The organism is Kribbella sp. NPDC050820 (assembly GCF_040653975.1).
Classification (GTDB): Bacteria; Actinomycetota; Actinomycetes; order Propionibacteriales; family Kribbellaceae; genus Kribbella.
The window spans coordinates 1-56167 of record NZ_JBFAHB010000041.1 but is presented as its reverse complement, the minus strand read 5'-3'; the positions used below and the strand labels follow the sequence as shown (position 1 = coordinate 56167).

At 70.0% G+C, this 56167-nt stretch carries 56 protein-coding genes (1 of these 56 cut by a window edge); 8 read left to right on the top strand and 48 right to left on the bottom strand.

What is annotated here, in order from left to right:
• Positions 1–966: the 3' portion of a helix-turn-helix domain-containing protein gene (locus AB0H36_RS29405; RefSeq protein ID WP_360530485.1), read on the top strand. Its footprint begins 24 nt before the window's first position; the window shows 966 of its 990 coding nt (coding positions 25–990); its start codon lies beyond the left edge, outside the window; the stop codon is at positions 964–966.
• Here AB0H36_RS29405 and AB0H36_RS29400 read toward each other — a convergent pair.
• The 10 genes from AB0H36_RS29400 to AB0H36_RS29355 all read right to left on the bottom strand — a co-directional run bounded on the left by AB0H36_RS29400 (position 963) and on the right by AB0H36_RS29355 (position 10466).
• The gene (locus AB0H36_RS29400) at positions 963–2987 is read right to left on the bottom strand and encodes a primosomal protein N' (RefSeq protein ID WP_360530482.1); all 2025 of its coding nucleotides are present in this window, start codon (positions 2985–2987) and stop codon (positions 963–965) included. The genes AB0H36_RS29405 and AB0H36_RS29400 overlap by 4 nt on opposite strands.
• 87 nt (positions 2988–3074) lie before the next feature.
• Positions 3075–4268 (bottom strand): methionine adenosyltransferase, encoded by a 1194-nt coding sequence (gene metK / locus AB0H36_RS29395; RefSeq protein WP_360530479.1) that lies wholly within the window; start codon positions 4266–4268, stop codon positions 3075–3077.
• 197 nt (positions 4269–4465) lie between these two features.
• Entirely contained in the window at positions 4466–5581 is a 1116-nt protein-coding gene (locus AB0H36_RS29390; protein ID WP_360530476.1) for a crosslink repair DNA glycosylase YcaQ family protein, read from the bottom strand.
• A gap of 194 nt (positions 5582–5775) precedes the next feature.
• The gene (gene coaBC / locus AB0H36_RS29385) at positions 5776–7089 is read right to left on the bottom strand and encodes a bifunctional phosphopantothenoylcysteine decarboxylase/phosphopantothenate--cysteine ligase CoaBC (RefSeq protein ID WP_360530473.1); all 1314 of its coding nucleotides are present in this window, start codon (positions 7087–7089) and stop codon (positions 5776–5778) included.
• Between the two features lie 36 nt (positions 7090–7125).
• A complete protein-coding gene (rpoZ, locus tag AB0H36_RS29380) occupies positions 7126–7428 on the bottom strand; it encodes a DNA-directed RNA polymerase subunit omega (RefSeq protein WP_360530471.1) in 303 nt (100 codons plus the stop codon).
• Positions 7429–7456: 28 nt separating this feature from the next.
• The gene (gmk, locus tag AB0H36_RS29375; RefSeq protein ID WP_360530563.1) at positions 7457–8029 is read right to left on the bottom strand and encodes a guanylate kinase; all 573 of its coding nucleotides are present in this window, start codon (positions 8027–8029) and stop codon (positions 7457–7459) included.
• Positions 8030–8121: 92 nt separating this feature from the next.
• Positions 8122–8436 carry an integration host factor, actinobacterial type gene (gene mihF / locus AB0H36_RS29370; protein WP_132320042.1) on the bottom strand — a complete coding sequence of 105 codons (315 nt, stop codon included), beginning with the start codon at positions 8434–8436 and terminating at the stop codon, positions 8122–8124.
• Between the two features lie 127 nt (positions 8437–8563).
• The gene (locus AB0H36_RS29365) at positions 8564–8938 is read right to left on the bottom strand and encodes a hypothetical protein (RefSeq protein ID WP_360530468.1); all 375 of its coding nucleotides are present in this window, start codon (positions 8936–8938) and stop codon (positions 8564–8566) included.
• A gap of 185 nt (positions 8939–9123) precedes the next feature.
• Positions 9124–9495: a hypothetical protein gene (locus tag AB0H36_RS29360; RefSeq protein ID WP_360530465.1), complete on the bottom strand. Its 372-nt coding sequence runs from the start codon at positions 9493–9495 to the stop codon at positions 9124–9126.
• A gap of 8 nt (positions 9496–9503) precedes the next feature.
• Positions 9504–10466, bottom strand: a complete 963-nt coding sequence (locus tag AB0H36_RS29355) for an EamA family transporter (protein WP_360530462.1) — start codon at positions 10464–10466, stop codon at positions 9504–9506.
• Between the two features lie 68 nt (positions 10467–10534).
• On the opposite strand from AB0H36_RS29355, the gene AB0H36_RS29350 reads away from it, so the two are divergent.
• Positions 10535–11389, top strand: a complete 855-nt coding sequence (locus AB0H36_RS29350; RefSeq protein ID WP_360530459.1) for a LysR family transcriptional regulator — start codon at positions 10535–10537, stop codon at positions 11387–11389.
• Here the strand turns inward: AB0H36_RS29350 and AB0H36_RS29345 are convergent.
• The 9 genes from AB0H36_RS29345 to pyrR are packed head-to-tail and all read right to left on the bottom strand — an operon-like array spanning position 11386 to position 22028.
• Positions 11386–12393 (bottom strand): DUF4037 domain-containing protein, encoded by a 1008-nt coding sequence (locus AB0H36_RS29345; protein ID WP_360530456.1) that lies wholly within the window; start codon positions 12391–12393, stop codon positions 11386–11388. The two genes, AB0H36_RS29350 and AB0H36_RS29345, sit on opposite strands and share 4 nt — an antisense overlap.
• A 19-nt stretch (positions 12394–12412) precedes the next feature.
• Positions 12413–13249: an orotidine-5'-phosphate decarboxylase gene (pyrF, locus tag AB0H36_RS29340; protein ID WP_360530453.1), complete on the bottom strand. Its 837-nt coding sequence runs from the start codon at positions 13247–13249 to the stop codon at positions 12413–12415.
• Complete coding sequence (locus AB0H36_RS29335) at positions 13246–14283, bottom strand: quinone-dependent dihydroorotate dehydrogenase (protein WP_360530450.1); 1038 nt, start codon at positions 14281–14283, stop codon at positions 13246–13248. Before AB0H36_RS29335 ends, pyrF begins: the two co-directional genes overlap by 4 nt.
• Positions 14276–17581: a carbamoyl-phosphate synthase large subunit gene (gene carB / locus AB0H36_RS29330; protein ID WP_360530447.1), complete on the bottom strand. Its 3306-nt coding sequence runs from the start codon at positions 17579–17581 to the stop codon at positions 14276–14278. The genes AB0H36_RS29335 and carB overlap by 8 nt, the downstream gene beginning before the upstream one ends.
• Positions 17581–18714: a glutamine-hydrolyzing carbamoyl-phosphate synthase small subunit gene (carA, locus tag AB0H36_RS29325; protein WP_360530444.1), complete on the bottom strand. Its 1134-nt coding sequence runs from the start codon at positions 18712–18714 to the stop codon at positions 17581–17583. Before carA ends, carB begins: the two co-directional genes overlap by 1 nt.
• Positions 18711–19217 carry a hypothetical protein gene (locus tag AB0H36_RS29320; protein WP_360530441.1) on the bottom strand — a complete coding sequence of 169 codons (507 nt, stop codon included), beginning with the start codon at positions 19215–19217 and terminating at the stop codon, positions 18711–18713. The genes carA and AB0H36_RS29320 overlap by 4 nt, the downstream gene beginning before the upstream one ends.
• Complete coding sequence (locus tag AB0H36_RS29315; RefSeq protein ID WP_360530438.1) at positions 19214–20506, bottom strand: dihydroorotase; 1293 nt, start codon at positions 20504–20506, stop codon at positions 19214–19216. Before AB0H36_RS29315 ends, AB0H36_RS29320 begins: the two co-directional genes overlap by 4 nt.
• Positions 20503–21438, bottom strand: a complete 936-nt coding sequence (locus tag AB0H36_RS29310) for an aspartate carbamoyltransferase catalytic subunit (RefSeq protein WP_360530435.1) — start codon at positions 21436–21438, stop codon at positions 20503–20505. Before AB0H36_RS29310 ends, AB0H36_RS29315 begins: the two co-directional genes overlap by 4 nt.
• On the bottom strand, positions 21438–22028 hold the full coding sequence (gene pyrR, locus AB0H36_RS29305) for a bifunctional pyr operon transcriptional regulator/uracil phosphoribosyltransferase PyrR (protein ID WP_360530432.1): 591 nt from the start codon (positions 22026–22028) through the stop codon (positions 21438–21440). The genes AB0H36_RS29310 and pyrR overlap by 1 nt, the downstream gene beginning before the upstream one ends.
• 205 nt (positions 22029–22233) lie before the next feature.
• On the opposite strand from pyrR, the gene AB0H36_RS29300 reads away from it, so the two are divergent.
• Positions 22234–22746, top strand: a complete 513-nt coding sequence (locus AB0H36_RS29300; protein ID WP_360530429.1) for a transcriptional regulator — start codon at positions 22234–22236, stop codon at positions 22744–22746.
• 281 nt (positions 22747–23027) lie between these two features.
• On the opposite strand, the gene nusB is transcribed toward AB0H36_RS29300, so the two are convergent.
• Positions 23028–23438, bottom strand: a complete 411-nt coding sequence (gene nusB / locus AB0H36_RS29295; RefSeq protein ID WP_360530426.1) for a transcription antitermination factor NusB — start codon at positions 23436–23438, stop codon at positions 23028–23030.
• A gap of 26 nt (positions 23439–23464) precedes the next feature.
• On the bottom strand, positions 23465–24028 hold the full coding sequence (gene efp / locus AB0H36_RS29290) for an elongation factor P (RefSeq protein ID WP_360530423.1): 564 nt from the start codon (positions 24026–24028) through the stop codon (positions 23465–23467).
• Between the two features lie 155 nt (positions 24029–24183).
• Between efp and AB0H36_RS29285 the strand changes: the two genes are divergently transcribed.
• Positions 24184–24858, top strand: a complete 675-nt coding sequence (locus AB0H36_RS29285) for a hypothetical protein (RefSeq protein ID WP_360530420.1) — start codon at positions 24184–24186, stop codon at positions 24856–24858.
• Here the strand turns inward: AB0H36_RS29285 and fxlM are convergent.
• Together fxlM and AB0H36_RS29275 are read right to left on the bottom strand one after the other, a co-directional pair.
• Positions 24842–26041, bottom strand: a complete 1200-nt coding sequence (fxlM, locus tag AB0H36_RS29280; protein WP_360530417.1) for a methyltransferase, FxLD system — start codon at positions 26039–26041, stop codon at positions 24842–24844. The two genes, AB0H36_RS29285 and fxlM, sit on opposite strands and share 17 nt — an antisense overlap.
• 3 nt (positions 26042–26044) lie before the next feature.
• Entirely contained in the window at positions 26045–26542 is a 498-nt protein-coding gene (locus AB0H36_RS29275; RefSeq protein WP_360530414.1) for a MarR family transcriptional regulator, read from the bottom strand.
• 73 nt (positions 26543–26615) lie between these two features.
• Between AB0H36_RS29275 and AB0H36_RS29270 the strand changes: the two genes are divergently transcribed.
• Both AB0H36_RS29270 and AB0H36_RS29265 read left to right on the top strand, forming a co-directional pair.
• Positions 26616–27509, top strand: a complete 894-nt coding sequence (locus AB0H36_RS29270) for an EamA family transporter (RefSeq protein WP_360530411.1) — start codon at positions 26616–26618, stop codon at positions 27507–27509.
• 2 nt (positions 27510–27511) lie between these two features.
• Positions 27512–28135 carry an NAD(P)H-binding protein gene (locus AB0H36_RS29265; protein WP_360530408.1) on the top strand — a complete coding sequence of 208 codons (624 nt, stop codon included), beginning with the start codon at positions 27512–27514 and terminating at the stop codon, positions 28133–28135.
• 567 nt (positions 28136–28702) lie between these two features.
• On the opposite strand, the gene AB0H36_RS29260 is transcribed toward AB0H36_RS29265, so the two are convergent.
• From AB0H36_RS29260 to AB0H36_RS29215, 10 genes are all read right to left on the bottom strand, one after another.
• Positions 28703–29371, bottom strand: a complete 669-nt coding sequence (locus AB0H36_RS29260) for a response regulator transcription factor (protein WP_360530405.1) — start codon at positions 29369–29371, stop codon at positions 28703–28705.
• Positions 29372–29622: 251 nt separating this feature from the next.
• A complete protein-coding gene (gene aroQ / locus AB0H36_RS29255; RefSeq protein ID WP_360530402.1) occupies positions 29623–30063 on the bottom strand; it encodes a type II 3-dehydroquinate dehydratase in 441 nt (146 codons plus the stop codon).
• A 54-nt stretch (positions 30064–30117) separates the two neighbouring features.
• Positions 30118–31203 carry a Gfo/Idh/MocA family oxidoreductase gene (locus tag AB0H36_RS29250; RefSeq protein WP_360530399.1) on the bottom strand — a complete coding sequence of 362 codons (1086 nt, stop codon included), beginning with the start codon at positions 31201–31203 and terminating at the stop codon, positions 30118–30120.
• Between the two features lie 10 nt (positions 31204–31213).
• On the bottom strand, positions 31214–33991 hold the full coding sequence (locus AB0H36_RS29245; protein WP_360530396.1) for a carboxypeptidase regulatory-like domain-containing protein: 2778 nt from the start codon (positions 33989–33991) through the stop codon (positions 31214–31216).
• A gap of 110 nt (positions 33992–34101) precedes the next feature.
• Positions 34102–35190, bottom strand: a complete 1089-nt coding sequence (aroB, locus tag AB0H36_RS29240; protein ID WP_360530393.1) for a 3-dehydroquinate synthase — start codon at positions 35188–35190, stop codon at positions 34102–34104.
• The gene (locus AB0H36_RS29235) at positions 35187–35684 is read right to left on the bottom strand and encodes a shikimate kinase (protein ID WP_360530390.1); all 498 of its coding nucleotides are present in this window, start codon (positions 35682–35684) and stop codon (positions 35187–35189) included. The genes aroB and AB0H36_RS29235 overlap by 4 nt, the downstream gene beginning before the upstream one ends.
• Positions 35681–36886 (bottom strand): chorismate synthase, encoded by a 1206-nt coding sequence (gene aroC, locus AB0H36_RS29230; RefSeq protein WP_360530387.1) that lies wholly within the window; start codon positions 36884–36886, stop codon positions 35681–35683. Before aroC ends, AB0H36_RS29235 begins: the two co-directional genes overlap by 4 nt.
• Before the next feature lie 43 nt (positions 36887–36929).
• Positions 36930–37349 (bottom strand): type II toxin-antitoxin system VapC family toxin, encoded by a 420-nt coding sequence (locus AB0H36_RS29225; RefSeq protein ID WP_360530384.1) that lies wholly within the window; start codon positions 37347–37349, stop codon positions 36930–36932.
• The gene (locus tag AB0H36_RS29220; protein WP_360530381.1) at positions 37346–37609 is read right to left on the bottom strand and encodes a type II toxin-antitoxin system Phd/YefM family antitoxin; all 264 of its coding nucleotides are present in this window, start codon (positions 37607–37609) and stop codon (positions 37346–37348) included. Before AB0H36_RS29220 ends, AB0H36_RS29225 begins: the two co-directional genes overlap by 4 nt.
• Positions 37610–37692: 83 nt before the next feature.
• Entirely contained in the window at positions 37693–37905 is a 213-nt protein-coding gene (locus AB0H36_RS29215; protein WP_360530378.1) for a hypothetical protein, read from the bottom strand.
• Positions 37906–38016: 111 nt separating this feature from the next.
• On the opposite strand from AB0H36_RS29215, the gene AB0H36_RS29210 reads away from it, so the two are divergent.
• Positions 38017–39138, top strand: a complete 1122-nt coding sequence (locus AB0H36_RS29210) for an ADP-ribosylglycohydrolase family protein (RefSeq protein ID WP_360530375.1) — start codon at positions 38017–38019, stop codon at positions 39136–39138.
• Positions 39139–39169: 31 nt separating this feature from the next.
• Here the strand turns inward: AB0H36_RS29210 and AB0H36_RS29205 are convergent, their stop codons facing one another.
• The 15 genes from AB0H36_RS29205 to AB0H36_RS29135 form a co-directional block, all read right to left on the bottom strand.
• A complete protein-coding gene (locus tag AB0H36_RS29205) occupies positions 39170–39877 on the bottom strand; it encodes an A24 family peptidase (protein ID WP_360530372.1) in 708 nt (235 codons plus the stop codon).
• 32 nt (positions 39878–39909) lie between these two features.
• On the bottom strand, positions 39910–40959 hold the full coding sequence (locus AB0H36_RS29200) for a DUF2330 domain-containing protein (protein WP_360530369.1): 1050 nt from the start codon (positions 40957–40959) through the stop codon (positions 39910–39912).
• A 13-nt stretch (positions 40960–40972) separates the two neighbouring features.
• The gene (locus AB0H36_RS29195) at positions 40973–41344 is read right to left on the bottom strand and encodes a BBE domain-containing protein (protein ID WP_360530366.1); all 372 of its coding nucleotides are present in this window, start codon (positions 41342–41344) and stop codon (positions 40973–40975) included.
• Between the two features lie 168 nt (positions 41345–41512).
• The gene (locus AB0H36_RS29190; RefSeq protein ID WP_360530363.1) at positions 41513–42337 is read right to left on the bottom strand and encodes a shikimate dehydrogenase; all 825 of its coding nucleotides are present in this window, start codon (positions 42335–42337) and stop codon (positions 41513–41515) included.
• Positions 42337–43533 (bottom strand): endolytic transglycosylase MltG, encoded by a 1197-nt coding sequence (mltG, locus tag AB0H36_RS29185; RefSeq protein ID WP_360530360.1) that lies wholly within the window; start codon positions 43531–43533, stop codon positions 42337–42339. Before mltG ends, AB0H36_RS29190 begins: the two co-directional genes overlap by 1 nt.
• Positions 43530–43988 carry a Holliday junction resolvase RuvX gene (ruvX, locus tag AB0H36_RS29180; RefSeq protein ID WP_360530357.1) on the bottom strand — a complete coding sequence of 153 codons (459 nt, stop codon included), beginning with the start codon at positions 43986–43988 and terminating at the stop codon, positions 43530–43532. Before ruvX ends, mltG begins: the two co-directional genes overlap by 4 nt.
• 10 nt (positions 43989–43998) lie before the next feature.
• Positions 43999–46668, bottom strand: a complete 2670-nt coding sequence (alaS, locus tag AB0H36_RS29175; protein ID WP_360530353.1) for an alanine--tRNA ligase — start codon at positions 46666–46668, stop codon at positions 43999–44001.
• Positions 46669–46673: 5 nt separating this feature from the next.
• Positions 46674–46913, bottom strand: coding sequence for a DUF6167 family protein (locus tag AB0H36_RS29170; RefSeq protein WP_360530350.1), 240 nt, complete (start codon positions 46911–46913; stop codon positions 46674–46676).
• Positions 46910–47332: a DUF948 domain-containing protein gene (locus tag AB0H36_RS29165; RefSeq protein WP_360530347.1), complete on the bottom strand. Its 423-nt coding sequence runs from the start codon at positions 47330–47332 to the stop codon at positions 46910–46912. Before AB0H36_RS29165 ends, AB0H36_RS29170 begins: the two co-directional genes overlap by 4 nt.
• A gap of 186 nt (positions 47333–47518) precedes the next feature.
• Positions 47519–49288, bottom strand: a complete 1770-nt coding sequence (locus AB0H36_RS29160) for a multicopper oxidase (protein WP_360530344.1) — start codon at positions 49286–49288, stop codon at positions 47519–47521.
• A gap of 114 nt (positions 49289–49402) precedes the next feature.
• Positions 49403–50245: an excalibur calcium-binding domain-containing protein gene (locus AB0H36_RS29155; RefSeq protein WP_360530341.1), complete on the bottom strand. Its 843-nt coding sequence runs from the start codon at positions 50243–50245 to the stop codon at positions 49403–49405.
• A 77-nt stretch (positions 50246–50322) separates the two neighbouring features.
• Positions 50323–50631, bottom strand: coding sequence for a nuclear transport factor 2 family protein (locus AB0H36_RS29150; protein WP_360530338.1), 309 nt, complete (start codon positions 50629–50631; stop codon positions 50323–50325).
• The gene (locus tag AB0H36_RS29145) at positions 50628–51995 is read right to left on the bottom strand and encodes a replication-associated recombination protein A (RefSeq protein WP_360530335.1); all 1368 of its coding nucleotides are present in this window, start codon (positions 51993–51995) and stop codon (positions 50628–50630) included. The genes AB0H36_RS29150 and AB0H36_RS29145 overlap by 4 nt, the downstream gene beginning before the upstream one ends.
• A 30-nt stretch (positions 51996–52025) precedes the next feature.
• Positions 52026–54530: an accessory Sec system translocase SecA2 gene (gene secA2 / locus AB0H36_RS29140; protein ID WP_360530332.1), complete on the bottom strand. Its 2505-nt coding sequence runs from the start codon at positions 54528–54530 to the stop codon at positions 52026–52028.
• A gap of 52 nt (positions 54531–54582) precedes the next feature.
• On the bottom strand, positions 54583–55380 hold the full coding sequence (locus AB0H36_RS29135) for a GNAT family N-acetyltransferase (RefSeq protein ID WP_360530329.1): 798 nt from the start codon (positions 55378–55380) through the stop codon (positions 54583–54585).
• A 63-nt stretch (positions 55381–55443) separates the two neighbouring features.
• Here AB0H36_RS29135 and AB0H36_RS29130 point away from each other — a divergent pair, with 63 nt between their 5' ends.
• Positions 55444–56055: a hypothetical protein gene (locus AB0H36_RS29130; RefSeq protein ID WP_360530326.1), complete on the top strand. Its 612-nt coding sequence runs from the start codon at positions 55444–55446 to the stop codon at positions 56053–56055.
• The last annotated feature ends 112 nt before the right edge of the window (positions 56056–56167 follow it).

Sequence of the window (56167 nt, the reverse complement as noted above, 5' to 3'; positions counted from 1 at the left end):
GAGGACGTGGGCCGGATCCGGTTCGCGCTGTCGCCGGTCTGGGAGGCAGTCACCAGCGTGCGGGCGCTGAGCAACAACCCGGCCCGCAGCGTGCACGCGCCGTGGATGCAGAAGGTCTGCCCGATCATCGACGGACCGGACCTGACATTGCTGAAGGCCCTCATTCCGCCGGTCGGCTACATCCCGGACTTCATCACGCCGGCGCCGCCGCGCCGGACCACCAGCCTGGAGTCCGGCCTGGCCGCGATCGCCGCCACGCCGCACCACCTGGTCACCGACGAGCTCGGCAGGCTGCACCACGAGACCCCGCACCCGCTGCTGCCCGACCTGGTCGCGCACCCGGCCAAGGCGCTCGACCTGATCACGTCCGCGCTGGAGAGCTACTGGCGGCGGGCGATCGAGCCGGACTGGCGGCGGATGCGGGCGCTGCTGCAGGAGGACCTGGCGTTCCGGCTGGACGAGCTGGCGGCCGGCGGGATCGAGCGGCTGTTCCGCAACCTGCACCCGTCGATCCGGTTCAGCGTCAGCCGGATCGAGATCGACCGGCCGTTCGTCTGTGACGGCGAGCCGATGGCCGGGCAGGGCGTGCTGCTGGTGCCGAGCGTGTTCAGCTGGCCCGCCGGCCTGTCGGTGACCGCGGCGCCGTACGTGCCGACGATCACCTACCCGCCGCGCGGCCTCGGGCGACTCTGGGAGGACCGGCAGGACACCACCGACTCACCGCTCGCGGACCTGGTCGGCCGGACCCGCGCGGCGATCGTCAGCCACCTCGACCTGCCGATGTCGACCACGCACCTGGCGCACCAGCTCGGGGTCTCGGCGCCCACGCTGAGCGTGCACCTCAGCATCCTGCGCAGTGCCGGCCTGGTCGACTCCCGCCGCGACGGCCGCGCCGTGCTCTATCACCGCACCGCGCTGGGCACTCAGCTGCTCACCGCAGCCACTCCCCTGGCCTCTACCGCTTAGCCAAAGCTCGGCGGGTCAACCTGGACGCGCACTGACCCCGGGTTCTTCTTCGTGGTGCGCGCAGCTTGCGCTTCCTTCAAAGCACGAGCTAGCGCCGACCCGGCTGCTCGCGGCGTTCGCACGACAGCTCGGACCGTCTCGTCGTCGACGTCCACCGGCCCCAGCACCTCGAGCCCAGCGGTTGCCGGAAGCAACTGTCGTAGCCGGCCGATGAGATCGTTCACCGCCTCGGACGGCCCCGTGAGCTCGGCCAACTTCGCCGCCGGCGCCAGCCGGGCCGCCCGGCGCTCCTCCACCTCCCGCGCCGCGAACCCCTCCGGACTCCACCGCACCACCGCCTGCAACGGCAACGCGGACGGCTCACCCACCAAGATGACCGTGCCGGTGTGCCGGACGAGCGCCGCCGCGTTGAACCATCGCCGCACAGCCTCCTCCGGTGCCCGCAGATCCGGCCGAGCCAGCATCAGCCACGTGTCCAGCAGCAATGCGGCGCTGTACCCACCTTCCGCGACCGGCTCGGCTCCCGGTGTGCTCACGATCAGCGCCGGCGTGTCCGACACGACGTCGAGCATGTTGTCGCCACCCGACGTACGCACGACCAATCCGGGGAACGCCCGGCCCAGCTCCTCCGCCGTACGACGGGCGCCGACAACGGCAGCGCGCATCCGGGTGTCACCGCATTCCGGGCACCGGTGGTCGGTCGCCGGCCGGCCGCACACGCTGCAGCTCGCCGGACCGGATCCGCCAGTACGGCGCAAGGTCCCGCCACATGTCGTGCAGCGCGACGGAGCCCGGCAGGTCTGGCACACCAGGCTCGGCAGGTATCCCGCCCGAGGCACCTGCACCAGCACCGGCCCGGACCGCAGGCCCTCTCGCGCGATCTCGAACGCACGGTGCGGCAGCCGCGCCGCGCGCGCCCCCGGATCCCGGGCGAGATCGGTGTCCGACTCCCCCGCGATGTGCACCGCGGGAGCGGCGGCCCGAATCACCTGCCGGTCCGCGATCAACTCCGCCGCGAACCCGGACTCCAGCAACGCCGCCGCCTCGACCGACCGCGCGAACCCACCGAGCAAAGCGGCACACTGCTGCCGGTACGCCCGCAACAACAGAACCTCCCGGGCATGCGGGTACGGCGCGCGCGGCTCGGCGTACGAGTCGTCGCCGTCGTCCCACAACGCGACCAGCCCGAGATTCGCCACCGGCGCGAACGCTGCTGCCCGCGTCCCGATCACCACCCGCGCACACCCTCGGAGCGTCGCGAGAAAGGCTCGGTAGCGAGCGGTCGGCCCGAGATCCGCCGACAACTTGACGAACCCGGTCTCGCCGAGAACCGCCGTACAGGCCGATGCCAACCGCTCGAGATCCCGGGCATCCGGCACGAGCAGCAACGCACCACGCCCCGACGCCGCACACACCGCCGCAGCCTGCGCGAACGCGAGCGCCCAATCAGCCCCAGGTACGGCGGTCCAGATCGCGCGCGGCGCCTCCGACCGAGCCACCGCATCCAGGAAGCCGGCCGGGTACGGCGACCACTCCGAACGCGACGTGGACAGCGGCGGCAGCGCGGGCTGGTTGCAGCGCAGCGGCTCGCCCTCGACCTTCGCATGCCGGGGCGGGACGGCCAGGCGGGTCACATCCGCGAAGACCCCGGCGTACCGATCCGCGACCGCGCGACAGAGGTCGGCGATCTCCGGCGTCAGCACCTGCTCCGGCGAGACCACCTTCCGGATCCGGGCCAGCTTGCCGTCGTGGTCGGAGGACTCGAGCCGCTCCAGGACGAACCCGTCCAGGTCCTTGCCGGCGAAGCGGATCTTCACCCGGGCGCCCGGCTGCGCGGAATCGGCCAGGTCGTCCGGCACGAGGTAGTCGAACGGCCGGTCCAGGTGCGGCAGCGAGACGTCGACCGCGATCCGGGCCACCGGCAACGACGAGGTGATCCCGGCCGGTTCCTTGGTCCGGGACTTGCGAACGGTGTCCCGCAGCAGCGTCAGCTGCTCCGGGGAGTCTCCGTTCGATGTCACCGGAAAACTCTAGACGGCCGGGACGACAGTGCGTGGGAATGCCGCGACCCGGCTGTGGACAACAGCCGGGTCGCAGGCAGAACGGAGTTACTTGTTGATCGCGGCCTTGAGCTCCTCGACCCGGTCGGTGCGCTCCCAGGTGAAGTCCTCGCCGGTGCGGCCGAAGTGGCCGTTGCGCGCGGTCTGGGCGTAGATCGGCCGGAGCAGGTCCAGGTCCCGGATGATCGCGGCCGGCCGCAGGTCGAACACCTCGCGGACCGCGTCGCTGATCTGGGCCACCGGCACCTTCTCGGTGCCGAAGGTGTCGACGTAGAAGCCGACCGGCGCGGCCTTGCCGATCGCGTACGCGACCTGGCACTCGACCCGGTCCGCCAGCCCCGCGGCGACGATGTTCTTGGCCACCCAGCGCATCGCGTACGCCGCCGAGCGGTCCACCTTCGACGGGTCCTTGCCGGAGAACGCGCCGCCGCCGTGCCGGGCCATTCCGCCGTAGGTGTCGATGATGATCTTCCGGCCGGTGAGGCCGGCGTCGCCCATCGGGCCGCCGATCTCGAACCGCCCGGTCGGGTTCACCAGCAGCTTGTAGCCGGTCGAGTCGATGTCGAACTGCTCGAGCACCGGGTCGACGACGTGCTTCTTGATGTCCGGGGTCAGCATCGAGTCCAGGCTGATGTCGGCCGCGTGCTGGCTGGACACCACCACGGTGTCGATCCGGACCGCCTTGTCACCGTCGTACTCGACCGTGACCTGGGTCTTGCCGTCCGGGCGCAGGTAGGCCATCGTGCCGTCCTTGCGGACCTCGGACAGCCGCGCCGACAGCCGGTGCGCGATGGTGATCGGCAGCGGCATCAGCTCCGGCGTCTCGTTCGACGCGTAGCCGAACATCAGGCCCTGGTCCCCCGCCCCCTGCAGGTCCAGAGCGTCCTGGGACGCGTCCGCGCGCGTCTCGTACGCCGTGTCGACGCCCTGCGCGATGTCCGCCGACTGACTGCCGATGGCCACCGTGACACCACAGGACGCGCCGTCGAACCCCTTCAGCGAGGAGTCGTAGCCGATCTCGAGGATGCGCGCCCGCACGATCCCCGGGATGTCGACGTACGCCGACGTGGTGACCTCACCTGCGACCACGACCAGCCCCGTGGTGACCAGGGTCTCGACCGCGACGCGGCTCTTCGGGTCCTCGGCCAGCAACGCGTCGAGGATGGAGTCGCTGATCTGGTCAGCGATCTTGTCCGGGTGACCCTCGGTCACCGACTCGGACGTGAAAAGGCGGCTCGCCACAATTCTCCCTCGGATTCCTCTTGTGCCGCGCGACTGTGACCACGAACCGCAGCTACAACCGCACGATCCCCCCATGCACCGGCGGATGGCGATGCATCTGGGAAGTATGCCAGCAGTTTTCCCCGCAGTCCCGGTGACGCTCCGAATCCGTCCAGGATTCGAGATTGCTGATCATATTTTGGACATGAGGACCGATGTCAGGCGTGCGGGCCGACCGTCACGTCGCCCAGGGTGAGTGATGGTGTGCAGTCCAGCATCGCAGCCAACCGGTCCACCTCGGCGTCGAGCAGCCGGCGCCGGGTGCCGCTCAGCGTGATCAGCGACTCGACGGTGACGTGCACCTTGCGGCCGGACTTCTTGTGGTGCCAGACCCCGGCGACGATGCCGTCGACCAGGAGCAGCGGGTAGTTGCCGGCCTGACCGCGGGCGAGCGCGCGGGTGAACGCCGTACCCGGGAAGAGCAGCTCACGCGGGAAGCTGCCGACGCCGTACGCGTCGAAGTACGGCAGCAGGCGGACCCCGCGGACCGGGTCGTCCGGGAAGTCGCCGTCGCCTGGCGCGTGCCAGGCGGGTTGGCCTGCGAGCTCCACCTGGGGCAGGTCGGCGAAGTACGGCTTCACAAACGCGGGGCTGGTGTTGAGCCAGCGGGCGAACTGCTGCGGCGTCGCGGGACCGTAGGAGTACAGGTATCGGTGCAGGAGCTCGGTGAACGCCTCGTCGCCGGGCAGTGGCTCGAACGGCTTGAAGCGATGCGGGTTCGAGTACGTCGTCAGCCGGCCGCGATTCGGTCCGTAACAGAGGACGCCCGCGTTGGCGGCGTCCGGGATCACCTGCCGCCAGCGCGGCCAGTAGGTCTGGAAGGCGGGCATCACGAGATCACCGGCCCAGTCGCCGGCACGCCGTACGACTTCCACTGTCAGGTCGTCGACAGTCAGGTCGTCGTCAGTCAGCGCGTCACCGATCGCGATGATGATCTCGGCGCGTTGCTCGGGCGTCAGCCGCATGTACTCCGGGACCGGTGTCCCAGGCGGCAGCGCCGAGAGTGCGCCCGTCCACAGCGGCAGATCGTCGAGAGGCAGTAGGTGCACGGTCCCCCGCGGCCCGAACGTCTTCACCAGGCCGTCAGCCTGCTGCACCGTCTCCCGGGTCGCCCCGTCGAGCCGGACCGCTACCGACACCTCCCCCGCCGACAGCACCTGCGCATGCGCCCCACACATAGCCCGTACGGCGTCCGCCGCCGAGCCGGCCGGGTCACCAGCCAGGTGATGCCGCCGCATCCGCCGCCCAACCACCGCCCGCCACGAGATCTCCATACCCCCGACGCTAGCCCCAGAACCGGCCAGAACCTGACCTCTTACTCCCCGCCCACCCGCCCCGGCGCTCGAGGGGATATCCCCCGGCACGCCGGGTTCTCCCCTCGTCTGCGAAGGGAGAACCCCCACCACGAACGGATATCCCCTCGCGGGGGCGGGGGCGGGGCGGGGCGGAGGCGGGGGCGGGGGCGGGGTTAGGGCCAGTGGGTGGCTACTAGGTTCCAGATCACGCCGGCCAGGGCGTCTTTGGAGCCGGAGGGGACGGGGAGGGCGTTGCCGTCGGTGTCGAGGATGACGGCCTCGTTGACGTCGCTGCCGAAGACCTTGCCGCCGGAGACGTCGTTCACCACCAGCAGGTCGCAGCCCTTGCGCTCCAGCTTGGCCCGGCCGAGCTCGAGCACGCTGTGCTCCGCGTCGCCGGTCTCGGCCGCGAACCCGACGATCACCTGGCCGGCGCGGCGGCGGTCGTGCGAGATCGTCTGCAGGATGTCCGGGTTCTGCACCAGGCTGACCGCCGGGACCGCGCCGTCGGCGGTCTTCTTGATCTTGTGCTCGGCGACGTCGGCCGGCCGGAAGTCCGCCGGGGCCGCGGCCATCACGATCGCGTCCGCGTCACCCGCGCGGCCGGTGATCTCGTCGTACAGGTCCCGGGCGCTCGTCACCGGGACGACCTGGACGCCGGCCGGGTCGGGCAGCTCGGAGTTCGCCGCGACCAGGGTCACCTTGGCGCCGCGGGCGGCGGCGATCCGGGCCAGCGCGTAGCCCTGCTTGCCGGACGAGGAGTTGCCGAGGTAGCGGACCGGGTCCAGGTACTCGCGGGTGCCGCCGGCGCTGATCAGGACGTGCTTGCCGGTCAGGTCGGCGACCGCCTGCCCGGCGGCCCGGGCAGCCTCGTCGGCGAGCATCAACTGGCTGATCGCGAAGATCTCGGACGGCTCGGGCAGCCGGCCGCGACCGGTGTCGGCGCCGGTGAGCCGGCCGACCGCGGGCTCGAGCACCGTGATGCCGCGGGACCGGAGGGTGGCGACGTTGGCCTGGGTGGCCGGGTGCTCCCACATCTCGGTGTGCATCGCGGCCGCGAACAGGATCGGGCAGCGAGCCGTCAGCAGCGTGTTCGTGAGCAGGTCGTCGGCCAGGCCGTGCGCGGCCTTGGCGATCAGGTTGGCCGTGGCCGGGGCGACCACGACGAGCTCGGCGGCCTTGCCGATCCGGACGTGCGGAACCTCCTGCACGTCGTCGAACGGGTCCGCGGTCACCGGCTGACCGGACAGCGCAGCCCAGGTCGCCGCCCCCACGAACTCCAGCGCGGCCGCCGTCGGCACCACCCGCACGCTGTGCCCGGACTCGGTCAGCCGCCGGAGCAGGTCACAGACCTTGTACGCCGCGATGCCGCCACCGACTCCGAGCACCACGTTCGGCCGGTGCTTGGCCGGTTCCTGGGCGGGAACGACAGAGTCCCCTGGGGCCTCTGTGGTCCCAGGGGTCTGCTCTGCACCGGTTCCGGACATCAGAGACCCCGTTCCCCGGTCGTCATGGAGGGTCGGTTACGCGGACTTCTCCGCGGCGGCGGCTTCCGCCTCGGCCTCGGGGTCGATGTCGGTGCAGGTCAGCACGCCCTCGTTGATCTCGCGCATCGCGATCGAGAGCGGCTTCTCCTGGACGTGGGTCTCGACCAGCGGACCGACATACTCCAGCAGGCCCTCGCCGAGCTGGGAGTAGTAGGCGTTGATCTGCCGCGCCCGCTTGGCCGAGTAGAGCACCAGCTTGTACTTGGAGTCGGTGCGGGTGAGCAGGTCGTCGATCGGCGGGGAGGTGATGCCGATGGCGACGGGCTGGTTGCCAGACAAGTTCAGCTCTTTCCAGGAATGGAAGGGGTTATCGGATCAACTTTACCAACTGATCGGCAGCCTCCCGAACCGAGGCGTTCACGATCGTCACGTCGAACTCCTTCTCGGCGGCCAGTTCCAGGGTCGCGGTCTCCAGCCGGCGTTCGCGCTCCTCGGCCGTCTCGGTGCCGCGGCCGACCAGCCGGCGGACCAGTTCGTCCCAGCTCGGCGGGGCGAGGAAGACGAACTGCGCGTCCGGCATCGTCTCGCGGACCTGGCGGGCGCCCTGCAGGTCGATCTCCAGCAGCGCCGGGCGGCCCTCGGCGAGCTTGTCCAGCACCGGCCGCTTCGGCGTCCCGTACCGGGCCGCCTTGTGCACCACCGCCCACTCGAGCAGCTCACCGTCGGCGATCATCCGGTCGAACTCCTCGTCCGACACGAACAGGTAGTGCACCCCGTGCACCTCACCCGGCCGCGGCTTGCGGGTCGTCGCCGACACCGAGATCCAGATCTCGGGGAACCGCTCCCGGATCTCCGCCGCCACCGTCCCCTTGCCGACCGCGGTCGGCCCGGCCAGCACGGTCAGCCGGGCCGTGCGGGGCGAGGTCTGCCGCGGAGCCATGGTCGCGTCGTCCGTCCTGTGCGTGGTCACGTTCGCAGTCATGTTCACACCAGTGTCCAACGAGCCGACCGGGGTCTTGGTCTTGGTCTGGCTCACTCGGCGAATTCGCGTTCGAGGGCGGCGATCTGGTTGGAGCCGAGGCCGCGCACCCGCCGCGTCTCCGAGATCCCCGCGCGTTCCATGATCTGCTGGGCGCGGACCTTGCCCACGCCGGGGATGCACTGCAGCAGCGCACTGACCCGCATCTTGCCGATCACGTCGTTGGTCTGTCCCTCGTGGAGCACCTCCGTCGGAGACGCTCCCGAATGCCGGATCCGGTTCTTGATCTCGGCTCGTTCACGCCGCGCCGCCGCGGCCTTGTCCAGAGCCGCCGCTCGCTGCTCCGGGGTCAAAGAAGGAAGTGGCACCGTTTCACCTGTCCCGTTGTGTGGCTTCGCAAGGGAACCTAACACGGGTTCGGGCAGGTCACGGCGCAGGAGCGGCCGTCAGCCGGGCGTCTCGGGCGAATCGATCGTTCCACTCACAGCGGCCGGCTCAGCTCAGCTGCGGCACGTCCACCTTGCAGGAGTCCTTGGCATGCGTGCTGATCGTCTTGTACGCCGTCATCACCGAGCCGGTCTGCTGACTCAGCCGAGCCAGCTCGACACGGTCCGTGCCCGCCGCCTTGGCCTTCTCGGCGAACGCCACCACGACGCCCCAGTCGTCCTTCACGTCGGCGGGCGCGGAAGCCTGCAGCTTCTTCGCGTCCTCGAGGATCTTGGTGTAGTCGGCCGGGTTCTGCGGGTCCACGTTGACCGCGTTCGCGGCGTACCCGGCGAGGTCGACGCAGTAGGCCTGCTCCTCGGTGCACGCGGTCAGGGTGGCGGTGCCGGCGAGCAGCGTCGCGGCGACGGCGAGAGTTCGCTTCACGGATCTCATCATCCTCGGGGGTCGGGAGGTCGGTCCTCGGGGGTGCTGGCCTCGACGTTACAGCTGGTGACCAAACCATCCGAAACGGATACTTTCCGCACCCGTCCGGTGCCTGTCAGCAGTGCCGGACGTACGGCGGGCCGGGTGCCGCTCGCTGCGCACCCGGCCCGTCATGACGCCGTCGGTCAGGAGTCGGTGACGGTGACCTTGCACGTGTCCTTGGCCTGCTTGCTGATCGCGTCGAACGCCGGGGCGATCTTGTCGCCGTCGCTCTTGGCGAGCTCGGTCAGCTTCCCGGTGTCGCCGTTGGCGTCCTTCGCCTTCTCGGCGTAGTCGATGACGATCTTCCAGTCGTCCTTCAGATCGTCCGGCGCCGACTTCGAGACCTTCTTGGCCTCGGACAGCATCTTGTCGACCGCCGCGGAGTCCTTGATGTCGAGGTCCTTGACCGACTCGGCATAGTTCTGCAGCTCGCTGCAGTAGTCGCCGCCCGAGCACGCCGTCAACGTTCCGACGCCCATTGTCACTACCGCCGCGAGGGCCGCAACCTTACGCATTCCGTTCCTTACTGTTCCGCGGGGAGAACCGCTCTCCCTCTCGCTCCGCAACCCTCCCGAACCCCGGGGTCACCAGCACGCAGGGCGCGCCGTGAAGAACGTCGCACCCGCGGACTGGAACCGCGCCGTGATGTGCCGCGTCGCCCGGCCGACAACGCCACCGCGTTGGTGCCCACGATCACCCCGATGGCCAGCCAGTCGAGCGAGCCGAGCCGCTGGCCGAGCACCACCAGTCCGACCAGCGCGGCGAGCACCGGGTTCACGCTCATGAAGACGCCGAAGAACTGCGCCGGCACCCGCCGCAGCGTGAGCAGGTCGACGAGGAACGGTACGGCGGACGACAGCAGACCGGCCGCGACGGCGTACGCGAGGGTCGTGGGCGTCGGCCGGTGGTGCCAGAGGGCCCAGATCCCGATCGGCACGTACCCCAGCCCGGACACCGCAGCCGCGGCGCCAACGCCTTGCACGCCGGTGAACTCTCGCCCCATGCGGCGGTTGAGCAGGATGTACGACGCCCAGCAGGCAGCCGCCAGCAGTCCGAGCCCGATACCCAGGTAGTCCGTGGTCGCCTGCGGCCGGGTCAGCAGTACGACGGCAGGCGCCACGGCCAGCGCGCACACCAGGTCGACCACCCGCCGGGACCCGAGCAGTGCAACGGCCAACGGCCCCAAGAACTCCAGCGTCACCGCCAGGCCGAGCCCGATCCGCTCGATCGCGGTGTACAGCGACAGGTTCATCACCGCGAACACCAACGCCAACCCGATCACCAGCCGCCACTGCCGGGCCGTGATCGCGCGCAGCTGCGGTCGCCCGACCGCCAGCAGCACGGCGCCGGCGATCCACTGCCGAACCGCCACCACCCCGACCGGCCCGATCACCGGGAACGCCAAGGCACCCAGGGACGCGCCTACCTGGGTCGACAGCCCGCTGCCGAGCATCATCACCACACCGCTCATCCGGTCTTTGCGCATGCTTCGAGGGTCGGTCCGGCGGTTGTCGCGGCAAAATGCACCAACCGGCGGATCTATACGCTGGAGTCATGGATGTGGAGCTCCGGCAGTTGCGCTGCCTGGTCGCGATCGTGGACGCGGGGACGTTCACGGATGCGGCGATCGAGTTGAAGGTCTCGCAGGCCGCGGTGTCGCGGAACCTGCTGAGCCTCGAGCAGGCGCTCGGCGTGCGGCTGCTGCATCGGACCAGCCGGACGATCACGCCGACGACGGCCGGCGTCCAGGTGCTGGCACGGGCCCGGCAGGTGCTGGCCGAGGTGGACGAGTTGGTGCGGGAGGCAACGACCGGGCACACCCGGTTGCGGGTCGGTCATGCCTGGTCGGCGGTCGGGCGGCACACGGCCGAGTTCCAGAAGCGCTGGGCCGCCGAGCATCCAGACGTCGAGCTGCAGCTGGTGCGAACCAACACGGCCACCGGCGGACTGGCCGAAGGGCTCTGCGACCTGGCCATCGTGCGGTCGCACGTCGACCTGAAGCGCTTCGCGCACACGACGGTCGCGAGTGAACGCAGGTACTGCGCTCTGGCCGCCGACGACCCGCTGGCGAAGAAGCGCACCCTGACCCTGGATCAGCTCCGGGGCCGCCGGCTTGCGATCGACCGCCGTACCGGAAGCACCACCGCGGACCTCTGGCCGGAAGGGTCCCGGCCGGAGTTCGAGTACACCCACGACGTCGACGACTGGCTCGCGGCGATCGCCGCCGGTCGGTACGTCGGCCTGACACCGCAGGCGACCGTCACGCAGTACCGCCGCGACGGCGTCGTCTACCGCCCGGTCCGCGACGCGCCGCCGGTCGACGTCCACCTCATCTGGCACCGCGAGGACCCACACCCGGCGACCCAGGCCGCGGTCACCCTGATCACCAGCCTGTACCAGGACGCCTAGTCGAACAGCGCCACTACGCGACGGCGATCGCGAGCGGCCCAGAGAACGTTTCGGATCCGGTCGATCCCGCCGACCGGCCAGCGTTCCGCGATCCGCCGTACCTCCGGGTCCTTGATCTCGGCCAGCAGCGCGCCCGGGAAGTCGCCCCAGACCACCTTGAACGGCCGGTCCCACATCTGCTCGATCCCGGTCGTCACGGGTGCGGTGACCCTCCGCCGGTTGTGCAGCTCGGCCACGCCCGAGTACGCCGCCATCAGCGCGTCCTCGCGCTGCTGCCACGACTCGGCCCGCAGCACCTTGCCGAACAGTGGCGCCAGGTCGTCCGCGCAGGGCAGCCGCGAGAACGCCGTACCGAACCACTTCGAGTACGGCGCGTACTGCCGCTCGATCAGGAAGCACAGCCGCATCAGGTCCTCCACGAGCTGCGCCCCGATCAGCGCCGACCCGAGCTCGTCCCCGACGAACCCGGCCCGGCCGGCCAGGTTGGTCTCCGGATGGACCCGCCACCAGGCCGCGACCTGCAGGTAGAGCCACACGTCGCGCGGGTAGTACGCGAACCGGTTCCGGACCGCCTGCAGACCGACCTCGTCGTGGAAGACCGCGCCGGCGGTCAGCATCCGCAGGTGCGGCTCCGGGAACGTGAACCAGTCCCGCGGCGCGATCTCGCTCTCCACGTCGAAGTCGAGCTGCTCCAGGAAGTAGCCCCGGACGGTGTGCACCGCGAACTGCGTCGCCCGGTCCGCGAACTCCGCGGGGACGTCCCGGCGCAGCACCTCGTCGAGCGCGGCGTGCCGGGTCCGGTCCTCCTTGCGCAGGAACAGCTCGACCCGCGGCTCCGAGTTGTGGTCGCCCGACATCTCGTCGTCGAAGCCAAGCACCTCCGACCCCCGGCCGAGCACCGCGGCAGCGTAGGGCAGACCCGGGCACGACGCCGCGATCGCGGGCGCGACCGCCTCGGTGTAGAACCGCCGGCTCAGCTCCAGGCCGGGCACGAAAGCACTCATACCGAGAACGGTACGGCGCTCAGTAGCTGAGGACCGCCCGGTAGGCGTCGACTGCGCGGGCGGCCGCGTCCTGGAGGGCGTCGGCCGACGGGCCGGCGCCGAGGATCTCCCGGGAGCTCGCCGGTACGACGTTGCGCACCGCCGACCCGAAGACCGCGACCAGCCCCTCGGCCGTGCCGCCCTGCGCGCCGAGCCCAGGAGCCAGCAGCGGACCGTTGATGTCGAGGTTCTCGTCGGTCGAAGCGATGGTCGCGCCGACCACGGCCCCGAAGGACCCGAGATCGTCGGCGTCCGCGTTCAGAGCGCGCAGGCCGTCGAGTACGGCGCCCGCCACCGTCGGACCGGCGACGGTGCGCGCGGACTGGAACTGCGGGCCCTCCGGGTTCGACGTCAGCGCGAGCACGAACAGCCCAGCGCCGGCTGCCCGCGCCTCGTCGATGGCCGGCTGCAACGACCCGAACCCGAGGTACGGGCTGACCGTCAGCGCGTCACACGCCAACGGCCCCTTCTCCGCCAGGTACGCCGACGCGTACCCGGCCATCGTCGACCCGATGTCACCGCGCTTCGCGTCGATGATCACCAGCGCGCCCGCGTCCCGCAGCCGGGTCGTCGCCTGCTCGAGGACCGCGATCCCCGCGGACCCGAACCGCTCGAAGAACGCCGACTGCGGCTTGAACACCGCGACCCGGTCGGCCAGCGCGTCGACCACGCCGTATGTGAACGACGCCAGGCCCTCCGGGGTGTCCGGCAGGCCCCAGGCCTCCAGCAGGTGCGCGTGCGGGTCGATCCCGACGCACAACGGCCCGCGCGTGTCCATCGCGGACCGCAGCCGGGCGCCGAAGGGTTCATTGCTCATGGCAAGCTCCTGTTGATGCGGCGGACCAGGCCGGGCCCGCGGTAGATGAGGCCGGTGTAGAGCTGGACCAGGCTGGCGCCGGCGTCGACGAGCCGGACCGCGTCGGTGGGCTCGAGGATGCCGCCGACCCCGATGATCGGCAGCGCTCCCCCGGTCTCGGCGTGGATGTGGGCAACCGTCTTGGCCGCCGTCTCGGTCAGCGGCCGCCCGGACAGCCCGCCGGTCTCGGCGGCCAGCGGGTGCGACTCGACGCCCGGCCGGCCGATGGTCGTGTTGGTGGCGATGATCCCGGCGATCCCGACGTCGGTGCAGACGCCGAGCAGCTCGTCGATCGCCGACGAGGTCAGGTCCGGCGCGATCTTCACCAGGATCGGCTTCCCGGCCAGCCCGCCGGCACTCAGCGCCAAGGCTTCGGCGTGGAGAGCGGTCAGCAACTCGCGTAAGTGCCCGGCGTCCTGCAGCGCCCGCAGCCCCGGCGTGTTCGGCGAGCTCACGTTGACTGCGAAGTAGTCGCCGTACCGGTAGAGCCGGCGCAGCGAGGTCACGTAGTCCTCGACCGCGTCCTCCAGCGGGGTCACCTTCGACTTGCCGATCGAGATCCCGAGCGGGTAGCCGAGGTCGCCGTACGCCGCCAGCCGCGCGGCCAGCGCCTCGCTGCCGAGGTTGTTGAACCCCATCCGGTTGATCACGGCCTCGTGCTCGACCAGCCGGAACAGCCTGGGCTTCTCGTTGCCAGGTTGCGGATGCGCCGTGACGGTGCCGACCTCGACGAAGCCGAAGCCCAGCGCCGGCCAGGCGCGCAGCGCGACGCCGTTCTTGTCCATTCCGGCCGCGAGCCCGACGGGTGACGGGAAGCGAATGCCGAAGACGGTGCGGGATGACGCGGCGGTCGAGCCGGACAGGCGGGCCCCGGCACGCGGCGTGCCGGGGATGCGGCCGAGGAGCCGGAGGCCGGCGAGCGTCTGCTCGTGCGCGACCTCCGCGTCTCCGCGGCCCAGCCGGTACAGGACCGGCCGAACGACCTTCCTATACACCGCGGATCCTCGACACCCAGTCCTGCAGCGACCGGACGCCGATGTCCCCGGCCTGCTGCGCCTCGATCCCCTGTACGGCTGCCGCCAGCCCCTGCACCGTGGTGATGCACGGGATGTTGCGGGCCACCGCCGCGGTGCGGATCTCGTACCCGTCCAGTCGCGGCGAACCGCCCTGGGTGATGCCGATCGGGGTGTTGACGATCAGCTGGAGCTCACCGTCCTGGACCATCTGCACGATCGTCGGCTCGCCGTTCGGACCTGGTCCCTGGCTGCTCTTGCGCACCGTGACCGCCTCGACCCCGTTGCGCCGCAGCACGTCCGCCGTACCTTCGGTCGCGTAGATGTGGAAGCCCAGGTCGGCCAGCCGCTTCACCGGGAAGATCATGTGCCGCTTGTCCCGGTTCGCGACCGACACGAACACCTTGCCGGAGCCGGGCAGCGGCTGCGACGCCGCCGCCTGCGACTTGGCGAACGCCGTGCCGAAGGTGTCGTCGACGCCCATCACCTCACCGGTCGAGCGCATCTCCGGCCCGAGCACGGTGTCCACCGAGCGGCCGTCAACGGTCCGGAACCGGTTGAACGGCATCACGGCTTCCTTGACCGCGATCGGCGTCGAGGTCGGCAGCGTCCCACCGTCGCCTGTGGCCGGCAGCATGCCCTCGGCCCGGAGCTCGGCGATCGTCGAACCGAGCATCACCCGGGCCGCCGCCTTCGCCAGCGGGGTCGCGGTCGCCTTCGACACGAACGGCACGGTCCGGGACGCGCGCGGATTCGCCTCCAGCACGTAGAGCACGTCGCCGGCGAGCGCGTACTGCACGTTCAGCAGGCCGCGGACGCCGACACCGCGAGCGATCGCCTCGGTCGACTGACGGATCTTCTCGATGTCGGCGTTCCCGAGCGTGATCGGCGGCAGCGCGCAGGACGAGTCGCCGGAGTGCACACCCGCTTCCTCGATGTGCTCCATCACGCCGCCGAGGAAGAGCTCGTCGCCGTCGAACAGCCCGTCCACGTCGATCTCGACCGCGTCGTCCAGGAACCGGTCGATCAGCACCGGGTGCTCCCACGACCCGAACCCGCCACTCAGCCGCTCCAGCGCGGCGGTGAGCTCGGCCGAGCTGTAGACGATCTCCATCCCGCGTCCGCCGAGCACGTACGACGGCCGGACCAGCACCGGGAACCCGATCTCCAGGGCCACCCCGTGCGCCTCGTCGGCCGACATCGCCGTACCGTGCTTCGGCGCCGGCAGCTTCGCGTCCGCGAGCACCTTGCCGAACGCGCCCCGCTCCTCGGCCAGGTGGATGGCCTCCGGCGACGTCCCGACGATCGGCACACCGGCGTCGGCGAGCCGCTGCGCCAGACCGAGCGGCGTCTGGCCGCCGAGCTGCACGATGACTCCGGCGACCGGGCCGGCCTGCAGCTCGGCGTACACGATCTCGAGCACGTCCTCACAGGTGAGCGGCTCGAAGTACAGCCGGTCGGAGGTGTCGTAGTCGGTCGAGACCGTCTCCGGGTTGCAGTTCACCATCACCGTGCAATAGCCGGCCTCGCGCAGCGCCATCGACGCGTGCACGCAGGAGTAGTCGAACTCGATCCCCTGCCCGATCCGGTTCGGCCCGGAGCCGAGGATCAGCACGGCCGGAGTGTCCCGCGGTGCGACCTCGGTCTCCTCGTCGTACGACGAGTAGTGGTACGGCGTCTCGGCCTTGAACTCGGCCGCACAGGTGTCGACCGTCTTGTAGACCGGCCGGATCCCGAGCGCCTGCCGGACCCCGCGGACGACGTCCTCGGTCAGCCCGCGGATCTCGGCCAGCTGCAGGTCCGAGAACCCGTGCCGCTTGGCCAGCCGCAGCACCTCCGGGGTGAGCCGCGGCGCGGCCGCGACCTGGAGCGCGGTCTCGTGGATCAGGTAGAGCTGGTCGACGAACCACGGGTCGATCTTGGTGTTGTCGAAGATCTGCTCCGGCGTGGCACCGGCCCGGATCGCGTCCATGATCGTCCGCAGCCGGCCGTCGTGCGGCGTCGTGATCTCCTCGAGCAACGGCTCCAGTTCGGTGGCCGGCGAGCCGGCCCAGGAGAATCGCGCCTCCGGCTTCTCCAGCGAGCGCAGCGCCTTCTGCAGCGCCTCGGTGTAGTTCCGGCCGATCGCCATCGCCTCACCGACGCTCTTCATGTGCGTGGTCAGCGTGGCGTCCGCGGCCGGGAACTTCTCGAACGCGAACCGCGGCACCTTCACCACCACGTAGTCCAGCGTCGGCTCGAAGCTGGCCGGCGTCTGCCGGGTGATGTCGTTCGGGATCTCGTCCAGGGTGTAGCCGATCGCGACCTTGGCGGCGATCTTGGCGATCGGGAAGCCGGTCGCCTTCGACGCCAGCGCGGACGACCGGGACACCCGCGGGTTCATCTCGATCACGATCAGCCGGCCGTCGGCCGGGTTCACCGCGAACTGGATGTTGCAGCCGCCGGTGTCGACGCCGACCTCGCGGATGATGCCGATGGCCAGGTCCCGCATCACCTGGTACTCGCGGTCGGTCAGCGTCATCGCCGGGGCGACCGTGACCGAGTCGCCGGTGTGCACGCCCATCGGGTCGACGTTCTCGATCGAGCAGATGATCACGACGTTGTCGGCCTTGTCGCGCATCACCTCCAGCTCGTACTCCTTCCAGCCGAGGATCGACTCCTCGATCAGCACCTCGGTGGTCGGACTCGCGTGCAGACCGGCGCCGGCGATCCGGCGCAGGTCGGCCTCGTCGTAGGCCATCCCGGAGCCGACGCCGCCCATCGTGAACGACGGCCGCACCACCAGCGGGTAGCCGAGCTCGGCGGCCGCGCCGAGCACGTCGTCGATGGTGTGGCAGATCCGCGACCGGGCCACCTCGGCCCCGAGCCTCTCGACGATCTGCTTGAACGACTCCCGGTTCTCACCGCGCTGGATCGCGTCCACGGACGCGCCGATCAGCTCCACGCCGTACTTCTCCAGTACGCCGTTGTCGTGCAGGGCAATCGCCGCGTTCAGCGCGGTCTGGCCGCCCAGGGTCGCGAGCAGCGCGTTCGGGCGCTCCTTCTCGATCACCTTCTCGACGTACTCCGGGGTGATCGGCTCGACGTAGGTGGCGTCGGCGAACTCCGGGTCGGTCATGATCGTGGCCGGGTTGGAGTTCACCAGGACGACCCGGAAACCCTCCTCCTTGAGCACCCGGCAGGCCTGGGTCCCGGAGTAGTCGAACTCGCAGGCCTGGCCGATCACGATCGGGCCGGAGCCGATCACCAGGACCGAATCGATGTCTGTACGACGTGGCATCAGGCCCGTCCCTCCATCAGCTCGACGAACCGGTCGAACAGGTACGCGGAGTCGTGCGGACCCGCGGCTGCCTCCGGGTGGTACTGGACCGAGAAGGCCAGCACGCGGCCGTCCTTCCCGGTCAGGCGGAGTCCTTCGACCACGTTGTCGTTCAGGGACACATGACTGACCTCGGCGGTGCCGTACGGCGTCTCGACGGTCTCCTCGATCGGCGCGTCGACGGCGAAGCCATGGTTCTGCGCGGTGATCTCGACCTTGCCGGTGGCCCGGTCGAGCACCGGCTGGTTGATGCCGCGGTGCCCGTACTTCAGCTTGAAGGTGCCGAGTCCGAGCGCGCGGCCGAACACCTGGTTGCCGAAGCAGATCCCGAAGTACGGCGTGTTCTGCTCCAGCAGCGCCTTCAGCAGCTCGGTCGGGTGCTCGGTGGTCTCCGGGTCGCCGGGACCGTTGCTCATGAAGACGCCGTCCGGGTTGCGCTCGAGGATCTCCGCCAGCGTCGCGGTGGCCGGCAGCACGTGCACCTCGATACCGCGCTCGGCCATCCGCTTCGGCGTCATCGACTTGATCCCGAGGTCGAGCGCGACGACGGTGAACCGCTTCTCGCCTTCCGCGGGGACGACGTACGGCTCGAACGTGGTCACCTCGGTGGCCAGGTCGGCGCCGACCATCGGCGGCTGCTGCAGCACCTTCTCCAGCAGCGTCTCCGGGTCGAGGACCTCGGTCGAGATCCCGGCCCGCATCGCTCCGCGCTCGCGCAGGTGCCGGGTCAGCGCTCGGGTGTCGATGCCGGAGATCCCGACGATGCCCTGGGATTTCAGCTGGTCGTCCAGCGAGCGGGTGGCGCGCCAGTTCGACGGCACCCGGGCCGGGTCGCGGACGACGTACCCCGCGACCCAGATCTTCTGCGACTCGTCGTCCTCGTCGTTGACTCCGGTGTTGCCGATGTGCGGCGCGGTCTGGGTGACGATCTGCCGGTGGTACGACGGGTCGGTCAGCGTCTCCTGGTAGCCGGTCATCCCGGTGGAGAACACCGCCTCGCCGAAGGTCTCGCCGGTCGCCCCGTACGACGTCCCCGCGAAGCTGCGGCCGTCCTCCAGGACCAGCAGCGCAGGCTGATGGGCAGGCTGGCTCATTTCTGCTCGGCTCCGATCAGGGTCGAGATGGATTCGGTCAGGGCGGCGGTGTCGGCCTTGCGGCGCGGCCGGAACCCGGTGTCGAGCGCGCGGCCGTCGTGGTTCCAGGTGACCACCACCAGGCCGGACTTCTCCGCGGTCACCTTGCCGGCGATCCCGCGGTCGGTCCGGACGCCGGTCAGGTGGTCCACGGGGATGAAGACATCCGCCGCGCCCTGCCGATGGAAGATCAGGCCGGCCTCACTGACGGCCAGGTCCGCGGTGCTGCGGACGCCCAGTTCGTGCACGGCGATCCGGTCCATCCAGTCGCCGGCCGAGGTGGTGGCGACGTAGACGCCCTCCACTCCCCGTTGGGAGAAAACGCCTTTGTCATCGGCCGGCGCCTCGGGCAGCGGCGCCAGGTCGATCTGCCGGGCCTGGCGGTTCCGCCAGCCCCGGTACATGGCCCAGTAGCCGGCCGCGATGACCAGCAACGTGCCGAGAACGCCCAGGAAGGCCTTCACCGGGCGAGCTTCCCGTTCAGCACAGTCGGTGTGCCGCGCAGGAAGGTCGCCACGACCTGGCCCGGCAGCGTCATCCCGTCGAACGGCGTGTTCCGCGACAGCGACGCGGACTCCCCCGGTACGACGGTCCGCTCGGCCGACGGGTCGACCAGGACCAGGTTGGCGGCGGCGCCGGCCTCGAGCGGCCGGCCGTGGTCGGCGACCTGGCCGATCTCCGCCGGCCGGTAGCTCATCCGGTCGGCGACGTCGGCCCAGGTCATCAGCTTGGTGTCGACCATCGCGTGCTGGACCACGCTGAGCGCCGTCTCCAGGCCGAGCATGCCGAACGCGGCCGCGCTCCACTCGCAGTCCTTGTCCTCGACCGGGTGCGGCGCGTGGTCGGTGGCGACGATGTCGATGGTGCCGTCGGCCAGGCCCTCGCGGACCGCCTCGACGTCCTCCTTGGTCCGCAGCGGCGGGTTCACCTTGTAGACCGGGTTGTAGGAGGCGGCCAGGTCCTCGGTCAGCAGCAGGTGGTGCGGGGTGACCTCGGCGGTCACCTCGTACCCGCGCTTCTTCGCGGCCCGGACGATCTCCACCGAGCCCTTGGTGGACAGGTGGCAGATGTGCAGCTTCGAGCCGACGTGCGCGTTCAGCAGGATGTCGCGGGCGATGATCGCCTCCTCGGCGACACTCGGCCAGCCGGTCAGGCCGAGGACGCCGGACAGCGCGCCCTCGTTCATCTGCGCGCCCTGGGTGAGCCGCGGCTCCTGCGCGTGCTGGGCGATCACGCCGCCGAACGCCTTCACGTACTCCAGCGCCCGGCGCATCAGCGCGGCGTCCCAGACGCAGTCGCCGTCGTCGGAGAACACCCGGACCCGGGCCGCCGAGTCCGCCATCGCGCCGAGCTCGGCGAGCTGGGTGCCCTTCCGGCCGACCGTGACCGCGCCGATCGGGAAGACGTCGGCGTACCCGGCGTCGCGACCGAGGCGCCAGACCTGCTCGACCACACCGGCGGTGTCGGCGACCGGATCGGTGTTGGCCATCGCGAAGACGGCGGTGAACCCGCCCATCGCCGCGGCCCGGGTGCCGGTGAGCACGGTCTCGGCGTCCTCACGGCCGGGCTCGCGCAGGTGGGTGTGCAGGTCGACCAGGCCAGGCAGCGCGACCAGTCCCTTGGCGTCGACGGTCTCGGCGTCGGCCGGCGCTTCGAGGTTGGTGCCGACAGCAACGATCTCGCCGTTGTCGACCAGCAGATCCGCCACCTCACCGCCCAGAATCTTGGCTCCGGTGATCAGGTAGGCGCTCACGCGTTCGACTCCTCGTCGTTGGTTCCGGACAGCAAGAGGTAGAGGACCGCCATCCGGATGGCGACCCCGTTGGTCACTTGTTCGACGATGACCGAGCGGGTCGAGTCGGCGACCTCGGCGCTGATCTCCATCCCGCGGTTCATCGGGCCGGGGTGCAGCACGATCGCCTCGTCCGGCAGTTGCGCCATCCGGTGCACGTCCAGGCCGTAGCGGCGGGTGTACTCGCGGGCGCTCGGGAAGAACGCGTCGTTCATCCGCTCCCGCTGGACCCGCAGCATCATCACCGCGTCGCTCTTGGCCAGATTCGCGTCCAGGTCGTACGACGTGACGCACGGCCAGTTGCGCATGTCGACCGGGAGCAGCGTCGGCGGCGCGACCACGGTCACCTCGGCGCCCAGCGTCGAGAGCAGCAGCACGTTCGACCGGGCCACCCGGGAGTGCAGGACGTCGCCGACGATCGTGATCCGGCGGCCGTCCAGCGAGCCGAGGTGGCGGCGCATCGTGAACGCGTCCAGCAGCGCCTGGGTCGGGTGCTCGTGGGTGCCGTCCCCGGCGTTGACCACCGAGCCGGTCATCCAGCCCGACGTGGCCAGCAGGTGCGGCGCGCCGGACGAGCCATGCCGGCAGACGACGCCGTCGGCGCCCATCGCCTGCAGGGTGAGCGCGGTGTCCTTCAGGCTCTCGCCCTTGCTGACACTCGAGCCCTTGGCGGAGAAGTTGATCACGTCGGCCGACAGCCGCTTGGCCGCCGCCTCGAACGAGATCCGGGTCCGGGTGGAGTCCTCGAAGAACAGGTTCACCACGGTCCGGCCGCGCAGCGCCGGCAGCTTCTTGATCGGCCGGTCGGCCAGCGACCGCATCTCCTCGGCCGTGTCCAGGATCAGGTTCGCCTCGTCCCGGCTCAGGTCACCCGCGCTGAGTAGATGCCTCATCACGCCCCCACCTTCGTCTTGTCCGCGGTCTTGTCCGCGATCAGCACCGCGTCCTGGTCGTCGTACTCGGTCAGGTGCACGGTGACCCGCTCGACCAGCGAGGTGGGCAGGTTCTTGCCCACGTAGTCGGCGCGGATCGGCAGCTCCCGGTGGCCGCGGTCGACCAGGACCGCGAGCTGGACCGCGCGCGGCCGGCCGATGTCGCCGATCGCGTCCAGCGCGGCCCGGATGGTGCGGCCGGAGAACAGCACGTCGTCGACCAGGACGACGACCTTGCCGTCGATCCCGTCCGCCGGGATGTCGGTGTGCTCGAGGCCGCGGGGTGGTTTGAGGCCGATGTCGTCGCGGTACATCGTCACATCGAGTGACCCTGTCGGCACGCTCTGCCCCTCGACCGCCGCGATCCGGGCCGAGATCCGGGCGGCCAGCGGAACGCCGCGAGTGGGGATGCCGAGCAGGACGACCGGGTCGGCGCCGCGGTTGCGCTCGAGGATCTCGTGCGCGATCCGGGTCAGTGCCCGGGAAATGTCGGAAGCGTCCAGGACCGTGCGGCTGCCGCGTTTGGGCGCGCCGTCGTGGGCATGGCTCATCGCTACCGTTCCTCCTTTCCCGCCTCTCTGGACGGGTCTTTAAAGGACGTTCGGACCGCTTGACATGGTATCGGAAGTGACACGCCGTCTTGACGCTGGCCTCGCGCCCAGAATATTGTTACTCTGTGTAACCGAGGGGGGTTTCACCTACCGGGCCGTTCCGGCGGACCGGACATGACGAAACTAGTCGGAGGGAAGAACCAGCGTGCCTAGCGAATACGCGAAGACACTGGGTGGCAAGTTGCGCGCCATCCGCCAGCAGCAAGGGCTGTCGCTGCACGGCGTGGAAGAGAAGTCCAAGGGTCGCTGGAAGGCGGTCGTCGTCGGCTCGTACGAGCGTGGCGATCGAGCCGTCACCGTCCAGAAGCTCGCGGAGCTCGCCGATTTCTACGGTGTGCCCATCCGTGAGCTCCTGCCCGGTTCCGCCAGCGCGGCCGCTGCGGCTGCCGCTCCTCCCCGGTTGATCCTCGACCTGGAGGCCCTGCAACACCTCGACGCGAGCGAGGCCGGTCCGCTGACGCGGTACGCGGCCACGATCCAGGCTCAGCGCGGGGACTACAACGGCAAGGTGCTGTCGATCCGTCAGGACGACATGCGCACGCTCGCCGTGATCTACGACGAGTCGCCGACGACTCTGACCGAGCGCTTCATCTCCTGGGGTGTGCTGAACCCAGAGGCGAAGGGTGACGTCGAGGAGACCGAGGCAGCCGGCGCCTGACCGGAGGCAGCAGAGACGGTCGGGGCTCGTAGCAGCTGGCCCACGGCCGCCCGCCTCCTCCTGACAGAACAGAGCAGGACAACAGCAGTACGACGCAGTACCGCGGCGGGAACCACCTCACCCGCTGCACCAGGCCGGGGCCGTTCCCCCACGCCGACCACCACGGGGACGCCGAGTCGGCCCGGACCGTACCGAGACGGTACCGGGCCACGATCACTCGAAGGTCTTCCTGCTGAAACACCCCGAGAGGGCGCCGCCCGCCAGGCGCCGGCTCTACTTCCTCAGACGCCCAGCGTGGGCTTGAGCTGCAGCAGTCTCGCCAGCAGCCCGTTCACGAACGCCGGCGACTCGTCGGTGGACAGGTCCCGCGCCAGCGCGACCGCCTCGCTCACCGCGACCACGTCCGGGACCTGGTCGTCGAACAGCAGCTCGTAGCTTCCGATCCGCAGGATGTTGCGGTCCACGGCCGGCATCCGGTCCAGCGACCAGCCGACCGAGTGGGTCTCCAGCAGATCGTCGATCACGTCGATGTGCTTTGCGACACCCTCGACCAGCGCCACGGTGAACTCGTTCACCGGCGGGTCGTTGTCGGCCACCCGGTCGGCCAGGGTGCCGCCGACCGGCAGGCCCCTGACCTCCGACTCGAACAGCACGTCCAGTGCGCGCTTGCGGGCCTTGCTACGGGCAGACATGTTCTGTTGTCAGCTCTCTCGAGGGCTCAGGAGGTGACGCGGCCGAGGTAGTCCCCGGTGCGGGTGTCGACCTTGACCTTCTCGCCCGTGGTCAGGAACAGCGGGACCTGGATCGTGTAGCCGGTCTCCAGCTTGGCCGGCTTGGTGCCGCCGGTGGACCGGTCGCCCTGCAGGCCCGGCTCGGTGTACTCCACCACGAGCTCGACCGAGGCCGGGAGCTCGACGTACAGCGGCAGGTCGTCGTGCACCGCGACGATGGCGTCCTGGTTCTCCAGCAGGAAGTGCGAGGCGTCGCCGACCACGTCGGGCTGGATCTGGAGCTGGTCGTAGGTGGACTTGTCCATGAACACGTACGCCGAGCCGTCGTTGTACAGGTAGGTCATGTCCCGCTTGTCGACAGTCGCGACGTCGACCTTGACGTCGGCGTTGAAGGTCTTGTCGACCACCTTGCCGGAGAGCACGTTCTTCAGCTTGGTCCGGACGACGGCGCCGCCCTTGCCGGGCTTGTGGTGCTGGAACCAGACGACGGACCACAGCTGCCCGTCCAGGTCGAGCACCATGCCGTTCTTGAGGTCGTTCGTCGTTGCCACGCGGATATGCCCTTCGAATTCGATCAGCGGTAACACCGGATTGTAGCGGTCACCTGCCCTTTCCTCCGATTCCGCGACCGCGGGCGGCAACGGGCGGCCCCCTGCGGGCCTTAGGCTGGCAACCCGAGGGACGGCCGGACCGACGGAGGCAGCCGATGCTGGAGTTCGCGATCTTCGTCATCGTCATGATCGTGGTCAGCGTGGTCGGGAAGGTGCGGAAAGAGGCCTCCGGCGGCAAGAACCCGAACGCCCGGGTGCAGAAGCTGATCGAGCAGGTGCAGAACCAGTACCTCAGCCAGCCGACCCAGCTCCAGGGCCAGTACGGATCCAGCCGGCCCGCGACTCCCCCGCCGTACCAGCCGCAGCATCAGTTGTCGGGGCAGTGGTTGCCGTCGTACGGGCCGCCGCAGGGGCACCGGCCGCCGCAGCACAACCTGCTGGCGCCACGGCAGGACACCGACAACCGGGTGCGGGAGCTGATGAAGGCCGGCAACGAGGTGGCCGCCATCCGGTTGCTGTGCGACGAGCAGGACATGGGCATCCTCGAGGCCCAGAAGCACGCCCGCGCTCTGGTCGCGCCGCCCGGCTCCGCACCCGCGCAGTCGAAGCCGGCCACCGCGCCGGCTCCTGCGCCGGCGCCTGAGGAAGAGGAGACCCGGTACGTCGGCTCCGCCGCGTTCGCCGAATCGATCTTCGACCTGGACCGCGAGGAGGACACCTGGGCCAGCGGCTGGGTCGACGCCCCCGAGCCCGAGGACCGCTCCGACATCGACGAGCTCTGGCAGACGGTCGCCAACCCGCCACGACCGGGAGCTAACCCGGCCAACTGATCCGGAAGCACCCGTGCCGGCGCTCGATCCGGAACCCGTCTGGTACGGCGGCGCCTTTCGAGTAGACCTGGAACGTCGGGCCCGGTCCGTGCCGATGGTGCGCGTCCCAAATTTGCACCTGGTCCACCATCCGACGCATCAGCTCCCGCGCGTCCGGTCCATGGCCGTTGACGCCGAGCTCCACGAATGACGCGGGTCGGCGCCGAGCCGGGCATGACGTCAGGTAGGCCACGCTGTCGCGCGTCGCCATGGCGGCTGCACCCCAGCGCGGCGACGGCGCGACCGTCTGCACGCTCTGGTCGGCGAACAGAACGCAGTACCCGGGCAGGGTCGCCGCGAGCCACAGGTTGAGGTCGAGGAGAGGCTCCTCGCGGTTCATCACGACACCCGACCAGACCTGCCCACGTGGCTCGTCGAGCACGCCGTCGTACGGGTGCGCCTCGCTCTCCTGGTCCTCGTCGAAGCCGACGTACACCTCGTCCTTCGCGATCGGCACGATCCGCTCGTAGTTCGCCCCGGCACCCTGCATGCTGACGAATCCGCACAGCGTCGTCGACCGGCTGTCCAGGTGGTCGGCCACCCGGTCGAACGCAATCGACCGCGTCTGCCCCCGAAGCCGCAGCGGTACGACGATGCGGCCGCCGATCCGGAGCTGGTCCATCCAGGCCGGGGCGATGTCCCACGCCGTCACGGTCACCACGATCAGGTCGTACGGCGCACCCGCCGGCACCCCGAACTCGCCGTCCGCGCGGACCACCCGGACGTCGTCGTACCCGGCGTCCGCCAGCACGGCGCGGGCCCGGTCGGTGACCTCGGGATCGATGTCGACCGTGGTGACCGAGCCGGTGGGCCCGGTCAGCTCGCGCATCAGCGCCGCGTTGTAGCCGCCGGAGCCGATCTCGAGGACACGGTCGCCAGGCTGGATCGCGGCCTGGCCGAGCATCAGCGCGACGATGCTCGGCTGCGACACCGAGCTGATCGCCACGCCGGCGTCGTTCCGCTTCATCAGCACGACGTCGTCGGCGTACGCGCGGTGCAGTGGCGCCTGCGGGACGAACAGGTGCCGTGGCACGGTCCGGAACGCGGCTGCCACCCGCTCGTCCCGGATGGAGCCTTCGGCCACCAGATGCCTGGTGAGGGCCGCACGCAGCTCGTCCGCTTGGAGCGCGTCGCGGGCACTCATCGGTCAGTCCCTCTTGTCCCCGAGGGACTCGAGCAGTGTCCGCAGCAGGTCCGCGAACCGCTCCCGCTCGGCGTCGGACAGCCCCGACAGCAGCTGGTTCTCGGTGTCGATGTGGGCCGGCAGCACACGGTCGATCAGCTGCAGGCCGTCCTCGGTCAGCGTCACCCGGACACCACGGCCGTCGGTCTCACTCGGCTGCCGTGTGACCAGGCCGCGTGCCTCCAGCCGGTCCAGGCGCTGGCTGATCGCGCCCGAGGTCACCATCGACGAGCGCATCAGGCCTGCCGGGGTCAGGCTGTGCTCGGCGTTACTCCGCCGGAGTGTCGCCAGGACGTCGAACGACGCGCGGTCGAGGTCGTACCGCGCGAAGTTGCGCCGCAGCTCGGTGTCGAACAGTTGGCCGAGCCGGCTCACCCGCCCGACGACTCCCATCGGCGAGGCGTCCAGGTCCGGCCGCTGCTCGGCCCATTGCTCGAGCACCAGGTCGACGTGATCAGCCATGGTTCCAGCCTAGTCCCGGATTGCTTAGCGGTGAGGGATTGAAAGTAGCTTAGCGCTGAGATACTTTATCTTAGTGCTAAGTAACCGAGTCTCTCTTCTCCTGGTCACGGCGATCACGCCGCTGCTCTGGGGCACCACCTACCTGGTCACCACCGAGCTGCTGCCGCCGGGCCGTCCACTGCTGGCCGCGCTGCTCCGAACACTGCCCGCCGGACTGCTCCTCGTCCTGATCACCCGCGCCGTCCCCCGTGGCAGTTGGTGGTGGCGGTCGCTGGTCCTCGGCACGCTCAACATCGGTGCGTTCAACGCGCTGCTGTTCATCGGCGCCTACCGGCTGCCGGGCGGTGTGGCCGCGACCGTCGGTGCAATCCAGCCGCTGTTCGTCGCCCTGTTGTCGACCGGTCTGCTTCATCAGCGACTGTCGCTGCGGACCGTGCTGGCAGCGATCGGCGGTGTCGTCGGCGTTGGCCTGCTGGTCCTGCGCGCCGACGCCCGCCTCGACACCTGGGGTGTGATCGCAGCGCTCGGTGGCGCGGTGGTGATGGCCTTCGGCGTCGTCCTGAGCAAGCGCTGGACGTCACCGGCTCCGCTGCTGGCCACGACCGGCTGGCAACTCGCCGCCGGCGGTCTGGTGCTGCTGCCCGTCGTCTACCTGGTCGAGGGAACGCCGCCGGCGATGACTGCCCAGAACATCCTCGGCTACGCCTACCTGGCGCTCATCGGCTCCGCGGTCGCGTACGCCCTGTGGTTCCGTGGGATCCGGCACCTCTCCCCCACCGATGTCACCTTTCTGCTGCTCCTCAGCCCGGTGACCGCGACCGTCATCGGCTGGCTGGCGCTCGACCAGCGCCTCACCACGGCACAGGGCGTCGGCGGCCTCGTCGTCCTGGCGGCGCTGCTCAGCTCGCAACTCGGGCGGAGACCCACCGCGGCACCGGTGCTGATCCCGGCTGCGGAGAGGTGCTGAGCATGCGCATCCTCGTCTTCGGCTCGTCCGGCGCCGTCGGCAGCCGGGTTGTGCAGGAAGCAGTCCGTCGCGGCCACGAGGTGACGACGGTCAGCCGCACCCGGCCACTCCAACCGTCCGCTCACCATCGGCAAGGCGACGCCTCCAACCCGAACGACGTCGCCGCATTGAGCGAAGGCCATGACGTAGTCATCAGCGCGACCCGGCCGCCACCCGGCCAGGAGGGGCAGCTCGTCGAGGCCGCCAAGGGTCTGCTGATCGGTCTGCGAGCCAGCGGCGTACGACTCATCCTGGTCGGCGGCGCGGCGAGTCTGCTCGTGCCGGGCCTGGAGGTGCCGTTGGTCGAGGCACCGGACTTTCCGGAGAGCCTGCTGCCGATCGCGCTCGCGTGCATCGAGCAGTACGAGGTGATCCGGGCGGCCTCGGACGTCGACTGGACCTACGTGACTCCGCCCGCGCTGCTCGAACCGGGCGTCCGCACCGGCGGCTACCGACTGGGCCGGGACCACCTGGTGACCGCTGACGACGGCACGTCGTCCCTCTCGATGGAGGACTTTGCGATCGCCCTGATCGACGAAGCCGAGCGGGCACGCCATCGGCGCACCCGCTTCACTGTCGGCACCTGATATCCGCGTCAAGGGACGTTCGGGTCGTAACCGCTGTTCGGTACCGCTCGACAGGACGTATAGGCCCACTGCCGGCCGATCCTCGCCTGAACCGGCCACCGAGCAGGCTCGAGCACCGGACACCTCCTGTCGAACCGCACCACCCGCCCGCCCTGTCCACCCACCACAGCACCGGCGCCCGCACCCACCATCCACCACCGCCGCCGCCCCCCGGCGCGGGCATTTCAGGGGAGAACCCCTGAAATTGCCCCTTCTCCCGTCCCCTGCGGGGGGAGAAGGGACAACTTGAGGGGATAACCCGTCATGTGACCGCGGGGTGGACGGGGGTCGCGGATGGGTCCCCGAATGCTTCTCGACGAGGCACTAGACGGTATGGAGTGACGCACGACTAATTTGGCGCGGACTGCATTGCCTCGTTTGGTGATGGTGGTCCAGGCGCTGGTCGGCATCAACGTCGTTCATGCTCGCTGCGCTGCGCGTGCTCCACGTTGACACGTCAGGCGCCGCTGGACCAGCCCCTCTCCAGCGGCGCCTGACCCTGCCCTCTTGACACCAGGTCAGTCCATATCAGATCAGGCCCTCGCGGAGGGCGTAGGCGACGGCGTGCGAGCGGTTCTTCAGTTGCAGGCGGCTGGTCACGTCGTGCAGGACGTTCTTGACCGTCCGCTCCGAGTAGGACAGCTCCCGGGCGATCTCCTGCGTGTCTTTGCCGTCGGCCACCAGCCGCAGGACCTGCGTCTCGCGGTCGGACAGCCCGGTGTGGGACAGCCCGCGCGGTGCCAGCACGTGCCGCTGCATCCGCGACACCTGACCGAGCAACCGGCCGAGCAGATCCGGCGGCAGGCTGCCGTCACCCGCGGCGGCGGCCTGCAGGAGGTGCACGATGCGGTCGGCCGTCGCCTCGGTACGCCGAAGCACACCGGACACCCCCAACTCGACCGCGGTCATCAACGCGTCGTCGTCGATCGTGCTGCCGATCAGCACGGTCCGGCGGCATCCCCGCTGAGTTGCCGTCCGGAGCACCTGTACCGCGGCTGCGTCCAGCGAGTCGACGGCGATCAACGCGATCACTGGCGGGGCAGTGCGCTGATCGGTCGGCTTGGCCTGGATCGACGCCAGGTCGGCGTCGGTGAGCAGGGCGATCTCCGGCCGCTGCCGCAGCGCGTGCACCAACCCGAACTGCGACAGCGGGTCGAGGGCTTTCACCCAGACCGGAATACGTTGCTGCATGGACATACTTGTCACTCCCCCAGAGCGTTGATGAACGGAACGGACCGAATCCGTAGGCACACGAACCCCCAAAATCGTCGATTCCGATCGTGCACCCGAACCTTCAGCCAGCCTTAAGACCGGGTCACGACCCACGCCAAGCGTGAAGCACCGGCGTCTCACCTCGATCTCTTGGCCGCGAGACCGCGGAAACAGGCCCGGAAAACCAGCTCCCCGGGCCTGCCTTCACCTGCTAGATGCCCGAAAGGGCAGATTGGTTACGCGTCCAGCGAGCTGATGGCGCGCAGGGCCAGGCGGTAGGAGTCGATGCCGAAGCCGGCGATGGTGCCGGTGGCGACGCCGGAGACGACGCTGTTGTGCCGGAACTCCTCGCGGGTGGCGGGGTTCGTCAGGTGGATCTCGATCAGCGGCGCGGTGCGCTGCGCGCAGGCGTCGCGCAGCGAGTACGAGTAGTGCGTGAACGCGGCCGGGTTGAGCACCACCGGCAGCTTCCCGTCGGCCGCCTCGTGCAGCCAGCCGACCAACTCGGCCTCGTCGTCGGTCTGCCGGACCTCGACCTCCAACCCGAGCTCGGCACCGGCCTTCTCGCACTCCCCGACCAGGTCGGCGAACGTCGTCGTCCCGTACTTCTCCGGCTCCCGCGACCCCAGCCGCCCAAGATTCGGCCCGTTCAGCACCAGCACCCGTCGTCCACTCACACAACCACCCTAGTGGAGCCCCTCCCCCACCACGCCTCCAAACCGTCCTGCCAGTCAGGACCAGGGGGCTCCGGGGCCGCCCATTCGGTGGGCGTAGTCGGAGCCCTTGGTCAGCTCGCCGCGGCGGACTGGCTTGTCTGTGAAGGCCGAGGCGTAGATCGCGGCTGCGAGCTCAATCGTGTTTCGGGCCTCGGCCAGGGGCACCGGTGCCGCCTTGCCGGCCAGCAGGGCGTCCAGGACGGCGTTGAGCTGGGCTGTGTGACCGCTCGGCACCTCGGGGAGGCCGTTGGCCCACGCCTCGCTCACCGAGTCCTGATCCGGTGCGGCTGTGACGGTCCAGTTTTCGTTCTTGTAGCCGTAGAGGTGTTCCAGCTCGACCGTCGCGTTCTCGTAGTCGAAGCGCAGCTCGGACGTCTGCCGCGGCGAGACCAGCGAGTTCACGACCGACGCCACCGCGCCGTTCTCGAAGGTGACCAGCGCCATCGAGACGTCCTCGGTCTTGGTCGGCCGGGCCTGCCGGGCCGCGATCGCGGTGACCTTCTCCCACGGGCCGAGGATCGACAGCAGCAGGTCGAACTGGTGGATCCCGTGCCCCATTGTCGGGCCGCCGCCCTCGACCTCGAAGGTCCCCCGCCAGGGCATCGCGAAGTACTCGTCGTCGCGGTACCAGACTGTGTTGCACAGGGCAACCAACGGCCGCCCGAGCACCCCGTCGGCGGCGAGCTCGCGCAGCCGCACCGCACTCGAACCGAAGCGGTGCTGGAAGATGCACACGACCTGCGCGGACGACGCCCGCTCGGCCTCCAGCAGCTCGTCGAGCTCGTCCAGCGACAACGTCGGCGGCTTCTCCGTCAGTACGTCGACACCCGCCGCGAGGCACTCCGCGGCCAACGGCACGTGCGAGCTCGGCGGCGTGCACAGGTGGACCAGGTCGACCTCGCCGGCCGCGAGCAGCTCGGTCAGGCTCGAGTACACGGTGGGGATATCCCACTTGGTCGCGAACGCCTGCGCCCGGTCGAGGTCGACGTCGACCGCGCCGACGAGCTGGGCGCGGTCTGCGCAGGCCACTACCGCTCCGGCGTGGGCGTTGGCGATCCCGCCGGTGCCGACGATCGCGATCCGGTACTTGCTGTCAGACATGCAAACCCTTTCAGGAGAGACCGTAGGAGATGCGTACGTCGTCGACGTACGCGCTGCCGTAGTTGGAGCTGTTGGCGTAGAACGCGATCCCGCCCAGCGCGGGCATCGCGGTGCGGAACGGCTGATCGTCGCTGATCCGCACTCCGTCGATGAACAGGTCGAACCGCTGGTTGACCGTGTCGACGACCAGCCGGACGTCGTACCAGCGGCCGAGCTCGTAGCTGCCGACCGTCCGCGAGGTCGAACCTTCGTACGCGATGATGTTGCCCTTGTCGAAGGCGACGCTGACTGCCGCCGTGCCGCTCTCGTTGTAGAGGTACGGCAGGCCGAACCAGTTGCTGCCGGACACGTACGGCTGGTCGCGCATCACCCGCGCCTCGACGGTCACCAGCCCACGCAGCGGCGTCGCGAACACCTGGGAGATCCCGGTTCCCGCCGTACCGCCGGTGTTCGTCCCGCGGGCGAGCCGGACGCTCCGATCCGAGGCCGAGGGCACCTCGGCGATGTCGACCGCGTTGCCGGTCGCGTTCACCGTCCAGCCGCCGGTTCCCGTGGGCAGTGCACCGGGCGGCAACGAGTCGAAGTCGTGTGCCTGCTGCTCGTCGCCCACTGGATCCGCCAGCAGGAACGCACCGGCGTCGGCAGCTGCCGCAGGCAGCACAGCCACACCGGACCGCTCGACGGTCTGCCGTCCGCTGAGCTCCGCCACCACTGTGTAGCCACTGCCCATCGGCACATCCGGTACGACGAAGCCGCCGTCCGCACCCGACTGAGCCGTGCCGACAACCTCGCCTCCGGACCGCACGGTGACCGCAGCACCCGGCAACGCCTGAGCCCGTTGGTCGAGCACGCGCCCGATGATCGACCCATCGGTGTCCTGCAACCCGACCGTCAGGTCCTGCCTGCTCGTGTCACCCCGGCGTACGGCGACAGTCGCGCTGCCCGCGTCGTACCCGTCCTTGCTCGCGGTGACCGTGGCGACCGAGCCGAATGCGAAGCCTTCGAGCCGGTAAAACCCACCGACCTGAGTCACGGCACTACGAGACCCGGCAACGACGGTTGCTCCCTCGACCGGGTGACCGAACTGGTCGCGGACGAAGCCGTTGACCGACTCCCACGTCTGCTGCCGCGGCGTCCGGTACTCGAAGGCGCCGAGGTCGGGCAGTCCCTGGTAGAGCGCCGTACCGGCGTAGTCCCGCCCACCGTTGTCCTCGACCGCAGCCGCTGTGCCGACGGCGATCGATCCCGACGTCGGCACCAGCGCCAGCGCCCGATCCAGCCGCGGGCCGCTCTCCTCAGTCCCGTACGGACCGCTCAGCGCCGCCTTGAACAGCGGATCGCCCTGCAGCGCACGACGATCCGACGACGGTACGGCGAGCGCCGCGCCGGCGTAGAGGTTGTTGTCGTAGGTGATCGTCGGACTCGTGGTCAGCGAAGCGTTCGCCCGGGTCGAGTACAGGATGTTGTTGCGGATGTCGTACGTCGCGGCCAGCGAACTGCCGTAGCCGTAGATCAGGTGGTCGCTGCGATCGCTGTAGATCGTGTTGTTGTAGACCTTCGCGGTCGCGGCCCGGTCGGAGTGCAGGTAGATCTGGTAGCGCGAGTTGCCGGCGATGGTGTTGTAGCGGATGACCGTGTCGCCGAACGAGAACTGGCAGATCAGGATCCCGTCCCCGTTGTGGTGGACGAAGTTGTACTGCACCACGATCCGGGTCGTCGCCTTGTCCGGGTCGATCGCGTTCGAGTCCGCGCCACCGGCCTTCTGCTGGGTCTCGTACACCTCGTTGTGCTGGATCACCACGTCGTCGGCGTAGTACGCCTCGATGCCGGACGTGCCGGCCCGGTAGACCACGTTGCCCTCGACCAGGCCGCCGCGGACGTCGGTCAGGTACATCCCGTTGCAGGCGTAGTCGTTGCCGTCCTGCTGGATGAAGTTGTTGCGGATCACGACGTTCGTGTGCGGGGTGAACCGCGGGTCGGTGGCGTTCGCGCGCTCACCCCAGCCGGTCTGCACCGCGCCCTCGGACGAGCCGGTGTGCTGCTTGACGACGATGCCGGCGAACGACGTGCGCTTGACCGAGGAGTTCTGCACCAGGATGTCGTCGAGGACGGTCGCCGTACCCGGGTTCGCGACGTCGGCGACCGTGCCGCGGAAGACGATGCCGCCGGTGTTCTTCGAGCGGTCCCAGCCGGTCTGGAAGGTGACGCCGGGCTTGTTGCCGGCCGGGTCGCCGCCGATCCAGTTCACCTCGCCGGTGACGTCGTGCACGTCGACGCCGTCGAGGACGAAGTGGCTGAGGGTGCCGCCGGCGTCGCCGGCCACCTCGATCCCGCGGAGGTCGCGGAGATTGGTCCCGGGCTCGCCGGTGAGCGGCCTGGCGTTGGTGACCTCGAGGTTGCGGATCTCCCAGTCGTGCTGGTTGAACAGCCGGACCGTCTCGGCGACCTCACCGGCGCCGTGGATCGCGGGCCTCGCGCCCGGACCGTACTTGTCGATCACGATCGGCCGGCCAGTCGCGCCGGAGCCCTTCGGCCACAACTGCCCGCCCCAGCTCTGGCCGGCGCGGAGCAGAACCTGGTCGCCCGGCTCGAAGGTCGTGTCGTTGACCTTCTGCAGGCTCCGCCAGGCGCGACCGGGCGAGGTGCCCTTCGCCTGGTCGGACCCGTGCACGGCGTCGACGTAGTACTTGGTGCCGCCGCCGCTTTCCACCGCGGCCGCACTGGACGGCAGCAGCCCTACCCCGAGCAACACCGCGCCCAGCAGGGCGCGCCCCAGCCTCTTGCCCATCGGAAAGCCCTTTCCAAGGTGTCCTCCGACATCCTGGAGTGGTTTCCACCGATGAACAAGGGCAAGTCCAGCAGGTGACCGGATCCGGTCAGCCGATGGTCGAACTGGCGTCAGCTGACTTCGGCGTAGGCCGCGACCAGCAGGCTTGGATCGGGCGCCTCGAAGATCGCGGGCTTGGCCAGGCCGTCGAGGACGACGAAGCGGAGCCGGTCGGCCCGGGTCTTCTTGTCCAGCTTCATCGCGTCCTGCAGGTGCGGCCAGGCGTCGGCGCGGTACTTCACCGGCAGCCCCAGCGTCTCCAGTACGGCGCGGTGCCGGTCGGCGGTCGCGTCGTCGAGGCGACCGGCCGCACGGGCCAGTTCGGCGACGAACACCATGCCGATGCTGATCGCGGCGCCGTGCCGCCACTTGTACCGCTCGACCCGCTCGATCGCGTGGCCGAGGGTGTGGCCGTAGTTCAGCGCCTCCCGGCCGATCCGGCCGCCGACCGTCGTGGTCCGCTCCCGCAGGTCCGCGCCGACGGTGTCCGCCTTCACCTGGATCGCGCGGGCGATCAGCTCCTCGGTGGCGTCGTACTCCGGGCTGGAGGCGCCGGCCGGGTCCTTCTCGACCAGGTCGAGGATCACCGGGTCCGCGATGAAGCCGCACTTCACCACTTCGGCGAGACCGCTGATGTAGTCGTTGCGCGGCAGCGTCTCCAGCGCGGCCAGGTCGCACAGCACCCCGGCCGGCTCCCAGAACGCGCCGACCAGGTTCTTGCCCTCGGCGGTGTTGATGCCGGTCTTGCCGCCGACCGCCGCGTCGACCATGCCGAGCAGCGTGGTCGGAATGTGCACGACCTTCACGCCGCGCAGCCAGGTCGCGGCGACGAAGCCGGCCAGGTCGGTCGTCGTCCCGCCGCCGACGCCGACGATCGCGTCCGACCGGGTGAACCCGGCCTGCCCGAGCACCGACCAGCAGTACGCGAGCACTTCCGCAGTCTTGGCCTCTTCGGCGTCCGGGATCTCGATCGCGTGCGCGGTGTAGCCGCCGGCGGTCAGGTCGTCGCGGATCGCGTCCCCGCTGGTCCGCAACGCCCGCGGGTGGATGACGGCGATCCGCTGGACACCGTCACCGAGCAGCCCGGGCAGCTCCCCGAGCAGGTTGTTGCCGATCACCACGTCGTACGGCGCCGCCGCGGCGACTCGAATCCGGTTCACTTGAGGTGCTCCAGGATTTCGTCGGCGATCTCGTCGGGGGTGCGGTTGTCGGTCTGCACGGTGAGCTTGGCGACCTCGGTGTACAGCGGCCGGCGCGCTTCCATCAGGTTGCGCAGCTGGGTGCGGACGTTGCCGAGCAGGAGCGGGCGCGCGACCCCGAGGCCGACACGCTTGGCCGCCTCGCCGAGGCTGACGTCCAGGAAGACCACGTTGTGCCCAGCCAGGTCGGCGCGGGTGTCCGGGTCCAGAATCGCGCCACCGCCGAGCGACAGCACGTCGTCGCCCTGCAGCGCGGCGACGATGGCGGCCCGCTCGAGCGCCCGGAAGTGCGGCTCGCCGTGGTCGACGAAGATGTCCGAGATCGGCTTGCCGGCCTCCGCCTCGATGTCGGTGTCGGTGTCGCGATGCCGCACGCCGAGCCGCTCGGCCAGCAGTTCGGCAATGGTCGACTTCCCCGAGCCGGGCGGCCCGACCAGGACGACTACCGGGCTCACAGCTCTGCCCACTCCCGCGGCGTGATGGTCGACGGCAGGTTCGCCAGGTATGCCTTGTGGTTGCGGGACGACTCCTCGACCGAATCGCCGCCGAACTTCTCCAGCGCGACCTCGGCCAGCACCAGCGCCACCATCGCCTCGGCCACGATCCCCGCAGCCGGTACGGCGCACACGTCGGACCGCTGGTGGTGTGCCGACGCGGCCTCGCCGGTCGTGGTGTCGATCGTGCGCAGCGCCCGCGGCACGGTCGCGATCGGCTTCATCGCGGCCCGCACCCGCAGCGTCTCGCCGGTGCTCATGCCGCCTTCGGTGCCACCGGAGCGACCACCGGTCCGCCGGACCGCGCCGTCCTCGGCGACGATCTCGTCGTGCGCCTTCGACCCCGGCGTCCGGGCCAGCTCGAACCCGTCGCCGAGCTCGACCCCCTTGATCGCCTGGATGCCCATCAGCGCGCCGGCCAGCTTCGAGTCCAGACGCCGGTCCCAGTGCACGTAGCTGCCGAGGCCGGGCGGCAGCCCGTCCACGACCACCTCGACGACGCCGCCGAGCGTGTCGCCGGCCTTCTGCGCGGTGTCGATCTCTGCCACCATCGCCTTGCTCGCGTCCGCGTCCAGGCAGCGCACCGGGTCCGCGTCCAGCTTCGCGACGTCGCCGTACGACGGGATAACGCCGTACGGCGCCTTGACCGTGCCGAGCTCGACGACGTGGCTGACGATGGTCACGCCGAACGCCTGGCTCAGGAAGCGGGCCGCGACCTCGCCGAGCGCGACCCGGGCCGCGGTCTCCCGAGCGCTGGCCCGCTCGAGCACCGGGCGGGCCTCGTCGAAGCCGTACTTCTGCATGCCGGCCAGGTCCGCGTGACCGGGGCGCGGGCGGGTCAGCGGCGCGTTCCGGGCCAGGTCGGCCAGCGTCTCCGGGTCGACCGGGTCGGGGGCCATCACCTGCTCCCACTTCGGCCACTCGGTGTTGCCGACCTGGATCGCGATCGGGCTGCCCAGCGACAGCCCGTGCCGGAACCCGCCGACGAACGTCACCTCGTCCCGCTCGAACTTCATCCGGGCGCCGCGGCCATAGCCGAGCCGACGACGAGCCAGGGCGTCGGCCACGTCGTCCGTGGTGACCTTGACGCCTGCGGGAAGACCTTCGAGTACGGCGACGAGCGCTTGTCCGTGCGACTCGCCGGCGGTGAGCCAGCGCAGCATGCCCCGATTCTTCCACGCGCATTCCACCGCCCGGACGCCGGTCTCACTGCGCAGCGAGCTCGAACGGGTTGAGCAGCCGGACACCGGTCCGTGCCACATCCGCGGTGTTACGGGTGACGAGAGTCCAGTCGTACGCCAAGGCGGTCGCAGCCATCAGCCCATCCACCAGTGGCAGCGGTGAGCGAGCGTTGAGCCTGCCCCACGTCTCGGCGACCTCCACGGTCACCGGGATGATCCGGTCGCCGTACCCCCTGACCAGCCGTTGGGTCCATTCCTCGATCGCCATGGCCTGCACCTGATCACGGCCCGCGAGTCGCTCGATCCCCTGCCGGAGCTCTCCGACCACCAGCACACTCAGATACAGGTCACTCGACCGCACCGACCTGATCCAGCCCGCGGCACCGGCGTGCGGAACCTTCTTCCGGAACTCCGACACCACGTTGGTGTCGAGCAGGTAGTTCACTCGAACTCGACCTGCCGGACCGGAGCATCCGAGCGCTCGATCTCGAGCACGGTCAGATCGGGTGCCGAGGCCAGGAAGTCCTTGAAGTCAACCACCAGTTCCTCTCCCGTCATTCGCCGGTAGTCCACGATGTCCAGCACGACGGCAACCTGGCGGCCGTGCTTCGTCACGAACTGCGGACCGTCGGCATGCACGGCCCGGATCAGCTCACTGAAATGCTGTTTCGCTTCTTGCACCTGCCACTGTCCAGCGATCGCCATCACCCATCACCTCGGAAACAGTCTAGACAGACTGGACAGAATTCACCAATGCACTCGCCGCGACCGATGCCTCGGGGCCGTGGCTACTGGCGGCGCATGCACGCGTGAGCGGTGTCGGAGGAGAGCGCGTCCCGGAAGGTCAACACGGCGTCGAAGGTCTTGCCGAGAACGGACTCCGTGCAGCCCGTCGACTCCCGGGCGGCCTGACCGCCGGCGATCGCGGCGCCCGCGAGCGCCGCACTGGCGAGCCCGGCCGCGGCGATGCGCCCGGCGGTACGGCGGAATGCGGTGGTCATCACGTGATCCTTTCGCTCTATCAACGACGGTAGGAGCGATCGGCTTCGCGGGAACTGGCTCTGGAACCCGTGTTCGGGTGGCGCTGACACCACCGTCGATAGGGTCGTGGCATGGACCGGGCTGCGGAGGAGACGTGGCGGGCGCGGATTCGCGGCTGCCTGCTGGGTGGAGCGATCGGCGACGCGCTGGGGGCTCCGGTCGAGTTCGAGGACAGTACGTCGATCGTCGCCACGCATCCCGACGGAGTCCGGACGTTCGTGTCCGGGCGGATCGGCTGGCCGCCGGGGACGATCACCGACGACACCCAGATGACGTTGTTCACCGCCGAAGGACTGATCCGGGCGGGCGTGCGGACCGATCGCGGCATCGGGTTCACGGTGGCGGTCGTGCACCACGCCTACGACCGGTGGCTGGACACGCAGGAGCTCCGCTCGCCGAGTGGTGAACGCGACGGCTGGTTGCAGGGCGAGGAGTGGCTGTACGCACGCCGCGCGCCGGGCAACACCTGCCTCAGCGCGTTGCGGGGCGCACGCAACGGCAACGCCAAGATCGAGCAGTTCGGCGGGCAGGCGCGGAACGACTCCAAGGGTTGCGGTGGAGTGATGCGGGTGGCGCCCTTCGGCCTGCTGCCTTCCAAGTGGTTCGACCGGGACTGGGTCTTCGACTCGGCCGCAGACGCCGCCGGCTACACCCACGGCCACCCGACCGGAAAGCTCGCCTCCGGCGCCTTGGCGGTGATCATCCGCGAGCTCTGTGAGGGCGCGGACCTCAACGCCGCGCTGGACACCACCGCGGCGGTGCTCGCCCAGCGGCCGAACCACGAGGAGACCAGTACGGCGCTGGCGGCCGCCCGCCAACTCGCCGCCACTGCATCCGAGCACGGGCCGACGACCGTCGAGAAGCTCGGCGGTGGCTGGATTGCCGAAGAGGCGCTCGCGATCGCGGTGTACGCCGCTCGCGCATACCCGGCACCGGAGCAGTTCCTGGACGCGCTCGCACTGTCGGTCACCCACACCGGGGACAGCGACTCCACGGGCGCAATCTGCGGGAACATCCTGGGCGCCCTCCACGGCGAAACGGCTCTGCCGCCAGAGCTCGTCTTCGCCGTCGAGGGCCGCGTCGTCATCCTCGAGCTCGCCGACGACTTCGCCCTGGAGTTCACCAAGCCGGCCAGCCTGCACGGCGACTACAACCCCGACCTCAGGTGGCGGACCCGCTACCCAGGCTGGTAACCCTCGATCGACAACTGACCGGCCGCATCAGCTATCCGGCGTACAACTCCGCGAGGGGGCCGCCGAGGAGGACGCCGCCGAGGGCGCCGATGAGCATGAAGGGGCCGAAGGGGACCATCTGTTTGCGGGTCATCACCTTGGTCACGATCAGCGCGATGCCGACGACCGCGCCGAGGAAGAAGCCGCCGTACAGACCGGTGATGAACTCGCCCCACCCGAGCCAGCCGAGCGCGAGCCCGAGCAGGCCGGACAGCCGGACGTCGCCGAAGCCGACGCCGCGCGGGAACACGAACCACAGCACGTAGAAAACGACGAACCCGATCGCGCCGGCGATCACCGCGCGGCGCAACGAGCCCCACTCCCCCGAGACCACCGCCGCGCCCAGCAGTGCCAGCCCGACGACCAGGTACGACGGCCAGATGATCGCCGAGGGCAAGTACCGGGTCCGCGCGTCGATGTACCCGAGCACGGCGCCTGACACAGCGAGCAGCAGCCAGGCGACCAGCACCGGGGTCGTCCCTAGCATCCAGCCGAGCAGTCCCCCGGATACGCCCGCGAGCAGACCGCACCAGAACGCCGCCCGCCGACCGGCGAGGTCGGCGTACGGGATCTTGGTCTCGCCCTCCTCCAGCGTCGGCTCGGGGATCCGCCGCATCAGCCACGGGCCGAGCAGGTACGCCGCGGGACCGCAGAAGGCGACACCGGCCCCTGCGGCGAGCAACGCGTTCTCAGCCGGCACGATCCAGGAGCCTAGACGATTTCCGCGGACTGCTACGCGCGGCCTGTGGACGACCGTCGTACCAGGATCCTGGCGATCACTACCGCGGCGAGGCCGAGCAGCAGCGGACCGCCGAGCAGGATGCCGACCGTGCTCCACAGGCCGTCGTTGACCGTGACATACCGGACACGCTGGAACTCGTCGTCCGTCGCGGCGCGCTGGAAGACGAAGTCCGAGGTGATCCGGCCCGGTTCGTCGTACTCGGCCGTGTAGGCGGTCAGGAAGTTGGCGGGCGCCGGCAAGGCCTCGTCCTCGACGCGACCGGCGTACAGGAGCTCCGGCTTCACGGCTGCGTCCGGCAGTTGGGTCGCGTCGACGCGGTGCTCGGCGGCGATGTAGACCGTGACCGTCTGGTCGGACGTGGCGCCCTTGCTGAGCCGCATCGGGTAGACGATCCGGTCAGAGGCGAAGGTCAGCTTGAGCGGTGGGGTCGACCCGCTCATGTCCTCACCGGGCTGCTTCGGCGCGAGCTTCACCGCGACGATCTCCCACTTCTCGGCCAGGTACGGCGTCAGGTTCGCAGCCAGCGTGGGCGGTACGACGTACGCGTTCGAGCGCAGCCAGTCGGTCACCGCGCCGCCGCTCGTGCCGGTCAGGCGGACGACCTCGAACGGGCCGAGCAGCATCTGCTGCCGCACGTTCACCCCATTGGCGCTGCCGGGAGCCGCGGCGCCGGCGCCGTCCCGGCCGCTTCCCATGATGCCGAGGTCCCGGAACGGCCAGTACGTCTTTCGCCTCTCGACCCGCTCCCGGGTCGTCCACTGCAGCCGGTCGAACAGGCGTTCCTCGCCGAGCTCGACCTTGGCCTCGGACGGCACCGGCATGATCCAGGCCGCCTTCTTCGACGACCCGTTGATCGCCATCGACAGCGTGATCTCCTCGGTCCCGCCCTGGTGGCGGACCAGCGCGTTCTCGCCGTACGCCCGGGCCCGCGACTCCTGGTCCGGCAGGTAGCCGCCGCAGGCACACGCCCACGCCGGCGTCACCCCGGCCGCAACGAACCCGAGAGCCAGCACACCCACGACGACCCGCCAGAACCTCATGGCGGGAGACTAGCTAGACAAGGGTGTACGGAGTGCGGAAGAAGTTGCCGGGGTCGTACTTCTTCTTGACGGTGCGCAGGCGGGCCAGGCCGGCGCCGTAGTACGTGCTGACCGAGCGGCCGTTCTCGACGTAGTTCACGTAGCCGCCGGCCGAGTACTTGCGGACCGCGCGATGGCCGTTGGTGATGAAGGTCTGCGCGGTCCGGCCCTGTGCGGACGAGTACCACTGGATCACCCCGAGCGCCGACCGCCAGGCCCACGACGACCGGACCGCCTCCATGTGCGTCTTCACCGTGATCGACCGGGTCGACGCCTTCGAGCCGACGAACGACTCCAGCTGCGCGGCCGCGGCCGCCGCGTTGCCCGTGGTGGAGATGCCGAGCACGTGGATCGACAGCGTTCCGTTGCTGCGGGCATCGATGTGCAGGTTGCCCCAGGACGTGATCGGCGCCGACTGCGCGAACTTCTGCCAGCCGCGGACGACGGCCGCCGCCTTCCGCTGGTCAGCGCTCTGGCGGTGACGACAGCACCTGCCCTCAGCAGTGTCCGGCGGTCAAACTGGCCCACGATCGTCGAGCTCCCCACGGGCGGCGGTCCTCATGGCCGCCAGGGGCGCCGGCGACCTACCGGTCATCATCTCCACCTGGAGGGTCGCCTGATGCACGAGGAGATCAAGGCCGTTCAACAGCTCTGTACCGATTCGGTGCGCCGCGATCGCGAGGCCGGTCGGCCACGGGTGGTACGCCACGTCGAACACCACCGGCGCGACCCCGGCGAAGTGCTCGGCCCACGGGTCGACGGCGCCGCCGGGCAGTGTCGAGATGCACAGGTCGAACCCGCCGATCTGCTCGACCTGCGAGAAGTCCGCGACCGAGGTCTTCAGCCCCAGCTCGGCGGCCAGGTCCAGCAGCCGCTCGGCCCTGGAGACGTCCCGGACGACGACGGTCACCTCGCTGACCTTCAGGCCACGCAACGCCGCCAGCGTGGACGCGGCGGTCGCCCCACCGCCCAGCACGACGGCCGAGTCGGCGGCGGTGATCCCGCGCTCGGCGAACGCGTTCACCAGCCCGGGTACGTCGGTGTTGTGGGCCGACCGGGATCCGTCCGGCTCGAACAGCATCGTGTTCGCCGCGCCGATCAGCTCCGCGACCGGGTCGACGGTGTCCACCAGGTCCAGCGCGACCCGCTTCAGCGGCATCGTCAGCGACAACCCACGGACGTCGTCCCCGAGCGAGGCGACGAACCCGCGCAACTCGTCCTCGCCGACCTCGAAAGCGTCGTACTGCCAGTCGAGCCCGAGTGCCGCATACGCAGCCCGATGCATCGCCGGCGACAACGAGTGCGCGATCGGCGACCCGAGAACGGCGCAACGGGTCATCAGCACCGGCCCTTGTGGGACTGGCACCACGCCTGCAGCTTCTTCACGTTTGCCTCGTGCTCGTCCGACGTACTGGCGAACGCCGTCTCACCGGTGTCCAGGTTGACCAGGGTGAAGTACAGCCAGGATCCCTGGGCAGGGTTGAGCGCGGCTCGCAGCGTGTCCTTGGTCGGCGAGTTGATCGGCGTCGGCGGCAGGCCCTTGACCTTGTAGGTGTTGTACGGCGAGTCCATGTCGCGCTGCTCGGGCGTGGTGAACACGCCGCCGTCCCGGCCGACCACGTAGTGGATCGTCGAGTCCATCTGCAGCCGCATGCCGATCCGCATCCGGTTGTAGATCACCCGGGACACCTTGGCGTAGTCCTGCGGGCGGTTGGTCTCGGCGCCGATGATGCTGGCCACGATCACCGCCTGGTACGGGTCCAGCTTCTTGCGTTTCGCGGTCCCCACCAGGTCCAGCTCGGCCGCGGTCGTCGCGTACTTCTGCGTCATCATCTTGATGATCGTGTACGCCGTCGCGCCCTTCGACACGTCGTACGTGCCCGGGTACAGGAAGCCCTCGGCGTTGTTGTTCGCGTACGACGGCAGACCCAGCGCGGCCGGCTTCGACAGCGCGGTCGCGGCGGCGCCGGCGGGCAGCTTCAGCTTCGGCGACTTCTGCAGCGTGTCGCTGACCTCGGCCTTGGTCAGGCCGGCCCGGAACCCGATCCGGGTGACCAGGATCGACTTGCCGGTGTCCAGCATCAGCTCGAGCGCGGCCTTGGCCGACATCTCCTTGTGCAGCGTGTAGGTGCCGGCCTGGAGCTGGCGCGAGCGCGGGTCGTCCCGGGCCGCCCGCTCGAACGCCTTGGCGCTCTTCACCACGCCCTTCTTCTCCAGCGTGTCCGCGATCGCCTGGGCGCTCTGCCCCTGGGTGATCTCGACCACCACCGAGCCGGTGCCGGCGCCCTGGAAGTCGGGGGCGGCGAACATCTGCTCCAGCGCGTCCCGGCCCTTACCGAAGCCGATCACGGCCCCGGCCACCAGCGCGCCGACGACCACCAGCGAGATCAGGCCGGCGAAGCAGCCGAACCCGCGCCGGGCCCGCGCCTTGCGGCGGTTCGCGCGGCGGTCGACCCGGCTCTCGGCACGGAGCCCGAGGCCGGCGCCCAGATCGTCGCCGTCCGTCACGTCGTCTTCCACCGGTGTTCTGTTCACAGGGGCCTCCCGGGTGGGTTCCCAGTCTCGCGCTCCACGTCGAGAGCGTGTTGCAGAATCACGACCGCCGCGGCCTGGTCGACCACGGCCCGCCGCTTGGAGCCCTTCTTTCCCCGTTCCCGCAGCATCCGTTCGGCCGTGACCGTGGTGAAGCGCTCGTCCACCAGGCGCACCGCCGTCCCCGAGTTGCCCTCCTGCACCTTAGCCCGCACCAGCTCCGCCGTTTCCCGGATCTTCACCGCGGCCGGGCCTTCGCCCCCGGACAGCGAGCGCGGCAGGCCGACCACGATCTCGACCGCCTCGAGTTCGGCGGCGAGTGCCGCGATCCTATCCAGATCGCCGGGGCCCCGGCGGATCGTCTCCACCGGGGTGGCCAGGATTCCGTGCGGATCGCTGCTGGCGACGCCGATCCGGACGTCGCCGATGTCGAGCGCGAGCCGCACACCAGATCTCATCAGGAACGCATCAACCCGTCACGAGCTGGCCGATGGTGTGCTCGACCGCGGACAGCGCGTCGTCGGCGCCGGCCGGGTCGGTGCCGCCACCCTGCGCGACGTCGTCCTTGCCGCCACCGCGGCCGCCCAGCTTCTCGGCCGCGACCCGGACCAGGTCACCGGCCTTCAGCCGCCACTCGCGCGCGGTGTCGTTCAGCGCGATCACCACACCGGGCTTGCCGTCGTTCACGCTCAGTACGGCGACCACGGCCGGCTTGTCGGCCGCCATCCGGCCGCGGACGTCGAGGGCCAGCTTCCGCAGGTCCCCGCCGTTCACGCCGTCGGGGGCGCGATGACCGACGTACTGGACCCCGAAGACGTCCTTCGGGTTCGCGGACAGCTCGGCGGCGGCCGCCAGCACCTGGCCGGCGCGGACCCGCTCGAGCTCCTTCTCCGCGACCCGCAGCCGCTCGGCCAAGTCGGCCACCTTCGCGGGCAGCTCCTCCGGACGGGCCTTGAGGTTCTCGCTCAGCAGCCGGACCAGCGCGCGCTCCTTGCCGAGGTAGCGGAGCGCCTCCATGCCGACGAACGCCTCGAGCCGGCGAACACCGGCGCCGACGGACGACTCACCGGTGACGGTCAGCGCACCGACCTGGGACGAGTGCTTCACGTGCGTGCCACCACAGAGCTCACGCGACCAGGGGCCGCCGATCTCCACGACCCGCACCTGCTCGTCGTACGTCTCGCCGAACAGCGCCAGCGCGCCCCAGTCCCGGGCCTCCGGCAGCGTCATGTACTGCGCCGAGACCGGCAGGTCCTGGCGGACGGCGAGGTTCGCGACCTCTTCGATCTCGGACCGGGTCGCCTGGTCCAGCGCCGACGACCAGGCGAAGTCGAGCCGCAGGTAGCCGGGCTTGTTGTACGAACCGCTCTGCAACGCGTTCGGGCCGAGCACCTGCCGCAGCGCCGCGTGCACGACGTGCGTGCCGGAGTGCGCCTGGCATGCCGATACGCGCCACTCGTGGTCAACCTCGGCGTGCACGTCCAGGCCCGGCGTCAGGACGCCCTCGACGACCTCGACCTTGTGCACGATCAGGCCCTTGACCGGCCGCTGTACGTCGAGCACCTTCAGCTTCACGCCGTCGGCGACGATCAGGCCCTCGTCGGCGATCTGGCCACCGGACTCCGCGTAGAACGGCGTCTTCTCCAGCACCACCTCGACGGTCTCGCCCTGCTCGGCGGCCGGTGCGACCACGCCCTCCCGCAGCACCCCGCGGACCTGCGAGTCGGTCGCCAGCTCCTGGTAACCGGTGAACTCGGTAACGCCCTTCTCGCGCAGCTCCCGGTAACCCGAGGTGTCCGCGTGACCGGCCTTCTTGGCCCGCGCGTCGGCCTTGGCCCGCTCGCGCTGTTCCTTCATCAGCGCCTTGAAGCCCTCGGTGTCCACGTTCAGGCCCTGCTCGGCGGCCATCTCGACGGTCAGGTCGATCGGGAAGCCGTAGGTGTCGTGCAGCTGGAACGCCTTCGCGCCCTCCAGTTGGTGCGCGCCGCCGGCCTTGGTCTCGCGGACCGCGATGTCGAAGATGCTGGTCCCGGCGGTGAGGGTCCGGCGGAACGCCTCCTCCTCGGCGTACGCGACCTGGCTGATCCGGCCGAAGTCGGGCTCCAGCTCCGGGTACGACTTCTTCATCTGCTCCAGGCTGACCGGGAGCAGCTCGACCAGGCTCGGGTCCTCGTAGCCGAGCAGCCGCATCGAGCGGATGGCCCGGCGGAGCAGCCGGCGCAGCACGTAGCCGCCCTGCTCGTTGCCCGGGTTCACGCCGTCGCCGATCAGCATCAGCGCGCTGCGGACGTGGTCGGCGACCACCCGGAACCGCACGTCGTCGGTGTGGTCGGCGCCGTACTTGCGGCCGCTCAGCTCCGACGCCTTCTCGATCACCGGGTAGATCTCGTCGATCTCGTACATGTTGTCGACGCCCTGCAGCAGGTAGGCCACCCGCTCCAGGCCGAGACCGGTGTCGATGTTCTTCTTCGGCAGCTCGCCGAGGATCGGGTAGCCCTCCTTGCCGCCACCCTCACCGCGGATGTTCTGCATGAAGACCAGGTTCCAGAACTCCAGGTAGCGGTCGCCCGCCTCCCAGTCCCGGTCGGCGCCGAACTCCGGGCCGCGGTCGATCAGGATCTCCGAGCACGGGCCGCACGGGCCGGGGATGCCCATCGACCAGAAGTTGTCCTTCATGCCGAGCCGGACGATCCGGTCGTCGGGCAGGCCGGCGACCCGCTTCCACAGGTCGATCGCCTCGTCGTCCTCGTAGTACACCGACGCGTACAGCACCGACTCGTCGAAGCCGTAGCCGCCGTCGTGCTGGGGCCGGGTGACCAGGTCCCAGGCGTACTCGATCGCCTTCTCCTTGAAGTAGTCGCCGAAGGAGAAGTTGCCGTTCATCTGGAAGAACGTGCCGTGCCGGGTGGTCTTGCCGACCTCGTCGATGTCGAGGGTGCGGACGCACTTCTGCACACTGGTCGCGCGCGGGTAGGGCGGCGTCTGCTGGCCGACGAAGTACGGCACGAACTGGGCCATGCCGGCCACGTTGAACAGCAGGTTCGGGTCCGGCGACGGCAGCGGCGCACTCGGCACCACGGTGTGGCCGCGGTCCTCGAAGTACTGCAGGAACCGCCGCCTGATCTCACTGGTTTCCATGGGTGTTACCGGTAGTCCTCACGCGTGTCTGTGTTTGTGTCGATGCCGAGCGCGTCCCGCAACTCGGTCTCCCGTTCGGCCATGCCCTCGCGCACCTCGTCGCCGAAGTGCCGGATCGCGGCGGCCACCTTGGCCGCGGACTCCTGCAGGCTCTCCGGGGCGAGCACCTGGGCGCGCTTCTTCAACCGGGTCACGGCGTACACGCCGACCGCGATGCCGACGATCAGCCAGAAGATCCGCTTCATCCGACATCACCTCGCTTCCGTGCCTTGCGCTCGGCCTTCATCTCATCCTTCACTCGCCGGGTGACGTCCTTGCGCTGGCTGTCGCCGAGCGCCTTGCGGACGCCGTACGTGAACGCCGCGGCCTTCACCAGCGGGCCGCCGGCGGTCGCCGAGAACAGCGACATCAGCGCCGCCGCGTTCGTGGTCACCGTGGTCGCGTTGTCGGTGATGGTGTCGACCTTGGCCAGCTGCGCGTTCGTGGTGGACACGGTGGTGGTCACCTCGCCGAGCAACGGGATGCTCGAGTCGGAGACGCCCTTGACCATGATGCGGGTCTCGTCGAAGACCTTGCCCAGCTTCAGGATCGGATAGGCCAGCAGGCCCACCAGGATGAGCAGCGCGCAGGCGGCTATCAGCCCCGCGACTTCACCGACGCTCATGGGAAACGATCCACCTTCCGTTGCGACCTCGTGGACCGCCCGACCTTATCGCGCGGCCATACCTCAGTCCGCTCCAGGACACCATCCCTCAGATCACAGTCACCCACCAAACCGGCGATCCTGCGTCGCCGCACGCGTGCCGGTCCCCGGGGCCGGCCAGCCCCGGGGACCGGAATTCGTCCGTGTTCAGGCGATGACGTAGCGCTGCATCATGTCGTTGTCCTCGTGCTCGAGGATGTGGCAGTGCCAGACGTATTCGCCGGTGTAGGACGCGCCGATCGCCAGCGGCGCACCGCCGGCGGCGTTCGCTCCGAACGGGACCAGGATGCGGGTGACCTCACCGGGCATCGCCGCGACGGTGTCCTTCCAGCCGCGCTCGTTCGCCGGCGGCGGTGCGGCGCCGCCGACCAGGTACGGCGTGACCGACGGCGGCAGGTAGAGCCCCGTCCCGGGTTCGAGCGGGTCCACGCCGTACGCGGCCTCGGTGTACTGGCTGACTGCGAATCGTTGCCGGTTGAGCACCTGGAACTGGGTGAAGTGCAGGTGGATCGGATGCGCGTCACCCGTCGTGTTCGCCAGTTCCCAGACCTCGAGCGTGTCCTGGCCGACCGGCACGCCCCGGTAGTCGACGGAGGCGAAGGAGCGGTTGTTGAGCAGTGCGGTGAGCGGTGCCCCGGCCGCGTCGAGGATCTCGACCAGCGACATCGTCCGGGTGGCCGCGACCGGCTGTCCCGCCAGCCTCGTGATCGGGACCGAACGCAACGTGGCCGGCAGCGGAGCTGTGTAGCCGCTCGCACCGGTCACCGTGAATCGCATGATCTGCGGCAGCGGCGCCCCGCCGCGCCGTGTGGCCTGCGGCCCGTCGGGGAACGGCGTCCGGGCGTTGTTCGTGAGGATGACGGCGGCGCCGGTCGGCAGCCCGGCGAAGTCGACCACCAGGTCGGCTCGCTCCCCCGGACCGAGCGTCAGCTTGTTCATCTGCACCGGGGCGTCCAGCAGGCCACCGTCGGTACCGATCTGATGGAAATTGTGCGCGTTTGCGCCGATCATGAACTTCAGCAGGTAGAAGCGGGCGTTCGAACCGTTGTAGACCCGGAAGCGGTACTTGCCCTTGGCCACGTCGAGGTTCGGCCAGACCTTGCCGTTGACGGTCGCGACGTCACCGAAGAACTCGGGCGCCCACGGCCGTGGCGTGGTCGGGTTCTGGTTCGCCGGGTACGCGAGCGTCCCTTCCTGGGTGAACATCCGGTCCTGGATCACCAGCGGCACCTCGTACGGCGGCGCCGGCAACCGGCTGCCGTCGCCCGGATCGTTGTCGTCCCGAATGAGGTAACCACTGGCCAGCCCGGCGTACACGTTCAGGCGGGTGATCGCCAGCGCGTGGTCGTGGTACCAGAGCCCGGCCGACTCCTGCCTGTTCTCGTACGAGTAGACGAACTCGGTGCCCGGCAGGAACACGTCGAGCGGTCCCCCGTCGAACTCCGGCCGGGTGTTGCCGCCGTGCAGGTGGACCGCGGCCCGTGGCGCCACCGCGTCGTTCGTGCCGGCCGCCACCAAGCCCTCCTCGACGGCCTGCTCGACCAGCTCGTCGTCGATCGCGAAGGCGAGCGGGTGAGCGCCCAGCTCGTTGCGGACGGTGAGGTCGAACGGAACGTCGCGGCGGGCCACGATCACCGGACCGAGATAGGACTGTGCACCGGCCGACGTCCGGTAGGCGAAGGTGTCCGCCGGACCCAGCGCGCCGTGGAACCGGTGGACGGCGTTCACCATCCGGATCGTCGCGCTGCCGCCCCCGGTGGCGTCGATGACACCCAGGTCGGCGAGCGTCGGCAGTTGTTCGGTGAACATCGTGAGTCCGGCCGGGACGGCGGCGGTCGCGCGGGCGGCCGGACCGAACGCAACCGGAATCGCCAGTCCTGCTCCGGCTTGGAACAGGCGGCGTCGACTGATGGTCATGATGACTCCCCCAATACTTCGGGGCTCCCCCAGCGCCGAATGCTGATGTTCTCAGGGGAGCGCGCTGGGGGCACGCATGACAGTGACCTTCGGCTCTAGCTCAGGGGCCGACAGTCAGGGGTTGCCGCGCTCGCAGGCTATGCCGTCGCCGTTGCGGTCCAGGGCCGGGGTGTAGCCCGGGTCCCCGCGGTACAGAGGTGCCTTACCTGCGGCGCGAACCTCAGCGCAGTTCTTGTAAACCACCGTCGGTGTGGTGGCCGGATGAGTCGTCTGGGTCGTACTTGGCGTGGTCGACGGCTGGGTTGTGGTGGTCGGCCCCGGGACGGTGCTGCTGGGCGGTGTCGACGGCTGGATCGTCGACGGTGGCTGTGTCGACGGGGGTTGAGAGAACGGCTCGGTGGAGGGCTGCGTCGACGGCTGGGCCGGGGAGTTCGGGGTGGCGGCCGCCTTCGTCGGCGACCACGGTGGGCTCAGCGTGGCCGGCCTATTCGCGGGCTGGGCCGGCGGGAACCAGCTCGTCGCCGGGCCGGGGGCAGGTGAGGTGCTCTGGCTCGGCGACTGGCTCGGAGACTGGCTCGTGAGCTCCCGGGGCGGCACTCCGACCAGGCTCGGCGAGGCACCCGCGGGGTCGCCGGGATCAGTCGTCTCGGACGGAGTGCTGCTCTCGGGCGCTGCCAGGCTCGGCGTCGTGGTCGCCGACTCGCGCGCGTTGTACGGTACGACGAGCAACAGGCCGACCAGCGTGATCACGACGGCTGCGAGCGCACCCATTTTGAGCACCGGTGGGCCGCCGTACCGGCCGACGGGGCCGCGGACCGGTACGCCGTTCTCGTCGACCCAGAAGGACCAGCCGGCCGGAGGCTTCGGCCAGTCGTCATCGGGTTTCCAGCTTTTCGGTGGCCGCCAGCGCGCGTTCGGCGGTTCGGGCCAACCAGGGGGCGGGTTGAAGTGCCTCAAAACGCTACCTTTCACCCCCAGGCCGACTCGCAGCCTACCCACCGCAGCCGACCACGCAAGCGTGGGCCCTCCATCCGTCAGTCGAAGCTGACAGTGAGTGTCCGAACCGTCCCGTTAGGTGTCCAAACCAGGCGCATGGTGCCGGTCCCACCTCCGGACCAACGGAAACGGGCGAAGTCGCCGACCTCTTCGACCAGACTCATGGTCTCGGTGGGTGGAGTGGCCCGGTACGCCTCGGCAATGGCTTCCCGGCCGTGGAAGGGGCCGGCTGGGACGTTCACGAAGGTCATGGTGGCGTCGGGGGCGAAGCGGGCGGCGAAGGTGTCCCAGTCGCCGGTGCTGACGGCCTGGTTGAAGGCGTCGACGTGGTCGGTCGTGCGGCTCATTTGCGGTCCCGGAGGATCTTGCGGATGTTCGCGACCCGGTCCGCGTACGCCGCCTCGCCGCCGCGGCGGGTCGGGTTGTAGTAGTCGGTGCCGTCGATCACGTCCGGCGCGTACTGCTGCGGGACGATGCCGCGCGGGTCGTTGTGCGAGTACTGGTACGACGAGCCGTGGCCGATCTTCTTCGCGCCGGCGTAGTGCGCGTCGCGCAGATGGGGCGGCACCGGGCCGACCTTGCCCGCCTTCACGTCGGCGATCGCGGCGTCGACGGCCATGATCACCGCGTTGGACTTCGGGGCGAGCGCGAGGGCGACGACCGCCTGGGCCAGGTTGATCCGGGCCTCCGGCATGCCGATCAGCTGGACCGCCTCGGCTGCGGCGACCGCGACGCCGAGCGCGGTCGGATCGCCCATGCCGATGTCCTCGCTCGCCGAGATCACCAGGCGGCGGGCGATGAACCGCGGGTCCTCGCCGGCCTCGATCATCCGGGCCAGGTAGTGCATCGCGGCGTCCACGTCGGACCCGCGGATCGACTTGATCAACGCCGACGCGACGTCGTAGTGCTGGTCGCCGGCCCGGTCGTACCGCACCGCGGCCCGGTCCACCGCCGTCTCGAGTGTCTTCAGGTCGATGACTTCGGCTTCCTTCGCCCGCGCGCCACCGGCCGCGGCCTCCAGGTAGGTCAACGCCCGCCGGGCATCTCCCCCGGCCATCCGGAGCAAATGGTCGCGGGCGTCCTGCGCAAGCTCGAACTCGCCGTTCAGCCCGCGCTCGTCGGCCAGCGCCCGGTCCAGCAGTACGGCGATGTCGTCGTCGGTCAGCGACTCGAGGGTGAGCAGGAGTGATCGGGACAGGAGCGGTGAGATCACCGAGAAGAACGGGTTCTCGGTGGTGGCCGCGACCAGGGTCACCCAGCGGTTCTCCACGCCGGGGAGCAACGCGTCCTGCTGAGCCTTCGTGAACCGGTGCACCTCGTCGATGAACAGCACTGTCTCGACCGTCCCCGCCGCCCGCGCCAGATCCCTTCGCGCGGCGTCGATCACCTGCCGGACGTCCTTCACCCCCGCGGTGACCGCCGACAACTCCACGAACTTGCGGTTGGTCTGATGCGAGACCACCGCCGCGATCGTCGTCTTCCCGGTTCCCGGCGGCCCCCAGAGGAGCAACGACATCGGCTGGTCCCCCTCGACCAGCCGTCGCAGCGGTGACCCAGGCGCCAGCAGATGCTGCTGCCCCACCAGCTCGTCAAGGCTCCGAGGCCGCATCCGCACAGCCAACGGCGCAGCCGTGTGGTCCATGTCGGCCAAGCTCCCGCCGCCCCGAGCAGGCGCAGGAGCTCCCGGGATCTCGAACAAGCCCTCACTCACAGGTGAGAGCCTACCTAGCCCTACAGACAGTTATTTCTTGCTGTCCTTCGGGTCTTCCTCGTCGTCGGCCTCGCGGAGTTCCTCGGGGAGGTCCTCGTCGTCGGCCTCGCGGAGTTCCTCGGGGAGGTCTTCGTCGTCGAGGTCGCGGAGCTCCTCCGGGAGGTCGTCCTCGTCGAACTCCTCGGGCAGGATCTCCTCGAACTCGGCCACCGACTCCGGCTTGATGGCGTTGCGGAGGCGGCCGAGGATCCGGTCGGCCTCGGTGCCGAAGGGGTTGTCGTTGACGAGGTAGGTCCAGGTGGCGGTCGGGCGGGGGACGCCGCTCGCCTCCTCGTCCAGACCCTCGGCGGTGATCTCGGCGGTCTTGAAGGTCTCGACGGCGTCGGCCCAGGCGTCGGCGATCAGGGTGTCGAACGACGCGATCGCGGACTTGTTGAACTCGTCGATCGGCTTCAGGTGCACGATGCCGCCGGACAGCGACCGCAGGTGGATGCCCTCCCGCAGGTCGGCCAGGTACGCCAGGTGGTCGGTCCACCGCCGGTCCAGGTGGTGCAGGGCGATCCGCCGTACTGCGTCCTTCACCACGTCCTCACCGAGCTCCTCGACGAGTTCGTCGTACCGCTCCTTGGCCTTCTCGGCCAGCTCGGTCGCCGCGAGGTCCTCGGTCAGCACCTTCTCGCGGGTGTCGAGCAGGATCGCCCGCTGCTGGCCGGTCAGCCGGTGGTACTGCCACGTCGTCCGGTGCAGCTCGGCGTTCGCACCGTCCGCGACCCGCTGTGCGTGCTCGAGCACACCGATCGACTTGCGGTCGGTCAGCCGCCCGGAGTCGTCCGGATGCGGCCGCAGCCCCGAGGAAACGGAGTACCGGGTCACCAGCTCGTCGGCCAGGCTCGCGAAGAACAGAGACCCACCCGGGTCACCCTGCCGTCCGGCCCGTCCACGCAGCTGGTCGTCCAGCCGCCGCGACGCGTGCAGACCGGTCCCGATCACGTACAGACCGCCCAGCTCGAGCGCCTTCTCCTTGTCGTGCGACTCGTCGCGCCCACCCAGCCGGATGTCCGTACCGCGACCGGCCATCTGCGTCGACACGGTCACCGTTCCCGGCACACCGGCCTCGGCGATGATGCCGGCCTCCTCGGCGTCGTTCTTCGCGTTCAGCACGACGTGCGGGATCTCGGCCGCCTCGAGCCGGTCGCTCAGCTGCTCGGACTCCTCCACGCTGTGCGTCCCGATCAGGATCGGCCGCCCGGTCTCGTGCACCTCGGCGATGTGCTCGACCAGCGCCGTGTTCTTCTGCTCGACGGTCAGGTAGAGCCGGTCCGGGTCGTCCTTGCGGACGTTCGGCTTGTTCGGGGGTACGACGGCCACCTCGACGTCGTAGAACTCCTGCAGCGACTCACCGACGACGACCGCCGTACCGGTCATGCCGCACAGCGTCTTGTAGCCCTTGACCAGCGCCTGCACGGTGATGCTGTCCAGCACCTCGCCGGAGTCGCTGACCGGCACGGCCTCCTTGGCCTCGACCGCCGCCTGCAGGCCGTCGGGCCAGCGCTGCAGCTTCGCTATCCGGCCGCGGTTGTTGTTGATCAGGCTGACCTTGCCGTCGCGGACCAGGTAGTCGACGTCCTTGCGCAGCAGCACCTCGGCGTGCAGCGCGACGTTGATCTGGGTGAGCCGGTCGAGGTTGTCGTCCTCGTACAGGTTGATCCCGCCGAGCGTGTCCTCGACCTTGTCCGTGCCCTTGTCGGTCAGCGCCACCGTCCGGCCGTCACCGTCGATCTCGTAGTCCACCCCGGCACGCAGCGTCCGGACCAGCTGTACGACGTCGTCGTCCAGCGCCTCGGTCCGGGTCGCACCCGCGAGCACCAGCGGCACCCGGGCCTCGTCGATCAGCACCGAGTCGGCCTCGTCGACCAGCGCCACGTCCGGCTCGACCGTGACCCGGTCGGCCACGTCGGTCACCAGCCGGTCCCGCAGTACGTCGAACCCGACCTCGCTGACCGGGACGTAGCAGACCTCCGCCTGGTACGCCTCCCGGCGCTCCTCCGGTGTGGACGCCTGGCCGACGTGCGACACGCTCACGCCGAGCAGCTCGTACACCGGGCCCATCCACTCCGCGTCGCGGCGCGCCAGGTAGTCGTTGACGGCGAGCACCTGGACCTTGCGGCCGCCGATCGCGTACCCGGCCGCGGCGATCGCGCCGGCCAGCGTCTTGCCCTCACCGGTCGCCATCTCCACGACCCGGCCCTGCAGCATCGCCAGCGCGCCGACGACCTGGCCGTCGAAGGCCCGCTCACCGATCGCGCGGTGACCGGCCTCCCGGCCCAGGGCGAGGAACTCGATCTGCTCGTCCTCGTGCAGCCCGCCGGTGGTGCGCAGCTCGCCCACCGCCTCGGTGAGCTCTTCGTCGGTCAGGGACTGCACCGACTCCTCCGCCTCGCCGACCAGCTGGGTGAGCCGCTCGTACGGGCCGAGGTCGATCGAGCCGGGGCGCTGCAGCAGCCGGCGGAAGCGGGAAGCGATCTTCAGAGCCATGATTCGGCAACGTACAGCCTCGGCGTGTCGTTCCGTAATGCAGGTAGGCGTATCAGGGGGTCCAGTTGTACGGCGTGGTCGTGGTGACGGCGTGCAGGCCCAGTTTCTGGAGGATCGGACGGGAGTCCTCGGACGCGTCCACGCGGAGGAACTCGTACCCGCGTTCCTTCGCCAACTGGGCCCGATGGACCAGCAGAGCGCCGTACAGACCCTGTCGCCGCCACTCCGGCAGCGTGCCGCCACCCCACAGGCTCGCGAACCCCGTCCCGGGGTGGAACCGGACCCACGCGGCCGACACCGCCGGCCCGTCCGGCCCCTTCAGCGCGTCCTCGACCAGGTACACCGACAGCCGGTCCGGGAACATCCGGGCCTCGCCGGACAGCCGCTCCTCGATCCGCTCCAGCCCGTTGTGCCACAGCGTGTCCATCAGTACGGCGATCCGGTGGTAGTCGGCCGGGCCGTCGGCCTCCCGCAGCCGCACCTTCGACGGCAGCGCGGACGGCCGCTCCAGGATCCGGTCCACCTCGCCGAGGATCAGGGTCTCCGGATCGTCCGGGGTGAACCCGGCCCGGACCAGCCGGTCGCCGAGGTCGGCGGGTTCGTCGTACGCGTACGTCTTCCACTCGAACGGCAACCCACGGTCACGGAAGAACGCGACCTCGGCCGCGATCACCGCGTCCGGGTCGTCGCCGAGGCCGCGCGGCGACTCGACGAACCCGGCGCCGTCGGGCCCTTCGACGTACGAGCGATGCACCAGGCCGACATGCTCGGTCTTCCAGCCGGGAATGGCGTCGGCGTCCGGCAACCGGATCCGGCGATGGAAGACCTCGAGCAACTCGGCAGGCGTCATGTCCGCAGTCAACCAACTGGTGAACAGCGGCGTCTAACCGTTTGTCCTGAAAGGGGGGACATCATGAACATCCACCACATCTCGCGCAAGACGATCGTCGCCGCCCTCGCCATCATGGCGATCCCCGCCGCAGCGATCGCCGCACCGGCCGTCACCGGCTCCACCTCCGCCCCCCGCACCGTCTCCACCAGCGCCGCCTCGACCAGCACCACCACCGCATGCCCGAAGGGCTGGGGCTCGCTGCCCGAGACCAACAGCCGGATGACCTCCGCGCCGATCACCAACGTGCGCACCGGCCGGCACGCCTGCTTCGACCGGCTGGTCGTCGACCTCCGCGGCCGCGCCGCCGGGTACGACGTCCGCTACGTCAGCAACGTCACCCAGGACGGCTCCGGCTTCGTCGTACCGCTCCGCGGCGGCGCGAAGCTCCAGATCATCGTCCGCGCGCCCGCCCACACACTGGCCGGCCAGCAGACGTACCGCCCCGCGAACAAGCGCGAGCTGACCAACGTGGCCGGCTACAGCACCTTCCGCCAGGTCGCGTACGGCGGCAGCTTCGAAGGCCAGACCACCATCGGTCTCGGCGTTCGCGCCCGCCTTCCGTTCCGCGTCTTCACGCTCGCCGGCCCGGGCTCGAACACCCGCCTCGTGGTGGACGTCGCCCACCGCTGGTAACCCAGACCCCCACCCCAGCGGCCGTCCGGCTCCCCCGCCGGGCGGCCGCCCTACTCCATTGGGCGGACCTGTTCCGGTGAATCCACGCTCCGGCGGGCGCTGGCGGACCGCC

Excerpts from the sequence above, each read along its gene's own strand:
- AB0H36_RS29390 (WP_360530476.1), bottom strand. The coding sequence starts at position 5,581 with ATGGAGATCTCGTGGCGGGCGGTGGTTGGGCGGCGGATGCGGCGGCAT.
- coaBC (WP_360530473.1), bottom strand. The coding sequence starts at position 7,089 with ATGTCCGGAACCGGTGCAGAGCAGACCCCTGGGACCACAGAGGCCCCA.
- gmk (WP_360530563.1), bottom strand. The coding sequence starts at position 8,029 with ATGGCTCCGCGGCAGACCTCGCCCCGCACGGCCCGGCTGACCGTGCTG.
- AB0H36_RS29360 (WP_360530465.1), bottom strand. The coding sequence starts at position 9,495 with ATGCGTAAGGTTGCGGCCCTCGCGGCGGTAGTGACAATGGGCGTCGGA.
- AB0H36_RS29355 (WP_360530462.1), bottom strand. The coding sequence starts at position 10,466 with ATGCGCAAAGACCGGATGAGCGGTGTGGTGATGATGCTCGGCAGCGGG.
- AB0H36_RS29350 (WP_360530459.1), top strand. The coding sequence starts at position 10,535 with ATGGATGTGGAGCTCCGGCAGTTGCGCTGCCTGGTCGCGATCGTGGAC.
- AB0H36_RS29345 (WP_360530456.1), bottom strand. The coding sequence starts at position 12,393 with ATGAGTGCTTTCGTGCCCGGCCTGGAGCTGAGCCGGCGGTTCTACACC.
- pyrF (WP_360530453.1), bottom strand. The coding sequence starts at position 13,249 with ATGAGCAATGAACCCTTCGGCGCCCGGCTGCGGTCCGCGATGGACACG.
- carB (WP_360530447.1), bottom strand. The coding sequence starts at position 17,581 with ATGCCACGTCGTACAGACATCGATTCGGTCCTGGTGATCGGCTCCGGC.
- carA (WP_360530444.1), bottom strand. The coding sequence starts at position 18,714 with ATGAGCCAGCCTGCCCATCAGCCTGCGCTGCTGGTCCTGGAGGACGGC.
- AB0H36_RS29310 (WP_360530435.1), bottom strand. The coding sequence starts at position 21,438 with ATGAGGCATCTACTCAGCGCGGGTGACCTGAGCCGGGACGAGGCGAAC.
- pyrR (WP_360530432.1), bottom strand. The coding sequence starts at position 22,028 with ATGAGCCATGCCCACGACGGCGCGCCCAAACGCGGCAGCCGCACGGTC.
- nusB (WP_360530426.1), bottom strand. The coding sequence starts at position 23,438 with ATGTCTGCCCGTAGCAAGGCCCGCAAGCGCGCACTGGACGTGCTGTTC.
- AB0H36_RS29285 (WP_360530420.1), top strand. The coding sequence starts at position 24,184 with ATGCTGGAGTTCGCGATCTTCGTCATCGTCATGATCGTGGTCAGCGTG.
- fxlM (WP_360530417.1), bottom strand. The coding sequence starts at position 26,041 with ATGAGTGCCCGCGACGCGCTCCAAGCGGACGAGCTGCGTGCGGCCCTC.
- AB0H36_RS29275 (WP_360530414.1), bottom strand. The coding sequence starts at position 26,542 with ATGGCTGATCACGTCGACCTGGTGCTCGAGCAATGGGCCGAGCAGCGG.
- AB0H36_RS29265 (WP_360530408.1), top strand. The coding sequence starts at position 27,512 with ATGCGCATCCTCGTCTTCGGCTCGTCCGGCGCCGTCGGCAGCCGGGTT.
- AB0H36_RS29260 (WP_360530405.1), bottom strand. The coding sequence starts at position 29,371 with ATGTCCATGCAGCAACGTATTCCGGTCTGGGTGAAAGCCCTCGACCCG.
- AB0H36_RS29250 (WP_360530399.1), bottom strand. The coding sequence starts at position 31,203 with ATGTCTGACAGCAAGTACCGGATCGCGATCGTCGGCACCGGCGGGATC.
- AB0H36_RS29245 (WP_360530396.1), bottom strand. The coding sequence starts at position 33,991 with ATGGGCAAGAGGCTGGGGCGCGCCCTGCTGGGCGCGGTGTTGCTCGGG.
- aroC (WP_360530387.1), bottom strand. The coding sequence starts at position 36,886 with ATGCTGCGCTGGCTCACCGCCGGCGAGTCGCACGGACAAGCGCTCGTC.
- AB0H36_RS29220 (WP_360530381.1), bottom strand. The coding sequence starts at position 37,609 with ATGGCGATCGCTGGACAGTGGCAGGTGCAAGAAGCGAAACAGCATTTC.
- AB0H36_RS29215 (WP_360530378.1), bottom strand. The coding sequence starts at position 37,905 with ATGACCACCGCATTCCGCCGTACCGCCGGGCGCATCGCCGCGGCCGGG.
- AB0H36_RS29210 (WP_360530375.1), top strand. The coding sequence starts at position 38,017 with ATGGACCGGGCTGCGGAGGAGACGTGGCGGGCGCGGATTCGCGGCTGC.
- AB0H36_RS29200 (WP_360530369.1), bottom strand. The coding sequence starts at position 40,959 with ATGAGGTTCTGGCGGGTCGTCGTGGGTGTGCTGGCTCTCGGGTTCGTT.
- AB0H36_RS29190 (WP_360530363.1), bottom strand. The coding sequence starts at position 42,337 with ATGACCCGTTGCGCCGTTCTCGGGTCGCCGATCGCGCACTCGTTGTCG.
- ruvX (WP_360530357.1), bottom strand. The coding sequence starts at position 43,988 with ATGAGATCTGGTGTGCGGCTCGCGCTCGACATCGGCGACGTCCGGATC.
- alaS (WP_360530353.1), bottom strand. The coding sequence starts at position 46,668 with ATGGAAACCAGTGAGATCAGGCGGCGGTTCCTGCAGTACTTCGAGGAC.
- AB0H36_RS29170 (WP_360530350.1), bottom strand. The coding sequence starts at position 46,913 with ATGAAGCGGATCTTCTGGCTGATCGTCGGCATCGCGGTCGGCGTGTAC.
- AB0H36_RS29165 (WP_360530347.1), bottom strand. The coding sequence starts at position 47,332 with ATGAGCGTCGGTGAAGTCGCGGGGCTGATAGCCGCCTGCGCGCTGCTC.
- AB0H36_RS29160 (WP_360530344.1), bottom strand. The coding sequence starts at position 49,288 with ATGACCATCAGTCGACGCCGCCTGTTCCAAGCCGGAGCAGGACTGGCG.
- AB0H36_RS29150 (WP_360530338.1), bottom strand. The coding sequence starts at position 50,631 with ATGAGCCGCACGACCGACCACGTCGACGCCTTCAACCAGGCCGTCAGC.
- secA2 (WP_360530332.1), bottom strand. The coding sequence starts at position 54,530 with ATGGCTCTGAAGATCGCTTCCCGCTTCCGCCGGCTGCTGCAGCGCCCC.
- AB0H36_RS29135 (WP_360530329.1), bottom strand. The coding sequence starts at position 55,380 with ATGACGCCTGCCGAGTTGCTCGAGGTCTTCCATCGCCGGATCCGGTTG.
- AB0H36_RS29130 (WP_360530326.1), top strand. The coding sequence starts at position 55,444 with ATGAACATCCACCACATCTCGCGCAAGACGATCGTCGCCGCCCTCGCC.